Origin of the sequence: Mucilaginibacter sp. (assembly GCF_028288205.1) — a bacterium.
In the GTDB taxonomy this organism is placed as follows: Bacteria; Bacteroidota; Bacteroidia; order Sphingobacteriales; family Sphingobacteriaceae; genus Mucilaginibacter.
In genome coordinates this window covers 1-57,671 of record NZ_JAQBOD010000016.1, presented here as the reverse complement: position 1 = coordinate 57,671, position 57,671 = coordinate 1, and the positions used below count along the sequence as shown (strand labels likewise).

Below are 57,671 nucleotides of genomic sequence, written 5' to 3'. Positions count from 1 at the left end.
GCTGCCAAATTGCTGCGCGCTTTATTGGGCTGAGCGTGCTCATATAAATAAACCGGTATCTGTAAATCTTCGCCCACACGCTTTGCCAACTGTTTAGCGTATCCGGCAGTTTCATCTAAAGTGATGTTGCTGATGGGTATAAGCGGGCATACATCTGTTGCGCCCATCCTTGGGTGTTCGCCCTTTTGGGTGCGCATATCAATTAGCCCGCCTGCTTTTTTTATGGCCAGGAATGCTGCTTCAATTACTGCTTCAGGTTCGCCGGCAAAAGTGATTACAGTGCGGTTGGCCCCCTTGCCGGGGTCAACATTTAACAATTTCACACCTGTAACCGAGCCAATCTCGCCGGTAATGCTATTGATGATGTCATGATCAACACCTTCGCTAAAATTAGGTACACACTCTATTATCTGTTTCATATTGCTAATGCAATTTAGATCATTGTTTTAAAAGTGTAGGTGTATACGGTAAGTGTATACACCGTATACACCCATATACACTGGCAAAACGGTGTCACCATTTTTTATAAATAGTTTGCGTAACGCGCGCCGTTTACTCACCCGGTCTACGCTTCGCTGGACCACCCTCTCTTCCGCAAGCGGGAAAGAGGGTTTTTAATTCGGGTTACCCTCTTTCCGCCAAAGGCGAAGAGGGTCGGCGAGCGAAGCAACGCCGGGGTGAGTAAACGGCGCGCCCACCACACATCAAATATTTCTAAAAATATTTGGTAATGTAAAATCATTATTTACATTTGCAGTGTACTATTTAACTAATACACTAATATGATAAAAATTTCTCAGTTAACTTTTGGGTACGGCAAGCAAAAATTATTTGATAATTTAAACCTGACCCTGCAACCCGGCCATATTTATGGCTTGCTTGGTATGAATGGCGCGGGTAAATCTACCCTGCTTAAAAATATAGCCGGGCTGGTTTTTCCATGGGCAGGCACTTGCACAGTAAACGGTATAAGTTCCGATAAAAGATTACCCTCCTTTTTACAGGAACTATTTTTTGTACCCGAAGAGGTATACCTACCGGCCGTAAATGCCAAACAATTTGCTGATAGCACCGCGCACTTTTATCCTAAATTTGATCACGGGCAGTATATAACTATTCTTAAAGAGTTTGATGTACCCACAGATAAGCTGTTAACCAAACTATCATTCGGTCAGCAAAAAAAAGTGATCATTGCTTTTGGCTTATCAACCAATACATCCTTGTTAGTGATGGACGAGCCTACTAATGGTTTAGATATCCCGTCGAAAACCCAGTTCCGCAAAATAATTGCAGCGGCTTTAACAGAAAATCGTTGCATCATTATATCAACCCACCAGGTGCGCGATCTGGATAACTTGATAGATGCTGTATTGGTACTGCATAACCAACAAATTGTGGTTGCCAAAAGCCTCGACGAAATTGCAGAAAGAATAAGCTTCAGCATTATCCCAACAACCGGCACAGATTATATTTATGCAGAAGAAGGTATGATGGGCCTTAATGCCATAACAGAAAATAACGACAACAGCTACAATAAAGTTGATATGGAGTTGCTGTTTAATGCCATCATCACTAACAACACACAACTAATAGATATCCTAAACAAACCCGGCCATGAATAATATATTTAACTTAAAACGTTTTATGCTGCTTTTTAAAAAGCATAGTTTGGAGCATGCAAAAACAAACTTGTTATCTACGGCTGTGTTGGCAGGCATAGCCGCTGCCTTGATGGGCTTTGCAGCTTACACCGGCGGGGGGCGCTTACCCCTGCAGTTGCAATCAATCATGTTTATTTATTTGATAGCAGGTGCCGGCGGCATATTTACCAGCTTAACATTTACAGAGTTGGGAAATAAAAGAAAAGCCACAGGGGTACTTACCCTACCTGCATCACACCTCGAAAAATTCCTGGTATCGTGGATATATTCATATATCATATTTCAGCTGGTACTGATTGGCGTATTTTATGTTGTTGATTGGGCAATTATCAGTGTTAGTGTCCCGCCTGTTCATGAGCCAAACAAGCTGATCAATATTTTTGACACTGACCAAAGAGCGTTAGTCGGCTTTTTAATATTTGCGATATTTCACGCATTTGCTATTTGGGGAGCTATATTCTTTGAGAAGATGCACTTTATTAAAACCGCCTTTGTTTTTTTTATCTACATCATAGTTTTTGCAATAATTAACGAGCCTTTATTGCACCTGGTAACGGGTGTGAAAGATCTGCATGGTGTAGCATACGCCCAGGCATATTACATTGAGGGCAAAAACTATTGGAACATACCGCCTACCGATAGTATGCAGAATACCAACCTGGTAATTATAGGTATAGTGGTGGTTGTATTTTGGGTAAGTGCATTCTTCAGGTTAAAGGAAAAGGAAATATAATATGAATTTTAAAGATAAGGAAGCTATATACCTGCAAATTGCAGATTATGTGAGCGAGCATATAACATTGGGCAAATGGTTACCCGAAGAAAAAGTACCATCTGTACGTGAACTGGCTGTAGAGCTGCAGGTAAACCCTAACACGGTAATGCGTGCCTATGAATATTTACAGCAGCATGAAATTATATTTAATAAGCGCGGCCTTGGCCTGTTTGTAACGGCCGACGCTATCGAAAAAATAAAGAGTATACGCAAAGAGCGTTTTATGCAACAGGAGCTTCCTGACTTTTTCAGGAGCCTTTACCTGCTTGATATTAGCCTGGATGAGGTGCAAAAACGCTATGAAGATTTCAAATTAAAAAATTACAACAATTAAAAATGCTTATCATGAAAACAAGTAATAAATTACTGCTTGCAGCAACATTTATAATGTTTGCCTATTTAGTTATATATGATTTTCAATTAAAAGCCGAATATGTTAAAGGCGATTACAAAAAACGCTTTTATAATATGGAACATACGGCATTAAATAGTTTTACCGCGGTAGAAAACAAGGTTGGCAACTCGCTTAACATAAACATTGAAAAGGGCCCTAAATTTGAAATTTGGATAAATAAGTGGTTAAAAGACAAGGTGGTTATTACCCAACGTAACAATACCCTTTATATTGATAATAAAGATAAAAATGCTCGTTATTATCAATCAGGCATTACTATTATCTGCCCTGCTGTCAGCGTTATAACTACAACCCCGCATATTTTACCCGACTGGCAATTTACAGATGGTAAAACTACCATTAGCGGCTTTACCCAGGATATGATGACTATCCGCGCAAATAAGTTTACAGAAATTGAGTTAAACAAAAACTCGTTGGATAAATTAAATGCAAGTACCGGCGATAGCAAAGCTATACTAACTATCCATAGCGATAACCAGATCAAAGCTGCCAGTTTCAATATCATCGGCAAAAGCGATCTGAAACTGTTTAACACAATTGCAAACGCTAATTATAATTATACAGACAGCGCTACGGTAACGCTAAACGGAAAATCATTTCATCAATTGCAGCATTAAATTAAACCTTAGTGGCAATATGTAACACTTTAGTTTTTATGGTGTCTTATAGACAGTTAAGTGTTAAAAATGTTAAATATTTTATATTACTAAATTTTTAGTTATATATTAGCCTTATCAATACCAATAACCTTATACTAATACTTAATACCCTAAAAAATGAAAGTCACAATGCCTTTACTATGCGGCCACCGCATGGTGTAGCCTTATTTATGTTTCAAAATATTACTAAATATAAATGATGATTCGTCCCACTATAAAGGTGTTTCATCACAATTATTTAGCCGACGCGAATCGGCATCATACCTTGCATTATAATTAAATACTATGATAAATATTTAACAAACCAAGCCTAAAACCTACATCTGCCAAAATGAAAATCACAATTTCGTCCATAGTTTTGCTTTTGCTATTCGCGTTAACAGTAAAAGCGCAAAGCTCTTATTCCATCAAAGGCTCTACAGTTGATACCGCTGAAAAGAGAGTTTTAACAAACGCCACTATTATGGTGTTAAATGCCAAAGATTCTATCCTGCGCAAATTTACACGGGCAAAACCCGACGGATCTTTTGCCATTAATGATCTTGCTATAGGTAAATTTATACTGGTACTATCATACCCCGGTTATGCCGATTATACCGAAGGATTTACGTTAGATGAAAAAGTACAGCCATCGCATGATTTTGGCAAGCTCAATATGATACTTAAAGCGCGCCTGCTGCAGGATGTTATTATTAAAGGATCTGTTAGAGCCATAAAAATAAAAGGTGATACTACCGAATTTAATGCAAATGCCTATGTTACACAACCAAATGCCAAGGTTGAGGACCTGTTAAAACAACTGCCGGGCATACAGGTTGACAAAGACGGCAAAATAACTGCTCAAGGACAAACGGTAAGTAAGGTACTGGTTGACGGCGAGGAGTTTTTTGGTGATGACCCTACCCTGGTTACTAAAAATATACGTGCCGACATGGTAGATAAAGTGCAGCTTTACGACAAGAAAAGCGACCAGGCCACCTTTACCGGTATTGACGATGGCCAAAAAACCAAAACCATTAATATTAAACTGAAGGAAGACTCTAAGAACGGCTATTTTGGCAAACTGTATAGCGGCATAGGTAACCAGGACCATTATGAGAGCCAGCTTTTGTTTAATAAATTTAAAGGGAAAAAGAAATTCTCTATTTACGGTACCAGGGCCAATACCGGCAAAACCGGCCTTAGCTGGGATGATAACCAAAAATATGGCGACGGTGGTAATGTACAGGTTGCTGATAATGGCAATATATATTTTTCTGGCAGTGGCAATGACCTTAACTATAACGGCCAGGGCATACCAAAAGCTACTACAGGTGGTGTACACTATGATAATAAATGGAACACCGATAAACAATCAATAAACGCCAATTATAAACTTGGCACACTTGATATTGATGGCACAAAAACTACCAGGACACAGAACAACCTGCCTAATAGTGTAATAAACAGTGTGGAGAACCAAACCTTTCATAACTCTACCTTCAGGCAAAAAGTTGATGGGATTTACCAGGTTACTTTTGATACTACATCAAACCTTAAATTAACTTTTGATGCTACCTATAGAAATACAAAAAGCAAAACCGACTATGCGTATTCAAGCACAAGAGGGACTGATACTTTGCTGAATAACAGCACCCGCGATCTTAACAATAATGCCGACCAGCATAATTATAACGCAAGCGCTTTTTACACTAAAAAGCTAAAGAAAAAAGGTCGCACATTTTCTGTTTTGTTAAGTGAATCGATAAATAATAATGATACCAAAAACTATTTAAAATCAGACGCTAATTTCTATAACACAGTAACCGGCGCGGTGGATAGTACACAACATATAGACCAGTATAAAACCGGCTTAAACCGTAATAAAGTGTTCAATTCTAATATAACTTATACCGAGCCTCTTTCTAAATACTTCTCGCTTATAGTTAATTATGGCATGAATATTAATAATAGTATTTCCGATCAGAAATCATTCAACAAATCGTCCGGCGGAAACTATGATATACTTGATCCTGCCTTTAGCAACAACTTTAAGTTTGATCAGTTGGCCAATCAAGTGGGGGCCATATTTAATTATAATAAAGGCAAAACTGTTTTAAATTTTGGCACCCGCGCATCTGATGTTACCTACAAGCAAATTGATGAATATACCGGCGATATTTTTAAAAGGCAGTTTATTAACTGGAGCCCACAGGCCAGCTATCAATATAAATTTTCGCAACAGCAATCTATACGGCTTAACTATAATGGCAATACAAACCAGCCGTCTATAAACCAGATACAACCATTAAAAAATAACAATAACCCCTTGTATATTACTTTAGGTAACCCTGATCTGAGGCCATCATTCACCAATAATTTTAGCGGGGGATATAACTCTTATAAGGTATTAAGCGGGCAAAGTGTGTATATACAAGGCAGCTATAATTATACTATAAACCAAATTGTAAGCAATACCACTACCGATGCCGCGGGTAAAACAACCTCACAATTTTTTAACCTTAGCGGTAAAACGCCGCATAACTATTATATATATGGTGGTGTAAGACGTAAAATAGCAGGTCCGGATATTAATATCGGGCTTAACACAAGTATCAATTCAAATGTTTCTTATAATATGGTTAACAATGTGTTAAACACTACCAACAGCTCAAGCTATTCGGGAGGGTTAGACATCAGCAAATACATGCAAAAGAAGTATGATTTTTACTTCAGTTTTGGCCCCCGTTATAATATAAGCGAATCATCATTACAAAAAGCCGGTAGCAGCAATAACAGCAGGGGCTTTTATGGTTATAGCTATATAAATATTTACCTGCCGGGTAAAATGCAGATTAGCTCTGATCTTGACTTCTCTTATACCGGCAAATCAGAAGTGTTTAACCAGGAAGTGTATCACTCTAACCTGAACGCAACTTTAAGCAAGGCTTTTTTAAAAGAGAATAATCTTAAGCTATCTATCACAGGCAATGACCTGCTTAACCAAAACATAGGATACAACCGAAACGCCTATGGTGGTATGATAACCGAAACAAGTTATAACACCATAAGGAGATATTTTATGTTATCAGTTACCTGGGATTTTACAAAAATGGGCGGAGGGGCGCCAGCAACAAAATAATTATGGCTATGAAAAATATATTAATTACAATAATTTGCTTTTTACTGCTGTCGGGCAATTTCGTACTTGCGCAGGATTCGCATTTCATTACTTCGGGCACTATTGAGTTTGAAAAAAGTTCAAATATTTATGCCATTTTTAGCAGGAACGTCAATAAGGATAATGAAGCCTATATGAAGCCTGTGTTTGAGCAGTTAAAAAAAACGCAGCCCCAATTTAAAGTGCTAAAAAGCACATTAACGTTTGGCTACAATAAAACCTTATTTGTACCTACTCCAACCGAGAATCAAAACAGCTCATTCGGTTATGTAGTTGCGGCCGAGCAAAGCAATACCATTTATACTGATGTGGCAACAAGTAGCAGCGTGGCACAGAAAGGGGTTTTTGAAGAAACCTTTTTGCTAAAGGACAGCACACGTAAAATTAACTGGAAAATTACCGACGAAACCCGTGAAATTGCCGGCTATACTTGTCGTAGAGCCAACGCGCTGATATTAGACTCGGTTTATGTGGTGGCATTTTATACTGATAAAATACTGGTTTCGGGCGGGCCCGAATCTTTTACCGGCTTACCGGGGATGATATTGCAAGTGGCCCTGCCGCACGAAAATATTATTTGGCGCGCCACCAAAGTAAATGATATAAAAATACCCGAAACTACACTAATACCCCCTAAAAAGGGCAAAGTAGCTACCAACAAAACTTTCAGGGCAACGCTTGACGGAGCTATGAAAAGCTGGGGCAACTATGCACAATCTTATTATAAGGCATTTTTGTTATAAGTAAGTAATTAATATGGCGGGCGGTTACTCACCCCGACATCGCTACGCTTGCTGACCCTCTCTTCGCCTTTGGCGGAAAGAGGGTTGTTTTTTCTTTAGTCAAAAGATTTGCCAACTTTTAAAAAGTTGACAAATCTACTCAGTTACCCTCTTTGCGGCTTGCGGAAGAAAGGGTCGCGCACGAAGGGTCGCGGGGTGAGTCAACGGTGCGCGTTTGCCCCCCGGCGCATATCACTACGCCCTGATCTTAATTCAACAAATACTTGGCAAACCACTCAATACTTATCCAGGCATCCTCATCATTAAAAACATGGCCCATATTTGGCTGGATAACTATGTTTAATTTATTGGAAGCTTTTTGTGCCTTGTAAGCTTCGGTTGCATAGGCAAACCCTATCTGTGCGCCGGGGTATGGATTATTAGGATCCTTATCCTTGCTTAGTATCAGCAATGGCCTCGGCGCAAACAGGCGGATCATTGACGGGCAATCAAACTCGCCGGTTATGCCCGGTAATATTTTATCCCATACGGCTTTTACATTGGTTTTATTTAATGTGGAGTCGCCCATATCGCGGGCCGCTTTTTTATGCGCGTCGCCAATAGTGCCGGCGCGGCCCTGCCACTGGTTATTCTCTAACGACCATTTAAAGCTTTGTACAGAAATACCCAATACCGCTGTACGGATACGGGTATCAACAGATGCCGCCATCCATGTTTCAATACCTCCCATAGATATTCCGCCCATGCCAATACGGTCGGCTTTTACATCGGGGCGGGTAATCAGGTAATCAACCAGGCGCCACAGATCATAAGCAGTATCATACAAGAACGGGTAGGCATGATGTGTTTTATCATTTGTTTTATAAGCTTGATAGGCCGCCTCGGTATATTCTTTACTGCCATGCGCGCCGCCCGCGATACGCTGGCCATGATATCGGGCATCAATAGCAACACCCATAATACCCAATTTGGCCAGTTTGGTAAATATGTCTTTAATATCCCCCTCATCTTTTGTGCCGCCGGTACCATGCAAAAATATCACCACCGGAAATTTGGTTTGCCCCTTAATAACCGGCTTATAAATCAGAATGGGCATTTTCTCTGTTTCTTCGGTATAGATAGCGCCTTTATCTACTTCGATGGAATCCATACGCACGTTGGTAAATGTTGCCTTAAAATCAACCGCGGACCGGTTTAGCAATGCTTTAAAATCGCGCGCAACCTGTTCTGCAGGCGGGTAATTTTCTGTTTGGGCAAATAAGGTGGATGCCTTTATGAATAATATAAGGCACAGGGTTATTATTTTTGTTTTAGGACTGATATTGAGCATGGTATTGTGTCGGTTATTAATTGGATAGGTAAATATAGAATGTTTGAAGTAAAGTTTGAAGTATTGTGGTGGGTAACAATTGGGTAACAATTAACACCCAATAATTGCGTTATCACAACTAATGCGCACCTTAACCCTCATCAGCAGATTTTATAGCGGAATTTTTTTACCAAATTTTCTGGTAACCCTTAGTTGTGTTTATCTACATTGGAGTTATGGCACAAAGGCGCATGACTTAGCGGGAATATTTTTTTGGTATAAGATCATCACCCTGGCTATGATATTTTATACAGCTATACATTACAAAAAGCAGGAATTATATTATTATCAAAACCTGGGCGTTACAAAATGGATGTTAGGGATACCTACTTCTGTGTTTGATTTTTTACTTTGGCTTGCCATATACATTACTGCCTGTAAAACTATATGATACATACCCTTGAAGCAGATGGCATCCAGCTTGATTTTGGATTAAGAAGTATTTTATCAGATGTATATTTAAAATGCGAAACCGGAAAAATTACGGGCCTGCTGGGCCGAAATGGACAGGGCAAAAGCTGCCTGATGAATATTTTGCTGGGTACATTAAATTCTTCAAGCAATTCTGTAAGGTTTGATGGTAGAGTAATTAGAAACGCAGGTAGACGCCCTCATTTGTTACTATATCTGCCTCAATTTAATATCATCCCTAAAGCACTTACAGTAAAAAAAGTATTGGATGATTTTAAATTAGCCTACGCTGATTTTGGAAACAGGTTCCCTGAATTTATAGGGAAATACAATTCGAACGTAAGCCAGCTTTCGGGCGGGCAATGGCGTACACTCGAAATTTATATTATTGCCAAAACACCATCATTATTTGCTATGCTGGATGAACCTTTTACGCATTTAAACCCTATTCAAATTGAAAAGATAAAGGAGTTTCTTTTAGAAGAGAAATTGAACAAAGGTTTCCTGATAACAGATCATATGTACGGTCATTTACTTGATATAAGTGATAGTGTATATTTATTAAAAGATGGCAAAACGTATTTAACTAAAAGCATTTTTGATCTGAATAAGTTAGGGTATATACATTTATAAAAGGTCTGTATAAGTCAAATTTTACTTATGTATGTTGCGTACCTTTAAAACATTAAAGATATTTTTGAGGTATAATGGCTAAGGCTTAAACATAACTAACAAATGCTGTCAGAACCAACCTATATAGCTGCACGTATGGTGGCTGCAACCATCGAGGCGCATTTTACAACGCACCTGGCAGCGGCGCGCCAACAAGGTGCAAAGCACCTGGCCCACGAGCCCCAGGCATCTATTATAGAGGCCATTATTGATGTTACTTTTTGGGCAAGCTTGCGCAAAGAAGAGGGCCATGCGCCAAAAATTTCGCTGGCATTGCTATCACCCGAGCAAGCAAGTCAGCCATTGATATTTGGTAACCACATACGCCTAACCCCGCATAACCTAACCAAATTAGCTCCGGCGGTTGAAAGCCCGGGCATACACTTAGGCGTTTGGTATGAGGATGATCAGTTATACGTTTGGGGCACTACCCTGGCTATACCGGATATTTGCTTTGTATTGGAGGTGGTAGAGCCGGGGCTGCTGGTTATCAAACATAGCCGTACTGATGGTTTTGGCAAGTTTGTGAACATAGCCGTATTAAAAGGCGACGAGATAAAAATTATCGATGAGCAAAATACCAGCCTGCTTAACTGCCCGGCCATTATAGATTCCTTACTTGGCATGCCTTCACCGTTTGTTGATGGCTCTGTAAATATTATGGTAGAGCTGGCAGCATCCATGCGCATCCACGGCCGCGGTGGTTTGGTGTTGATAGTGCCCGAACATTCCAATACCTGGCAGGAGTCTATAATTCACCCTATATCCTACCCGGTTGTGCCAACCTTTACAGGTATTACCAAGCTCATGCAACAGGATAAATGCGAACGCACCAAAACCGACTGGCAGGAAGCATTGCTGCGGGCAATAGATATAGTTGGCGGGTTTACCGCGGTAGATGGCGCTACAATAATTAACCGTAATTATGAGCTGCTGGCATTCGGCGCAAAAGTAGCACGTTCGGGCATGAGCTTGCCTGTGGACCAGATCATTACCACCGAGCCTATGCTTGACGGCGCCCCAACGCTTATGCACCCGGGCCAAAATGGCGGCACACGCCACCTGGCTGCCGCGCAGTTTATTTACGATCAGCGGGATGCTGTTGCTCTTGTAGCCTCGCAGGATGGTAAGTTTACTATTTTTGCGTGGGCACCACAGTTGGAGATGGTGCATGCGCATAGGATTGATATATTGTTGCTGTAATCAGCCCTTTTCGTAAACAAAGCAAAAAAAATTAAATCTTACCTTTGCCCCAAAATAAAACAAACGCCTTGGATACCGCACTACCAAAAAACAAACAATTCAATTTTGCCGAAGGCGAATTACTGCTGGTTAATAAACCATACCAATGGACCAGCTTTGATGTGGTGGGCAAACTGCGCAATTCGTTCAAGCCATTAAAATTAAAGGTGGGCCATGCCGGTACGCTTGATCCACTGGCTACGGGGCTGTTAATTATCTGCACCGGCAAAATGACCAAACAGATAGATACCTTCCAGGCCGAAGAAAAAGAATACACCGGCACCATGATATTGGGCGCTACTACCCCATCGTACGATATGGAAACAGAGGTAGATGAAACTTTTGATACAAGCAACCTTAACAACGACCAGATACGTAATGCTTGTAAACAATTTATGGGCGACATACAACAATATCCACCCGCGCACTCTGCCATAAAAATTGATGGCGAGCGTTTATATGAAAAAGCACGTCGGGGCGAAGAAGTAGAACTGCGCTTGCGCAATGTTACCATAATCGATTTTGAAATAACCCGCATCGAGCTGCCCGAGATTGATTTCCGCGTGGTATGCAGCAAGGGTACTTATATACGGTCGCTGGTGAATGATTTTGGCAAGGCTTTAAACAATGGGGCGTACCTAACCAATTTAGTACGCACCCGCAGCGGCAACTATCAGCTGAAAGATGCCTGGGAAGTGACAGAGCTGGTGAGTGTGATAAAAGAACAAAAAGTAATTATTGAATGATTGAATTAGTGAGTTATTGAATTATAAAAGTCTGGAAGTGAAAAACCTTTTACCTTTTCAGCTTTTACCTTTTACCTTCTAAAAATGAAAATCTACCATCATATTGATGAATTTAAGCCTGTTAAAAATGCCGTTGTTACCATTGGCACTTTTGACGGAGTACACCTGGGGCACCGAAAAATTATATCACGAATAAAAGAATTGGCCGATGCCACTGGCGGCGAAACGGTTATCCTAACTTTTTTTCCGCATCCGCGGATGATATTACATCCTGAGGATGAAAGCATCAAGCTCATTAACACCATTAATGAAAAGGCCGCATTGCTGGAGCAATTAGGTGTTGACCATTTAATTATTACCCCGTTTTCGCGCGATTTTTCTAACCAGAACGCCGAAGATTATATCCGCGATATACTGGTTAATAAAATCGGAACAAAAAAGATAGTAATAGGCTACGATCACCGTTTTGGCAAGGACCGCCGCGGCGGGTTAAGCGATTTGCTGCAACTCTCGCCGGTTTATGGTTTTGAGGTGATAGAGATACCCGAGCAGGATATTAATGATGTAGCTGTAAGCTCTACCCGTATACGCGAAGCCATATTGGGCGATAATATCCAGCTGGCAAATACCTTTTTGGGCTACCCGTTTTTTCTTACCGGCAAAGTTATCCGCGGCGACCAGATAGGTCGGCAAATTGGCTACCCTACAGCTAATATCCAAATAGAAGAAAAATACAAACTTATACCTGCGGATGGCATCTTCGCGGTTAAAGTGCAGTTAAATGATATTGAATATAAAGGCATGGCCTATATAGGCAGTCGCCCTACCATTAATGGCATGAATCGTAATATTGAAGTTAACCTGTTCGACTTTAATAATGAGATATACAATGAAACCATCCGCATGGAATTCCACCATTTTGTGCGGGGCGATATTAAATTTGCCGGGCTGGATGACTTGAAGGTGCAGATAGCAAAGGATAAGGAAGATGTAATTAGTTTACTTAGTCATTAGTTGAAATTGCATATTCATTTGATTGTTTTAAATTCTGGAATTTTAATTAATAGCTTTGTTTAAGTTATAGCATGGTTATTGAAAAAGAAAAATCAAGGACCAATGACACAATGACCAATGAACAAACTAAACATAGACAAACCCGAAAGTGATTTTTTAAACAGCACCATTTCTTATTGGGAAAAGGAGGGTTTGGTTAGTGATGAACAGGCCGAAAAATTGCGCAATTCGTATGAGGTTAAGGGTTTCGACTGGATGCGGCTGGCTAAATATTCGTTTTGGATAGCTTTGATATGCGGCGGCGCTTCGTTCGCTTTCCTGATAGTTAACGATGTGGTGGTTAACTGGCTCAAGCATTTATATTATACACCCGATATTATCATCAGCATTGGCTCGGCTATATCGGCCGCATTCCTGTTTTATTGGGGACGACGAAGGGAAAGGCTTTATCCGGAAAAAATATTCAGTAACGAGGCCGTAGTTTTTACCGGCATATTGTTTACCGCCTGCTGCATTGCCTACCTCGGTAAAACGCTGGATAGGGGCTCGGGGCATTATTCTTTACTTTTCTTATTATCTGTTTTTGTTTATGGCTTTTTAGGCTGGCGGATGAATTCAAGATTAATATGGTTGTTCGCGTTAGTATCGCTGGGCAGTTGGTTCGGTACAGAAACCGGTTTCCAAACTCATTGGAGTGATTACTTTTTAGGTATGAATTATCCGTTACGTTTTGTGCTGTTTGGTGTAGTACTGGTTAGCGCCTGCCATATTTTAAGATCACGCAATTGGTTTGCTTATTTCTGGGAGCATACTTATGTGGTGGGATTGTTGTATCTATTTATATCGTTATGGTTGCTAAGCATTTTTGGCAACTATGGCAATTTGGATAAATGGTACCATATACGGCAGATTAGCTTATTTTACTGGGGGATAATTTCCATGTGTGTAGCGGGTGGCTTCCTGTTATACGGACTAAAAAACAAAGATGATATATCGCGCGAGTTTGGTATAACCTTTCTTATCATTTTCATCTACACCAAATACTTCGAATATTTTTGGGACCATACTAACAAAACCCTGTTCTTTGCTATACTGGCCGCCTCTTTTTGGCTGATAGGACGTAAGGCAGAGAGGATATGGAATTTGAAAAGCAGAAGTTCGCAGAATTAGCTATCGCGGTGTGCTATTATTTTATTCTCTTTCGGCACAATAGCCAAATACACTCTTTTCACTACATGATAGCCGAATAAAGCAAAAAATAATATAGCAATAGCTGTATTAATAACCCTTGTGCTTAAAGCGAATTTGCTTTGTATATACTGCGCGAACCGGGCATACAAAAACAAGCATAAAAATGCGCCTGCGGCAGAGCCTATACTAAATATAACTAAAGCCAGCATCCCGTCCAGTATCCATTCATGGGTGATTAAGTACGTTCCGGTAATGATCCAGAAAGGTACCTGCATCGGATTAATAAAACCCAACAAGATACCATATTTAATACTGTCGTGTTCGGCATAATTGGTTTCGGGTGGTTTTTTGCGGCTTAACCAGGTAATTATCCCCAATGTAAAAAACAACGCGGCCATTACCCAATCAATAACTACATCCAGCCTAACCTGTGCCGATAGCCATTTGGCTGCCTGCATAATAAAAAAGGTAAAGAAAAACTCAACACATGAGAAAGCAATAATAAAGTGCATGGCCTGTTTAAAGCCACGATTTATAGTGATACGTATTAGGGTAAGATTGATGTTTCCGGGCGGTATATAGCCAATAAAGTTAGCTATTAGCCCGAGGAAAAATGTTAGGAAGATCATCGGCGCAAAGATATGTTTTGGATGTGCAGATTTGCAAATGCACGGATGTGTAAATGATGTTATTAAATTATTAACGTGATTGCCATTCGTCACCCACGTTCTAAATGACATTTTGTAATTATTCTTCATCAAAAAAATCTGCACATTTGCACATCCGCATATCTGCACATCAAATGGAGCTAACAGAAGAATTACAGGAACGTATTGACCTAATTAAACACAAGCTTAAATTTATTGAGCAAAAACCAACCGTTGCTTGTATAGAAGGGCTTGATCCATTAATGTTTTGGCAGGACGATGAACTTTTAAACATTGCAGGCGGCGCGGCGGTACCTATGCTGTCTCCTGCAGATTGGAATACCATTACTCAAAACGATCCTGATATTATGATTGTGATGCTTAGAGGATATACCATTGAGCAAAGTATGAAGCATATTGACCATCTATTACAACTACCCGGCTTTGTTAACCTCAAGGCTGTTAAAAACAACCGACTTTACATTGCCAACGGAAGTAAATATTTTTTCGATAATCCATCTGAAAATAAGGTTAATTCTATTGAGCTATTGGCAGAGATCATCAATCCTAAACAATTTATTTTTGGATATGAAGATGAAGGTTGGATAAAGTTTTCTATATAAATAGTAAATGAAGAAGTGCCTCATGATCTCCTGATTTATTTTTTTAGCGAGTCGCAATAAAACCAAAATTCCTGCGTTACCAAATACAGTAATATCAACCTGAGCAATAAGAGCTGTCTTATTTAAAAAGAGTGCTCTTATTGCTAACCCACTAAAATTTCACGTTAAAGCCGGCATAATAATTACGCAATGGCGATGGATTATAAAAACGATTTCCCACTGCATCCAGGTCATCACCCAAACTATACTTTTCATTAAGCAGATTATCAACCCCCGCGTATATTTCAAGGCGCGATTTATCATTTAGTTTATATTGCCACCCCATTTTTGCCTTTACTAAATTATAATGCGGAGCAAAGAAAGTATTGGCCTCATTAAGCGGGATACGTGCGGTATAATTGTGCTCCACATATAGATATAAAGATTCCGGGAATTTTACCTGCACACTTTCCACAGTAACATCGCGCGGCACACCAGTTAGCTCTTTACCCTGGTAACTGGTGGTAGCATCATGATAATTGCCAAAAGTAAATTTGCTTATGGTAAGCGACTCGTTGATCTGTAAGCCTCTTATAAAGCCATTATCGTTTTGTTTAATTATCCAGTCGGTAAAATATAGCTCCAGCCCGGGTTGTTTAATATCGCCCGAGTTGGTATAATATTCTGTCCCGTTCGGGTTAAGGCGGCGCACAATGGCATTGTTAAGACGATAATAAAAAGCAGATACATCCAGCAACATGCTCTCATCATTATTACGCAGGCGGAAACCGGTTTCGTAGTTCCAGCCGTATTGCGCAGTCAATGAAGTATTGATGATATTATTTGATGGGCGTATCTCTGCAGACGTTGGTGTTGAATATCCCCTGCTTACTGATGCCCTCCATATAAAATTATTTACTACCTGGTAAGACAGCGCCACACGCGGCATAATTTGTGGCGAGAATGTATTATTGGTAAAAGCAGTTTGCATACGCGGATACACGTTTTTAAAATCGTATCCATAAAAGTTTAAACTGGCGGCAGCTTCTATTTGCAGGCGTTTAATTAAGTTGGCCTGGTAACGGGCAAATATAAAATGCTGGTTTACGTTAACCCTGTCTAAACTTTGGGCGGTATCTCTAATACCTGCGCGGTTGCCATAATCGTTATTATCAGCATTAGTTTGCTCCCACTCTAATCCTATGTTGGCTTTCCAGCTATATGTTTTTTGCGGCGTGCCGGTAAATTCAAAATAGGTGCGCATACCGTAAGTACGCTCGTATCGTTGCTCGTAATTAGTGATGAACGGATTGGTAAAGTTTACATAAGCGCCATACACCGCAAATATATTGCGGATATGGTCGGTAATATGCCATTCATTAACCGCGCCACCATAAGTCATTTTATTGGTAATGCCTGCATTTTGTTTTAAAGCTCCGGGTACGGCAGGTGTTGACGGTCTGGCCGCGGTAGGATCGGCATCGGCCTGCGCCTGGGTTAAACCGCCGGGCGTTTCGTAGCTCAGGTCTGAATAAAAGCCTAATATTTTTAATGAGTTGTTACCGCCGTAAGTTATCTTATCACTTGCTTGAAAATATTGGCGGTGCATGTCGCTATGTACCCTGTAGCCATGATAAGTCTCGTAAGACTGATTAAAATTGAACTGGTTGTTTTTATTGACATTTTGCAATCCAACGTTTTCATGCACCAACCCATACGAGCCGCCGTTTAAGCCGAATGTTACAAAATTAGTATTGTCATAACGGTTAACCGGGTTCAATAAAACCACACCGCCAGAGTTGGCGCCAAATAAACTGCCATCCGGGCCTTTTAATACCTCTATGCCCTGTACACCGTTAAAATCAATGGAGTTTAAATAGGTGTTGCCGCCTGCATCTGTAAGCGGTAATTCGTCATAATAGATCTTAACATCGCGTATGCCAAATGGCGAACGCAGTAAACTACCCCTAATGGATAAGCGGTAACTACCCGGCGAGCGTTCTTCCATGCGTATACCAGGAATAGTATTCATAACTGATACTAATGAATTATCGGGCTGTAATTTTAATTGCGCGGGTGATATAACGCTTACAGAAGCCGGCACATTCAACATAGGCTGATCTGAAAGATAGCCCCTAACGGTTACTGTATTTAATTTTTTTGTGGTATCGGTTTTCTTTGTTTGTGCGCCGGCAATTGAACCAACAACAAAGATCAGAACAAGGGTATAGTAAATTTTTAGCACTGCATTTATAATTTAGGGGTGTAAGCAAAAATAGGCCCTTTAGTTAATAAAAGGGTTAATCTGATTGTAAGATATTAGATACGTTATAATATTTTATTGAAATGCAAACATATTGCGCTTACCCGCCAAATGCTATTGTCCGAATTAGCTATATTATGCCCCATACTTTAAGGCACTGCCGGGTATTTTTGTTTGGAAGAAACTCACTTATTCAGACCAATGATAAATTGCATTTTTTGCGTGGATAATACTTTTAATGCAGGTACATTTAAACTATGCATCATGAACATCATTTAAAAAGCTCTGACACCATTCGCGATATTGTTATTGGCATGTCTGATGGTTTAACCGTACCCTTTGCATTGGCTGCGGGCCTGAGCGGAGCGGTAAATTCTTCAGGAATTATCATAACAGCGGGTGTAGCAGAAATTGTTGCCGGATCAATAGCTATGGGTCTGGGCGGATTTTTAGCCGGCCGTACCGAAGCTGATCATTATGCTGCCGAATTAAAACGCGAATACGATGAAGTTGAGCGCGTACCCGAAGAGGAAAAAGCAGAAGTGAAAGAGGTATTTGCAGGTTTTGGCTTATCTGACGCGCTGCAAACCCAGGTAGCTGATGAAATGGCGAAGGATAAAGATAAATGGGTTGATTTTATGATGCGTTATGAACTGGGACTGGAGGAGCCACAAGCTAACCGGGCAACACAAAGCGCGGTAACTATTGGGCTGTCTTATATATTGGGTGGCATTATTCCATTATCACCTTATTTTTTTGAAGCTAATTCGCAAATAGCCCTGGTATACTCTTGTGCTATAACTATGGTGTGCCTTTTTGTTTTCGGCTATTTTAAAAGTAAGGTAACCGGGCAACCACCTATATCAGGTGCTTTTAAAGTATTAATAATTGGCGCATTAGCCGCGGCTGCAGCTTTCGGAATGGCGAAATTGATAACGGGTAAATAGAGATTAGGCCTGTCGGCAAAGATTAGTTAATTAGAGATTAAAGATTAGGCTTGTCTTTTTGATAATTATATCCAACTTAACATAATGTACCTTTAATCTTTAATCTTTAATCTTTAATCTTTAATCTCTAAAACTTAATAAACTTCTCTATCTGCTCGTTAGTAAACTTTACCGTATCCTCTTTAAACAGGTCGCTATATTCATTAAATTCTGTTTTGATATTAGCTATATGCAGTTTTAAAGGCATTATGTTTAAATGCAAATAATGGCATACGCCTGTAAAATGGTCTATGCCACGTATATTACCATATTTGCCTGATGAGATCCCTACAAGCGCGGCCTTTTTATCATAAAAGCTTTCAGGAAAAGAGCAGGCATCAATAAAAATCTTTAACACCCCCGGAAAGCTGCCATTATATTCAGGAATAATGAAGATAAACTTATCGGTCGCGGTAACTATATCTTGTATTTTTTGAAATTCGGCGCTCCTTTTTCCATATAGATCAGTCTCTAATAAATTTGCTGGCAATTGTGCTAAAGATAGCATTCCTGCTTCTACCTCTGTTTCAAGCAATCTTTTTTGGTAATATCGTGCCACTTTAAGGGTTGAGCTGCCGGGCCGGTTGGTTGCGGATATAATAGTTATCATTTTTTAATGAATGAATTAGCGAATGAATGATTGAGTAAATGTTAACGGGTGCAAATTATTGAATTAAAACAAGTAAGAAAATCATTTATTCACTAATTCGCTCATTCCATCAATCACTCATTCCACACAATATGTTTGTAAATTGCCAAAAACTGTGGATTTCTCAGTTATTTAAATATATATCTTAGCGCTTGGTAAAAAGTTTCCCCGAAGGTAGAAATTTTTATATTTTTATTTTTCGTTGTTAGTACACTGTTATAAAAAATTCAAGATAGAGAATGAGTAAGATAATTGCTTTAGCCAATCAAAAAGGCGGCGTAGGTAAAACTACCTCTTCCATTAACCTGGCTGCAAGTTTAGCCGTATTAGAATACAGAACATTATTAGTTGATGCCGATCCGCAGGCCAATGCCACATCAGGTATCGGGTTTGATCCACGCAATATAAAAAACAGTATTTATGAGTGTATCATTAACCAGGTTGATCCGCATGATGCTATTATAAAAACCGATACACCCAATCTTGATTTGTTACCCGCGCATATTGATTTAGTTGGTGCAGAAATTGAAATGATAAATCTGGAAAGCCGCGAGTATAAAATGCAGGAGGTTTTTAATAAGATTCGTGATGAATACGATTTTATTATTATTGATTGCTCTCCATCATTAGGCTTAATTACTATTAACGCTTTAACCGCTGCCGACTCTGTTATAATACCTGTACAATGCGAATATTTTGCATTAGAAGGATTAGGTAAGCTATTAAATACGGTTAAGATAGTTCAAAACCGTTTAAACCCCGATCTGGAAATTGAAGGCATTTTGCTAACTATGTATGATGTTAGGCTGCGCCTGTCAAACCAGGTGGTCGAAGAAGTCAGGACCCATTTTGAAGATATGGTATTTGATACCATTATACAGCGTAACACACGCTTAAGCGAAGCGCCAAGTTTTGGTGTATCTGTTATTATGCATGATGCTACCTGTAAAGGTGCTATCAATTACCTTAATCTGGCCCGCGAAATTATCCGCAAAAACGGTTTGGTTAAAGACGAACTAAAAGCAACAACAGAAACCGTATAACATGAGTGCAGAAAAAAGAAATGCTTTAGGAAAGGGATTAAGCGCGCTGTTAAATGATTCTGATAATGTACTCCCCTACAAAAAATCAAACAATAATAACGTTAGTTCAAATTCAGAGGTTAATAGCCTGGGGTCTGTAAATGATATTAAGTTATCAGAAATAGAAGTTAACCCGTTCCAGCCCCGTACTGATTTTGACGAACAGGCCCTGTCTGACCTGGCCGACTCTATAAAATTGCAAGGGCTTATACAGCCAATAACCGTACGGCGTGTTAACGCGCATAAATTCCAGCTAATATCGGGCGAGCGCCGTTTAAGGGCATCAAAAATGGCCGGCTTAACACATATCCCCGCATATGTGCGTACCGCCAACGACCAGCAAATGCTGGAAATGGCGCTGATAGAAAACATCCAGCGTGAAAACCTTAATGCTATTGAAGTTGCCCTGAGTTTTCAGCGCATGCTGGACGAGTGTAACTTAAAACAAGAAGAGCTAGGCGAGCGTGTAAGTAAAAACCGCTCGACTGTAACCAACTATTTGAGGTTATTAAAACTGCCCCCTTCTATACAAGCTTCTATCAGGGATGGCGCCATTAGCATGGGTCATGCACGTGCTTTAATAACTGTTGAGGATCCGGCTAAACAAATATATATTCACAAACATATCATTCAGCAAGGTTTATCCGTTCGTAAAGTGGAAGAGATGGTTCGCGAGTTGCAAAGCTCACGGATAAAAAAGGAAGGCAAGCAGCCCGAGCCGATATCGTTTCAAATACAAAAGATACAAGATGATCTTGCATCTAAATTTAGCACCAGGGTTAAGCTAAAAATGAACAACAAAGGCAACGGCATTATTGAAATTCCTTTTTTATCCGAAGATGATCTGGGCCGCATTCTTGAAATGTTGGATTGGTAAAATGCAAAAGTATTTATTAATTATTGGATTAATTACCGGGTTTGCTTTTGCCGCATTAGCACAAGAGCCTGCAATACCTATTAAAAAAACTAAAGCTGATAGCATACAGGCTAAAAAAGATTCATTAAAATCAAAACCCTTTATCCCTAAAATAACATCCGACAAAGTTTATCATCCCGATACTAACCATAGCCCGCATAAAGCAGTAATACATTCGTTAATGATACCAGGATGGGGTCAATTATACAATCACCAATGGTGGAAGGTACCGGTAATTTATGCCGGACTTGGGCTTATTGCATGGGCCTACGTATTTAATGAAAAATACTACCAGGAAACACTTGCTATAGCCAAATACCGGCAAAAGGGAACAGAACCGGTACCCGGCGATAAGTATTATAATGTATACCCTCAATATACGAATGCTTCTGTAACGGCTATTAATGATGCGGTAAGGGGTTACGCGCGTTACCGGGATATAAGTGTATTGGGCTTTGTTGCCGGATGGGGCATACAGGCTATTGATGCTTATATTGATGCTAAGTTTATACACTCCTACTCTATGGATAAGGATTTTACCTTTAAAGTAACGCCAATTACCATGGATCCGCCTATGTATGCTCAAAATTTTAATGGTTCATTTATTCCGGGTATAAAACTTACCTTTACGCTCAAATAAAAGGAGGCATTAGCTCCTCCGCCTAAATAAAAGTACAATAACAAATGAAGATTGCATTATTAGGTTATGGCAAAATGGGTAAAATCATTGAAAAAATAGCCATTGACCGTAAACATGAAATAGTATTAAAAATTGACCACGATAATCAGCACGACCTCACCGCTGAAAATCTTCAAAAAGCCGATGTGGCGATTGAATTTAGCACCCCTGCAACTGTATTAGGTAATATTGAGCATTGCTTTAACGCGGGTGTACCTATTGTTGTGGGCACTACTGGTTGGTATGATCAGATGCCAAAAATAAAACAACAATGCCAGGAGGGTGATAACTCATTTATATATGCCACCAATTTTAGCGTAGGCGTTAATATATTTTTTCATATTAACCGTATACTGGCAAAATTAATGAACAAGCATCCTTATTACGAAGTACAGGTTGAAGAGATACACCACATACAAAAGCTGGATGCACCAAGCGGCACCGCTATAACTATTGCCGAAGGCATAATAGAAAATCTGGATGCAAAAAAGCAGTGGGTAAATATTTTGACCGATACAAATAACCCTGCTGATGATAATGCTAAGGTTGATGATGTACTTATTGAATCATACCGTATAGATAGCGTACCGGGTACTCACACCGTTATTTATGATTCGGAAGTTGATACCATAGAACTTAAGCATACCGCACATAATCGTAACGGCTTTGCTCTTGGGGCCGTGTTGGCTGCCGAGTGGGTACAGGATAAAAAAGGCTTTTTTTCTGTAGAAGATATGTTTGATTTAGCCTAACTATATTTACTTTACCACAATATTAGAAGATAATGAACTGGAAATTCTGGAATAAAAACAAAACAAACACACCCGCAAAAAAGAAAACCAAAACACGCGAGTGGGTTGATGCTATTTTATTTGCTGTTATAGCCGCTACGCTTATCAGAACCTTTTTTATTGAAGCCTATACTATACCTACCCCATCAATGGAAAGATCACTGCTTGTTGGTGATTTTTTATTTGTAAGCAAGCTAAATTATGGCCCGCGTACACCTATGACGCCAATTGCGTTTCCGTTTGCGCACCATACCATGCCGCTTATTAATACCAAAGCTTATTGGGATGGCCTTGAATTGAATTACCACCGTTTACCGGGTTTTAGCGACATAAAAAAAGGCGATGTAGTAGTATTTAACTACCCGATGGAAGCCGACTCGCCTTATTATCGCCCGGTTGATAAACGCGAAAATTATATTAAACGCTGCCAGGGCACACCCGGCGATACACTAAGTTTGGTTAACGCGCAGGTGTATGTAAATGGCAAAGCCGCGCCAAACCCACCGGGCGAGCAAACAGATTACACCATTTCTTCAACAGGTATGGATCTTAACCCGCAAATATTGCAGGAGCTTCATGTTTCTAATTATGAAGGTGCTACTTCACCTACCATGACGACAGAAGCGGCCGATGCCTTAAGAAAATATTCGAATGTTAAGTCTGTTACCGCCAATATCCAACCAAAAGGCGGAGGCGAGTTTGGTGTGTTCCCATACGATCCGCGTTATCCAACAGATCATAAATTTAAATGGAACGTAGATAATTACGGACCGATTATTATACCTAAAAAAGGCTGGACCGTAAAACTGGATAGCCTTACCCTTCCTATTTATCGTCGCGCTATAACGGTGTACGAACATAATACGCTGCAACAAGTGGGCAATGATATCTTAATAAATGGTAAAAAGGCTGATAGCTACACCTTTAAAATGAATTACTATTGGATGATGGGCGATAACCGTCATGATTCGTTAGATTCACGTTACTGGGGTTTTGTACCCGAGGATCATATTGTTGGTAAGGCACTGTTTATATGGATGAGCTGGGATGATGAAGCACCTTTCTTTAGTAAAATAAGATGGAGCAGGTTATTTAGGGGAATACATTAAGATGTGCAGATTATAGGTATGCAGATAATTAAAAATTACCCTAAAAGCTGCATATTGCTTTCATGAACCTGGCATTCCGGAAAAAACGCAGCATAAAAAAAAGGCAAAGGAGTTCTACCCGCGAGTGGGTTGACGCTTTTGCCTTTGCTATTTTAGCAGCAGTGCTTATCCGTATGTTTTTTATTGAGGCTTACGTGATCCCAAGCGGATCAATGGAGAATACCCTTTTAATAGGCGATTACCTTTTTGTTAGCAAGATAAGCTATGGCCCGCGCACGCCTATAACACCGGTTGCATTTCCGTTTGCGCACCATACCATGCCAATAATAAATACCAAAGCTTATTGGGATGGGATACAATTACCTTACTACCGCCTGCCCGGTTTTAGCAACGTAAAAAAAGGCGACATTGTAGTTTTTAATTATCCTATGGATGCCGATTCGCCTTACTATAGGCCGGTTGATAAAAGGGAAAACTACATTAAACGCTGCCAGGCTACACCGGGCGATACCTTAAACATAATTGATGCACAAGTTTATATAAATGGCAAAGCTGCATCAAATCCTGTAAACAGCAAACCCGGTTATATGGTGCAAACTAACGGCACGCCAATTAGTGAACAGGTTATGAAAGATCTGAGCATTGAATTACGGTATAAATATACAGACCAAGACTACGAGCTGTTTATGACCAGGCAATCTGCCGCTGCACTAAAGGAGTTGAAAAACATCAGGTCAGTAAAAGAAAGTACTCAATTTAGGGGTGTTTATGAACCGGATGTTTTCCCTAAGGATCCTTCTTTTAGATGGAACTCTGATAATATGGGCCCCATTATTATTCCTAAAAAAGGCTGGACCATAAAACTAAACGATCTTACTTTCCCTATATACCGGCGTGCTATTACCGTTTATGAAAACAATAAGGTTGAGGTGATAGGTAGAGACATTCTCATCAATGGTAAAAAAGCAGAAACTTATACCTTTAAATTAAACTATTACTGGATGATGGGCGATAACCGCCATAACTCTGAAGATTCGCGCTACTGGGGGTTTGTCCCCGAAGATCATATTGTAGGCAAGGCCATATTTATCTGGATGAGCATAGACACCGAGGCTGATTTTTGGCATAAGATAAGATGGAACAGGCTGTTTCGCCCCCCGGCCCCCTAAAGGGGGAGTTGTTGCAACTTAGTTATCTAAGCTAATGTCATTTCGACGAGGAACGAGGAAATCTATACAATTGCTATTTGTGCGTGCATACTTAAGTTACTTAAGGATGTAGGCACCTACAAGTATATACACCCGTATACACTGGCAAAATGGTGTCACCAAAAAGTTGGTGGAATATGTTATGCTATCGCAGGTATCCGCTGCGCGGAAAGAGGCTTGTTGATCTCTCCTACATCGTTTGCGCATTATTTTCATCAAAATTTAAGTAAAAATAGGTTACTTTATTTTCTCGCGTAACCAATTATACCAATGAAAAAATTAGCATTACTGCCTCTGTTTATAATAGCATTTATCCTGCCTGTAACCCATCTTTTTGCCCAGGCACAAAACTATGATAATGCCGACTGGCAAAACCCGGCCGTATTTGGCATTAATAAACTGCCCGCCCGTAATGTGGCCTGGCCATGCCCTGATACGGTTAGCGGATGGAAAAGCGATTACGATCATTCTCCCTGGGTGCAATCCTTAAACGGCTCGTGGGATTTTAGCTGGGTGCCTAATCCTGATGCGAGGCCCGCAAATTTTTTCGCGACAGATTTTGACGCGTCCAAATGGAAAAAAATAACTGTGCCTTCCTGCTGGGAACTGGAGGGGTTAAAGATAGCTCCGGTTGGTCAGAATAATTATGGTGTTCCTGTCTATACCAATTCCAATTATCCGTTCAACGTAAAACGCTTCGGGCGGGTAATGGATGAGCCCAATAAAAACTTTAATACTTATACGCAGCGTAACCCGGTAGGCTCTTATCGCCGGTATTTTAAAGTGCCTGCAAACTGGGGACACGGGCGTACGCTCCTTCATTTTGCGGGGGTTAGCTCGGCCATGTATGTATGGGTTAACGGGCACAAGGTTGGTTATAGCGAAAACTCGCGCGTACCTGCCGAATTTGATATCACCGATTATTTAAAAGCCGGGAATAATTTACTGGCGGTAGAGGTTTACCGCTATTCGGATGGTTCTTATTTGGAGGATCAGGACATGTGGCGCTTAAGCGGTATCTTCCGTGATGTTTTCCTGTATCATGCTGCGCCAGTAAGCATCTGGGATTTTTATGTGAACGCCCCTTTAAGTGATGACCTGCACAGCGCCAACCTGAACCTGCATTATACTTTGCGCGGCATCACAAAAAATACAGATAATGTGCGTATACGGCTATACCTGCGCGGGCCTGGCGGGCAAACCGGTTTGCATGCATTGATAGACGAGCCTATCGGCACATTTACCGGCGAGTTTACACCGGGGAGGACAGGTTCTATTTTCATCAAGCATCCATTATTATGGACATCAGAAACACCCAATGTTTATGATGCGTTGGTAGAGCTGGTGCAAAACGGCAAGGTGATAGAAACGCGGCGGATAGATGTCGGGTTCCATAAAGTTGAGCTGCGCGATAAGCAATTGTTTATAAATGGCGTATCTATCAAAATAAAAGGCACAAACCGCCATGAGTCTGACCCCGCGGGCGGCTATACCATTACGCGTGAAAAGATGATAAAAGACATTAAGCTCATTAAACAGGATAACCTGAATTTTGTACGCACATCACATTATCCAAATGATCCGCGCTGGTATGAGCTATGCAACCGTTACGGCTTATTTTTAATGGATGAGAATAATTTAGAGACCCATGGCATCAGCTACCATAAACGCATACTACCCGGCGATGATACCGTTTGGCGGCCCGCCGTTGTAGACCGTATGCGCCGCATGGTGGTACGCGACCGTAATAACCCGAGCGTTGTGAGCTGGTCGTTAGGTAACGAGGCGGGATATGGCAATGATTTTATGGCGATGCGTGAGGCTACCCATGCTGCCGACCCGCAACTGCGTCCTATACATTATGCGGATATGAATTTAGCTGCTGACTTTGACAGCCAAACCTATCCAACAACAGAGTGGCTGCTGCAGCATGTAAATGGCAAAGCGGTGCGCAAAGGCGAGCATGGCGAAATAGGCACAATAGATCAGCATGGCCCTTACCCATCAGGCAAACCTTTTATCGCTAATGAATATGCGCATGCCGAGGCCAACAGCCTGGGTAATTTGCAGGACTATTGGGATGTATTTGAAAAATATCCTATGCTTTTGGGTGGGTTTATATGGGAATGGGCAGACCAATCGCTTTATAAAACGGATGCTTCGGGTAAAACATTTTTCGCCTACGGCGGAGATTTTGGCGACCGGCCCAATGATAGCTATCGTTGTATAAAAGGATTAGTTTCCGGCGATCGTATCCCGCGTCCGCATTATTGGGAAGGAAAGAAGGTTTTTCAATACATAAAAGTTACGGCTGATGATATAGTCAAAGGACAGGTACGTATCCGCAATAAATATTTTTATATTCCATTAACAGGCTTTACTGCCGATTGGGTGTTAGAAGAGAACGGAACCGCCATTGCTAAAGGACCATTAATCATACCAAACTTAAAACCCGGCGAGGAAAAAGGAATAACCATCCCATGGGGAAAACAAACATGGAAAACGGGCGCCGAATATTTTGTGACCGTAAAATTCCGACTGCGCAATAATACGTTATGGGCCAATGCAGGGCATGTAGTTGCAGGGGATCAGCTGCCAGTCAAGATGCCTTTGATCACGAAAAATAATCCCATAACTGAAAAAGTAACTTTTACAAAAGACGCGTCAGGCTGGACCGCATCAGTTAAAGGTGCATCCATTAAAATTGATGGTAAAACCGGCTGGCTATCATCCTATATAATTAACGGGCATGAAAATTTAGCCACGCCGCTTAAGCCTAATTTCTGGCGCGTACCTACGGATAACGATATAGGATGGAACGTGCCTAAAAATATGGGGCCGTGGAAAGACGCGGTTGAAAAAGGTGAGCTGCAATACATCAAACAAATGCCAATTGGCGATGGCGGCTACCTGATGGCGACTATAAAACTGCCAATGGATTCGACGTTTGTATCCATGCTTTACACTTTGCATGAAGATGGGAAGGTAGAAGTAAACATGCAGTTAAACATAGGTAAAAGGGCCCCCGAAATTCCACGAATAGGCATGACCTTTGGTATTAATGCCGATTGGAACGGAATTAATTGGTATGGCCGCGGTCCGCAGGAAAATTACCGCGACAGGAAAACCGGGTATGCTGTTGGCTTATACCAATCGACAGTAAACAACTGGATAACCAATTATGTCCGTCCGCAGGACAACGCCAACCGCACCGATGTGCGGCACATCAGCTTTACCAATGCTAAAGGCAGTGGTATGCAAGTGTCGGAGATTGGTAATGTTTTTGGCGTTACCGCATGGCCCTACACGCAACAAGACCTGGAAACCACCACACACGATAACCAATTACCGCACCGCGATTTTACAACCGTAAACATAGACGGCCAGCAAATGGGTATAGGTGGCGACATTAGCTGGGGCCTGCCGGTGCATAAAGAATACAGGATATTGGAGAAGGGAATGTATGTGTTTACGGTTGAGTTGAAAGGGGTGGATAAGAAATAGTTTAACCCTCTTTCCGCCAAAGGCGAAGAGAGGGTGGTCGAGCGTAGCAAAGACCGGGTGAGTAAACGGTGCGCGTTTATTATCGCTAATGCCGTCGGCGAGGACTCACCCCGCGGCTCTTCGAGCGCGACCCTCTCTTCCGCAAGCGGGAAAGAGGGTTGGTTTAACTTCTATTATTCGTACCTTAGATTCATAACTAATATGGAACCTATTCGATATCCTTACAGCAAAGCAAATTGCATATTTTTTGTCGTCCTTTTAGCAACAATTGTTGGAATGTCTATACCCCATTTAATTAAATTTATAGTTATAGGTGATTTTGTTAATTGGGGGTTGATTTTATTTGTTGACCTTTTGCTTATCGCAATGTTTGTTTATCTGTTTGTCAAATATTTTATTCCTGCATTCCAAAATAAAATCGCTTTAGAAATAAATTCAGAAGAAATTATTTCTTACATAAAAGACGTGTCCATAAAATGGAGTGATGTCAAGGAAGTAACAACAGTATCGGGAAGGTATTCATCATCCCTTTATATAAAGTTTAAATATGAAACAGATCATGGTGATAGTATACGTATTGGATTACAATACATTAAGGGAGATAATGAAAAAATTTATGACACAGCAATCCTGTACTTCGAGCAAAGCAATTAAAATCCTCTCTCCGTCACTTTCACCCATTCCATCAAACCCGCACCCATTTCCTTGTTAGCTACTAACTTTGTAAATGCAGGCATGTTGCCGCTCTGCGCCAGCTTATAAAAATAAGCGGCGTAAAACTTATCAAAAAAAGTCTTGTCGATTTTCTTATCGGCGTTTTGCCCGGCTAAGGTGAATATGGCTTTTAACTCATACTCCAACAAAGCTGTGCCGATTAGTTTTTTGGCTTGCGCCGATGTGGTTATTGCGGTTAGGCCCGCGTTTAATATGGCCCTTTCTTTTATATCATCGGCAGCTAAAATACCTGTACCGTCTTCTTTTAATGTGCCGCCTTTTAAAATGCTTTGCATATTGGTAAATGCCTCCGCAGATCGCTGTGTATTAGGCTCCAGCAATAAGAAACTGCAAAAGCCTAACAATGCATTTACCCGTTTATTTTGATGAAAAGTTACCAAAGCATACATACGCTGACTATTGGCATGTTTCGGGTCGAGTTTTATGGCTTCGATAGCTTCGGTTTCGGCATTGCCATATTGTTTGCCGCGGAAATAGGCCAGGCCTAAATTATAATGCAGGCTTTGGTCTTGCGGATAGGCTTTTAATCCATCTTTATAAGCCGCTATCGCTTTTTCGGGCTGATGGTCGTTATCATAAACGCCACCTAATAAACTATAGGCGGCGGCGGTATAGGCCGATGAAGTTTTAATTACTTTTTCCAGATATGGGATACCCTCTTTCCCTTTATTAGCGTTAATTAACGAAAGCGCGGTTTTATAGTTTGCTGCCGGGTCATCGGCATCGGGCTTATCCTGCGCAAATGCAAAAAAAGCGTTGCTTAAAAACAAAAAGCCTAAAAATGTTCTTAACCATAGTTGCATGTTTTAAAATTATAAGGTTATTAACTAAAACAAGAAAAATGTTTAAAACTTTAGTTTCAGCCCGGTATATAATTTCCAACTTTCGCATTCGTTTATAGTGATAGTATTTTATTTATGAGATTAGTTAATCAAAGCCTTCTAACTTTTACCGCATCCATATTTTTATTAGCGTCCTGCTCGTCTAAACCGGGCGAAAATGGCACCTCCGCTGCTGCCCCCGCAGAAAAAAGCAAACCGTTAGATGTAAAAGCTTTGTTAGCGTATGATCCTAAAAATGAGAATAAAAAGATAGATGAAGTTATGCAAATCCTGCATAAAACCCGGGGCTTTAATGGCAATGTGTTAGTTGCCAGGCATGGCAAAATAATATATGAGAAAGCCATAGGCTGGGCCGATTACCTGCATCGCGATAGCTTAAAAATAAATTCGAGGTTCGAGCTGGCGTCGGTTACCAAAACCATGACCAGTACCGCCATATTAATGCTGATGGAACGCGGCAAATTAAAGCTCGATCAAAATGTAAAAGATTTTTTTCCTGATTTCCCATATGACGGAGTAACTATTCGCCTGTTGCTTACACACCGGTCGGGCATGATGAACTATGTTTATTTTGTGGATGATATTTACAGGAAAGAGCACCGCATACAAAAAATAGGCTTGTCTAATAAAGACGCGATGGCCATGATTGCCAAATACAAACCGGCCCGTTTTAACACGCCTAATAAAACGTTTTTATACAACAACTCTAACTTTATGGTGCTGGGCTCTATTATTGAAAAAGTAAGCGGTATGCCTTATGCCCAGTTTATGAAAGAGAATATTTTTAAACCGGCCGGTATGGGACATACAGATGTATATTCTAAAGCTACTTATGATAAAATACCGGTTGATGTGGTAGGGCATGACAGGGGGCAATGGCGCTATTCGGTAGCGCAAAATTTTTTGGATGGACCGGTTGGCGACAAAGGCATATACAGCACCGTTGGCGACTTGTATATTTATGACCGTGCCCTACGTGCGGGCAAATTGTTAAAACAATCAACTATGGATTCGGCCTATACACCGCGTAATCCCTGGGTACATGGTCACTTTAACTATGGCTATGGCTGGCGCATATTCCAGGCGCCCGGGCAGCAGGTAATTTACCATACCGGTTGGTGGCACGGGTTCAGGCATATATATCTGCGTGATATTAAAGACGATATTACTATTGTGCTGCTAACAAACTTATCCAACGGCAGTTTGTTAAAGTTAGACGACCTGTTTAAAGCCACAGGCATGCCAATTGTTAGAAAAAGCGCCTATAAAGGCAATGGCGATACGAGTGAGGATTAGGCCGATGTGCAGATGCGTAGATATGCAGATGTGCAAATACTTAATGAAGTAAATAATTAACAACCAGATAGTAAATGTGATGCATACAAATCATTTGCACATACGCACATTTGCATATCTGCACATTTAAAAGCAATATGTTCGATAAACTATTTGAAGTTCAGCAAAAGGCTGGCGAAGTAAAAAAACGGTTAGATGTTATCACCGTAACCGGTTCTGTTGAAGGCGGGAAGATTAGCGTTAGCGCTACGGGCAACAAAGTTATACAATCAATAACTATTGATCCTGATTTTTATAAAGATGCCGATAAGGAAGAAATTGAAGAATTACTGATAACTGCCATTAACAAAGCGATGGAACAGGCTGATAATGTAAGCCAAAGTGAAATGGCCGCCATAACCAAAGATATGCTTGGTGGTATGGGCGGGATGTTTGGAAAGTAATATTTTAATATCAAATTTTGAATGATGAAATGTTACTTTGATATTAGGCGTTTAAATATTTATTATTCGATATTATTAAAATAAATATTACCTGTTATGAAAACTACCTATTACGGACAATCAACAATAATGATTGAAACAGAAGGAAAAAAGCTATTGTTCGATCCTTTTATCACCCCTAACCCGGCAGCCAGCCATATTGATATACACAGCTTGAAGCCCGATTACATACTGATATCGCACGGCCACGGCGACCATATTGCAGATTTGGTGGCCATCCAAAAAAGCAGTGGCGCCAAAGTGATCTGTATTGCCGAAATAGCCGGCTGGCTGGGTGCGCAAGGTATAGAGGCGCACGGCATGAACATTGGTGGCGGTTTTAACTTTGATTTTGGGCGGGTTAAGATGGTTAATGCAGTGCACTCCAGCACTATGCCGGATGGCGCGGCCGGTGGTAACCCGGCGGGATTTGTTATTTATGCTGAAGGTAAAAAAATATATTATGCAGGTGATACCGCGCTTACTTATGACATGAAGCTGCTGGAAGATGAGAACCTTGACTGGGCCTTTTTACCCATTGGCGATAACTATACCATGGGCATTGATGATGCCATAAAAGCAACCGGCTTTATTAATTGTAAAAATGTTATCGGTGTGCATTATGATACTTTCCCGGTTATTGCTATTGATAAAGACGAAGCATTAGAAAAATTTATAAAAGCAGGTATCAATATTAAATTGCCTGCTATAGGCGAAGAGATAGACTTGTAAAATTAAGGGCGATACTGCTTCGCGACTTTCCTTTAAATTAGTATACACCCAATTACTAAACAAAAAAGCCTTTACTATTACGTAAAGCTTTTTTGTTTAGTAATTGATACTACATTTTCATTGCAGTATCCTTCCTCATTGTAGTATCTTTCTTCACTGCTTTTTTCTTGATCTTAGTTTTACCGGCTTTACTTTTAATTTTTACCTTGGTGGTATCTCTGACTTGTACCGGTATTGCCGCATAAACAGTGCCGTAAGAGATCGCTGCTAAAGCGATCATGCAAAGTGCCTTTTTCATAGTTTTTAATTTTAGTTTTTTACAGTTCCTAATGTTAACAACTATGAGTGGTTGAAAAATGTTTTTTAAATTAAATAATTGTCCCGTTAGGTATAATTGCCCGCTTTTTAATAATAGCTATTCCATCTTGTATGGTATGCGTAGCATAGTCGCCGTTGGGTAACAGGTCGCCGCAGTTTATGCAAACATCATTACCTATATAAGTGTTTTTATCTATGATAGCATTTTTTATCCGGCACCTGTCGCCAATACCCATAATAGGGATGTCTTTCTCTTTTGATTCTTCTATCTGCTCTAATGTTTGATAATTATCACTACCCATTACATAGCAATTCTCAATAGTGGTATCAAAACCAATGCGTGTACGTATACCAATTATAGAGCGAATAACATGGCTGGCGTTAATAATACAGCCATCGGCAATAATTGCCTTCTCCATATGTGTGCCAGATATCTTCGACGGTGGTAGCATGCGAGCCCTTGTGAAAATGTAATTTTTATCAAACAAGTTAAACTGCGGTATATCATCTGTAAGGCCCAGGTTGGCATCAAAGAATGATGAGATGGTACCAATATCCGTCCAATAGCCTTCATACTGATAGCTTAATACCTTATGCTCATTTATAGCCTGCGGGATTATCTCTTTACCAAAATCTGTACTTTCATTGCCTTGCAACAATTCATATAAAAGCTTGCCATTAAATATATATATACCCATTGATGCCAGGTAGATCCTTCCCTGTGCTTCCATTTCGGGGCTTACTTCTGATACCAGCTTATCAAAACCTGTTTTAGGTTTCTCAACAAACGCGGTTACAAAACTCTCTTCGTTAGTTTGCAATATGCCAAATCCGGGTACATCATTAATGTGCACCGGTATGGTTGCTATTGATATATCAGCACCTTTTGCAACGTGCTGACCTATCATTTCATCAAAATCCATTTGGTATAACTGGTCGCCTGATAGTATAAGCACATAATCAAATTCATGCACTGCCAAATGGTGCAGGCTTTGTCTTACCGCATCGGCTGTACCCTGGAACCACCCGCCGCTTGTAGGGGTTTGCTCGGCGGCTAAAATATCAACAAAGGCCTCGCTGAAACTGCTAAAATGATAAGTGTTTTTTATATGTTTATTTAATGACGCGGAATTAAACTGCGTTAATACATAAATACGTGTAATACCCGAATGCAAGCAATTTGATATTGGAATATCTACCAGGCGATATTTACCCGCTATAGGCACAGCCGGTTTTGAACGTGTTGCCGTAAGCGGATACAAGCGGCTGCCCTGGCCCCCGCCAAGTACAATGCAAATTACTTTTGATGTCATATTGTTGTGGGTTTTAAACTTTTGTACAGTTCCATATATTGTTTGGCAGATACATCCCACGAAAAATCAAGGGCCATCATCCGCTTATGTAATAGTTGTAGTTTTTTTTCATCCTTGTAAAGTACTACCGCGCGGCTAATTGCATAGCAAATATCTGTTACGCTGGCATTGTTGTAGCGTATGCCATATCCTCCTGCATCGCCAAAATCAATAACGGTATCTTTTAATCCGCCGGTGCTTCTTACCATAGGCATGGTGCCATAACGCATAGCGTATAATTGATTAAGCCCACAGGGTTCAACCCGCGACGGCATCAGCAAAAAGTCTGATCCGGCATATACCAGGTGTGCCAGCTCTTCATTATAGCCAATGTAAACATTACAGTCTGCAGGGAATTTTTCTTTTACCTCCTGCAGATCTTTTTCCATTTCGGGCTCACCTGTGCCTAACACCAGGAAGGTAACTTTTCCTTCAAATTCGGCCAGGCTTGTTTCAATGGCTTCGGCCAATAGGTCGGCCCCTTTTTCAACAACTAACCGGCCAATAAATGATATTAAAGGTTTAGCGGGGTCAAGGTTAAAACGTGTGCATAGCGCCTCTTTGTTTTTTTGTTTGCCTGCGGCGATCTTAGCCGACGTGTATTTCTCTACAATCATTGGGTCAGTTGCCGGGTTCCATACTTCGGTATCAATACCGTTAATGATGCCGATGCCCCTGGCCCGTTCTAAAAAGAATAAAAATTCTAATCCATTAGAACTCACAGTCAGTTCTTCTAAATAGCTTGGCGATACGGTAGTATACCTTGAGGCACACCTTACTGCCGATGCTAACGGATTAATACCACCGCTCCAATCAAGCAAGCCGGTTTTGGTAAGGTCAATTTCCGGCAGATATGACAACCTATCCCAGCCAAAAGCGCCGTGATACTGGCCATTATGTATAGTAAACACGGTAGCCGTTTTGGCCAGCCTTGTATACAATTTAGAGTGCTGCAGTAAAAACGGCACTAATCCTGAATGATGGTCATGGCAATGAATAATATCCGGCGATTGCTGCGAGTAGCTTATCCAATCTAAAAAGGCTATCTGAAAAGCGATAAATTGCTCTGTTTCGTCCGGGTAGCTATAAATATTTTCGCGGTCTAATAAACCGGGGATCTTTACCAGGTAAAGCTCAAATCCCAGCTTATCTGTTTTTTCTTTCAGTATTTCAAAATATAACCTGCGGGTACCCAATAATGTCGCTCCCTGGAAAACCGTATCAAATACATTTTCGCGAACAAATTTACGGTCGTAATAAGGCATAACAACCGCCGCGTTTAACCCTGCTAAATTTTGGTATTTAGGTAACGCGCCAACAACATCGGCAAGGCCGCCAACTTTGGCAACGGGGTAACATTCGGCACTTAGGTGAAATATTCTCATCGGGGTTTTATACAGGGATTAAGATACTAAACATTCCCGCAAATAAACAAACACATAATTTGAAAAATGTGTTTTTAACGATATAAATATTTAACCTAAATGGCAGTTTAATTGCTATTTATGAATTATAAGTCTTTTTTATGGATTAGAAATTTTTATTATTGTAATTGACTGTGCGATAGTGCTAGGAAATTGCCATTCTGTATTGTAAAATTCCACAAAATTCTGAAGGTGAAATGACGTTTTGAGGACTTGCGAAGTTTTAAAAATTTCGCAAGTCTGACAAGGTTTAAACAAACACATTATAGGTAACGTAGTGAAGAACTATGCAGGATGACAAAAGGGTATAATTATCAATGCGCCTCCAACCAATTCAATCCCGTACCAATCTCAACAATAATAGGCACTATAGTTTTTATAGCATTTTTCATATTATGCATAATAATAGGCTTAACAATCTCAATTTCATGATGCGGCACATCAAACACCAACTCATCATGCACCTGCATGGTCATTCGACTATCCAACTTTTGCTCTTTAAACTCACGGTGGATATTGATCATGGCTATCTTTATCATATCAGCCGCCGAGCCCTGTATAGGCGCGTTAATGGCATTTCGTTCGGCAAAGCCGCGCACGGTTTGGTTGGCCGAATTTATATCGCGCAGGTAACGCCTGCGGCCCATCAGGGTGGTTACAAAGCCATTTTCGCGGGCAAAGTTCATGGTATCGTTCATATACCGTTTAATGCCGGGAAACTGGGCAAAGTAGTTTTCTATAATTTCGGCAGCCTCCTTACGCGGGATACCTAAATTTTGTGATAAGCCAAATGCCGACTGCCCATATATGATACCAAAGTTTACCGCTTTGGCATTGCGGCGCTGGGTACTGTCCACATCTTCAACCGCTATACCATAAACATTGGCGGCAGTGGCCGTATGGATATCGATGTTACGCACAAAGGCATCCATCATATTTTCGTCCTTGCTTATTTCGGCAATAATGCGCAGCTCTATTTGCGAATAATCCGCAGATACAATACTGTGCCCGCTATCGCGCGGAATAAATGCCTTACGCACTTCGCGCCCACGCTCGGTACGGATAGGAATATTTTGCAGGTTGGGATTGGTTGAGCTTAAACGCCCGGTTGCCGCTACTGCCTGGTTGTAGCTGGTATGCACCCGTCCGGTTTTTTGATTTACCATTTGCGGTAAAGCATCAACATACGTCGACTTTAGTTTTTGTAACTGGCGATAATCTAATATATCGCGTACAATATCGCTTTTGTTAGCTAATGCCAGCAGCACGTCCTCGCCGGTTTGGTATTGGCCGGTTTTGGTTTTCTTGGCTTTAGGATCAAGCATTAGCTTTTCAAACAGCACTTCGCCCAGTTGTTTCGGTGATGCGATATTGAAACGCACCCCTGCTTTTTCATAAACTGTTTTTTCCAGAACCGCTATATCTGTTTCCAGGTCCTTTGAAAACTCGCGGAGGGTGTCATGGTCAATTTTTACACCCTCGTGCTCTATATCAGCCAATACATATATCAGTGGGTTCTCAATTTTATGTAACAGGTCATCAGCGCCAACTGCTTTTATCTTTGGTTCAAATATCTCTTTTAGTTGCAGGGTAATATCGGCATCTTCCGCAGCATATTCTTTTATCTTCTCTATCTCCACGTCTCGCATGCTGCCCTGGTTCTTGCCTTTGGGGCCAATCAATTCGGTAATGGAAACGGGCTTGTAGCCTAAATAGTTTTCACTCAGCACATCCATGCCGTGGCGCGTGTCGGGGTCAATGATATAATGCGCCATCATGGTATCAAACAAGTCGCCTTTTATTTGTACGTCATACCATTTAAGCATCAGGATATCAAACTTCAGGTTTTGCCCAATCTTACCAATAGTGGCATCTTCCATCACCTCCTTAAATTCGTTCACAATGGCCTGTACCTCCTGCTGATCGACAGGAACAGGTACATACCAACCTTCGGCAGCTTTAATAGCAAATGACAATCCTACCAACTCACAGTTATTGGCATCGGTGCCGGTAGTTTCGGTATCAAAGCAGAAGCTTTTTTGTTTTTTAAGCAAGGCGATGAGATCGGCCCGCTTTTCTTTAGTATCCGCCAGGTAATATTGATGCGGAACGTTGTTTATATTTTTTGATACCGCTGCAAATTCAGGTTCTTTTATATCCTGCACATCAACCGTCATAGTAGTACGACCTTCGGCTACAGGGGAGCCAAACAGATCAATTTGTGTGCCTGCTGCTTTAATTTCGGTAATGCTGAAATCATCACCAAAAACACGTCGGCCTAAAGTTCTAAACTCCAACTCCGCAAACAAGGGTTCTAATAGTTCCCTGCTTGGGTCGCACATTTCCAGTCCGGCCTCATCCAACTCAACAGGCGAATTTAGGTTGATGGTAGCCAGCTTTTTCGACATTAAACCTTGCTCGGCAAATGTCTCCACATTTTCGCGCAGTTTGCCTTTTAATTCGTGACTATGATTAATTATCTCTTCGACTGAACCATATTGTTTGATCAATAATTTAGCGGTCTTTTCGCCGATACCCGGAATACCCGGAATACCGTCTACCGCGTCTCCCCATAAACCCAAAATATCAATAACCTGTTCAGGGCGTTCAATTTCCCATTTAGCCAATACCTCTTTAACACCCAATATCTCCATATCATTACCCATGCGGGCAGGCTTGTAAATGAAGATATTGTCGGACACCAATTGTGCAAAATCCTTATCAGGTGTCATGCAATAAACCTGGTAACCCTTTTGCTCGGCCTTTTTGGCAAGGGTGCCTATAATATCATCAGCTTCGTAGCCATCAGATGTAATAACCGGGATGTTAAAACCCAGTATCAATTTAAATATATAAGGAATGGCTGCCGAAAGATCTTCGGGCATCGACTCGCGATGTGCTTTGTAAGCGGCAAAATCGGTATGGCGCTCGGTAGGTGCATCCGTATCAAATACCACGGCCATGTGGGTTGGTTTTTCTTTTTTCAATACCTCCAGCAAAGTATTGGTAAAACCCATAACTGCCGAAGTATTTAAACCTCCCGAAGTAAACCGCGGAGTTTTACTTAAAGCAAAATGCGCCCGGTATATCAGGGCCATACCATCTAATAGAAATAACTTCTTCATTGAATTTCTTCACTAATTGCACGAATTTTTTCGAATTACACGAATTACTAATTCGCTTCGTATTCATACAATGATCTACGCAAAAATAGCATTTATGTCCACTAAAGAAAGGCATTTATTAGCTCATTAATTCGTGTAATTCGAAAAAATTCGTGCAATTAGTGTTATTTAAAACTACAGCCCGGCACGTGGTCATTAACCATACCCGTTGCCTGCATGTGCGCATAGCAAATGGTACTGCCAAAAAATTTAAAGCCCCGCTTTTTCATATCCTTGCTTATGGCATCAGATATGGGGGTGGTAACTGGTGTGATCCCGGAATTATTGATAATCGGTTTACTATCAGGCATAAAACTGTACAGGTATTTATCAAACGACCCAAACTCCTTTTGCACTTCTAAAAACAGCTGGGCATTTTTAATAGCGGCGATGATTTTTAACCGGTTACGGATAATGCCTGCATCCTGCATCAAACGCTTCACATCCTCATTAGTAAACGCGGCTACTTTATGCACATCAAAATTTGCGAAGGCCTTACGATAGCCTTCGCGCCTTCGCAAAATGGTTATCCAGCTTAAGCCGGCCTGTGCTGCTTCGAGTATTAAAAACTCAAATAATACTTTATCATCATGGGTTACTTTTCCCCATTCTTCGTCGTGATATTTTAGGTAGAGCGGGTCTGTACCGGGCCATGAGCATCTTTTTAAGTCTGAAGTCTTGAGTCTGAAGTCTTGAGTCATTTTTATTTAAATTTATCAGGATTGTTTATCATATACGTAAGTAAACGCGATACTTCTTCGGCCTGTTGATTTAATTCGACAAACTTTTCATTTGTAATATAACTACAAGCCAATGAAGCATCAAGCCAGGATTGGGTTTCGCCATTTTCCATATCTGCGTCTGTAAGTTTACTAACAAAATGATTAGGATATCTTCGCTTTTTGTAAGCTTCTGCAATACAAGCAAAAACCGCCCTCGACGAACGCCTTATTTGGTCAATAAGACTGTAAGTTTCTTCTTTGGGAAAGCCTTTTGTAAGGAAAAAAATTTCCATCGATAATGCAAATGACTTTTTATAGGCGATCAAATCTCTAAACGAGCTCATTTTTTAATGACTTAGGTTGACAATACAAAGTCGCAATTTTATATTGAATAACCAATAGGTAAAAGACTTAGGACTTTAGACTCCAGACTTAAGACTCCAAACACAACTCATCCCAATACTCTACCGCTCTTCTATAATGTGGAATAACAATCGACCCACCAACCAAATTAGCTATCATAAACACCTCGTTCATTTCATCATGCTTTACGCCAGCTTCATGGCATTTGCCTAAGTGGTATTTAATACAATCATCGCAACGCAGCACCATTGATGCTACCAGGCCCAGCATTTCCTTGGTTTTTACATCCAGCGCGCCATCGGCATAAGTGGTGGTATCTAAAGCGAAGAATCGTTTAATGTTGGTGTTTGACGATTCCATTATCCTGTCATTCATTTTGGTGCGGTAGGCCTCAAAATCTTCTATAAGTTTTCCCATGGTTTATAATGAGTGATTGAGTGAATTATTGAATGAGTGTTTTTTTTATAATGGGATAAAGTTAGGAAATCCGTTATCTTTATCTGGTCATAACCGGGTAACAAACAACACAAAATTATGGAAAGCTTATCGCCCAATATTTTCGTTAGTGATATGAAAGCAACCGTTGCTTTTTATGAGCTGCTTGGTTTCAAAACAACCATGTCTGTGCCCGAAGAAGGCGACAACCTTGTATGGGTCATGATGGCAAATGGCAGCGTTACTATGATGTTTCAAACTTATGAAAGCCTGGCTGATGAGCTGCCAGAAATATCAAGACAAAATGGTGGTTCATTATTGCTATATATCAACCTGAAAGACATACGTGGGTTTTATGAAAAGATAAAAGATAAAGTAACCGTATTAAAAGGATTGGAAACAACTTTTTATGGCGCTACAGAGTTTTCCATAAAAGACAATAACGGCTATGTACTTACTTTTGCCGAACACGAAGAACAATGATAAACTTTAAACGCACCGACCATATTAACATTTGCGTAGCACCCGAAAGGCTGGAAGAGGCACGGGCGTTTTATAAAGATGTTTTGGGTCTGGACCCCATTCAACGCCCCGACCATGTTTTTAAAGTACCCGGATATTGGTTTAAAGTTGCCGATATAGAACTGCATGTAGGCATAGAAAAACCAATAGCGCGCACCTTTCGCCATACGGCTTTTGAGGTAAGCGATCTGGCTGCCGCCCGTAAGCATTTAGAGGATTATGGCGTGCAGATATTCGAAGAGCCCGCAATACCTAACCGCATACGCTTTACTTTTATTGATCCGTTTGGTAATAGGATGGAGTTGTTGGAGTATAGGCCCCACCCAAACCCTCCCCGGTAGGGAGGGCTTAAAAAAAGTAATCAAAAGTCTCCCCTACCGGGGGAGATTTAGAGGGGGCTGGGGCTGATTTTTTTGTACATTTGCCGCATGGCCGCTATAAAACCATCCGTACCTAAAGGAACCCGCGACTTTTCGCCTGCCGAAATGGTAAAACGCAATTTTATTTTTGATACCATTAAAGGCGTTTTTCGCAAATATGGCTATCAGCAAATAGAAACACCGTCGATGGAGAACCTGTCTACCTTGATGGGAAAATATGGCGATGAAGGGGATAAGCTGATATTTAAGATATTGAATAGTGGCGATTATCTTTCTAAGGTCGAGCCACAAAAACTTACAACTCATAACTCACAACTTATAACTCAGGATATTTCTGAAAAAGCTCTGCGTTACGACTTAACTGTTCCCTTCGCACGTTACGTAGTACAGCATCAAAACGAGATCACCTTCCCTTTCAAGCGTTTCCAGGTGCAGCCGGTTTGGCGCGCAGACAGGCCGCAGAAGGGGCGCTACCGCGAGTTTTTTCAATGCGATGCTGATGTGGTAGGATCTGATTCTTTGTTAAATGAGGCCGAGTTTATTTTGATTTATGATGAGGCTTTAAGTAGTTTAGGATTAAAGGATTTTAGCATAAAAATTAATAATAGAAAAATCCTATCAGGAATAGCAGAAGTTATAGGAAAAATTGATAACATCATTGACCTGACTGTAGCCATTGATAAACTGGATAAAATTGGACTGGATGATGTTATAAAAGAGCTACTTGAAAAAGGCTTTACAACGGATGACATTGAAAAATTAAAACCGGTTATTTTATTAGAAGGTACTAACTCTACAAAACTGCAAAGTTTACGCGTCGCGCTTGCCGATTCTGTAATTGGGCTAACCGGATGCGATGAAATAGAAGAGGTATTTAATTATATAGATAACTTCAAACTGCAAAACGGCACCATCGAATTAGACATCACCCTTGCCCGTGGCCTGAACTATTACACAGGCGCCATATTCGAAGTTAAAACCAACGAGGTTGCCATGGGCAGTATTGGCGGCGGCGGAAGGTATGATGATCTGACCGGCATGTTTGGCTTAAAGGGGCTAACAGGTGTTGGTATATCATTTGGTGCCGACCGTATTTATGATGTGATGGAAGAGCTTAATATTTTTCCGGCGGATGCCAACCAAAGTACACAGGTTTTAATATGTTGTTTTGATAAGGATGGTGAACTGTATGCCCTACCGTTATTACAACAGCTGCGCGATAATAACATCAACACAGAACTTTATCCTGCCGGCGCCAAAATCAAAAAACAATTAGATTATGCCAATAATAAGAATATACCTTACACGGTTGTAATTGGCAGTGACGAAATGCAAAGCAGCATGCTTACCTTTAAAGATATGACTTCGGGCGTGCAGGAGAAGCTTACAGCTAAACAGATTATAGGAAGACTTACTACAGGTTTATAATCTACCCTTCCCTAACCGGATTGCTGCACAAGGAAATCGCCTTTAAAATTGGCTGTGCCAAACAGGTCATTTACCCATAAATGGCGATTTTTTGGCTAAAGCCGGTGCTAATTCTTTTGCAATGATAGCAAAAATAGTTTTTTCATTGCCGTTGGCTTCAGCCAACCTGGTTAAGTTTATAATTACAGGCGGGCTTTAGCCAAACCAATACTTGTATTTTGGAGCTATGCCTGCCTGCAATTTTAAAAGCGATTGCCCTGCATTGCTGCAAGGACCAAAGCCAACCAACCAAAGGGAATATTTTTTCCAAAAAATATTTTTTTCTGTAACATTTCTTCTTTTTAAACGACTTATATATATAAGCGATAATTACTTAACTATTTTTTTATAAAATAATTTAAATATTATTTGCATATACGAAATATATCGTACATCTTTGTACGAAGATATTCGTAGAACAGGAAAATATGGAAATGAAACCAACAGAAAGCGAGCTTGAAATATTACAGGTAATTTGGAAGAAAGGCCAATGCACCGTGCGTGACGTGCATGAAGAGCTGGCAAAAAACAAAGATGCCGGGTATACCACCACCCTTAAGCTAATGCAGATAATGGCTGATAAGGGTTTGGTTGTACGCGACACCAATTCTAAAACCCACGTATATACAGCAGTGATAAGCCGCGAACAGGCACAGAATACCGCGCTGGATAAAATTCTGGATACTGTATTTAAAGGCTCGACCGCAGACCTGGTTATCCAGGCGCTTGGTCAGCATCGTGCATCGTCTGACGAGATTGATGCGATCAAAAAATATTTGCAGCAATTTGAGAGTAGAAATTAGCTAATTAGAGATTAGGCATAGCAATAAGTAAAAATTAAAATTATGGAAAATCTGTTTTATAACATCAGCCAGGTTTTAGGTATAACCATTATCCACTCGGTGTGGCAGGGGTTAGTTATTTATATAGCATTACGCTTGTTTGTGCTGGCATTTCCGGCAACGTCATCGGCAGTTAAATATCGTGTTGCCTACAGCGCGCTTGCTATTACGCTGGGCTGGTTTATTGTTACCTTATTTAAAGAATTGGGTAATTATAACTGGCTATCAACAACGGCGCTGCAAATATCACCATTAACATTGCCTGCAATTATGCATGAGGTAAGCGCGCCGGCTAACCGGTTTTACTTTACCATATCTAATTATATGCCTTACTTAACAATGCTATATGTTGTTGGCTTAGTATTTAACACACTTAGATTAACACTTGCCTGGAACAGCATTTACCGTATAAGGCAAAATATTAGTGATGCAGGTTTTGAAAACACCATTAAACGCCTATCCGCAAAGCTTGATGTGAAAAACAATGTACAAGCCGCTTTTAGCGAATGGGTTGATGTGCCCTGTATTACAGGTTTTATTAAACCAATTATCCTATTGCCGCTATCTATTACCTGCTACCTGTCGACCGACGAAATTGAGGCCATATTGCTTCATGAACTGGCCCATATTAAAAGGAACGATTACCTGTTAAATTTTATACAACAGGTTATGAGCATCCTTTTATTCTTTAACCCTTTCGCCAGGTTAGTAAATAAAATTATTAACGAAGAAAGAGAAAATTGCTGCGATGACGTAGTTGTGCACGTTACCGGTAGTCCGTTTATATATGCACAAGCGCTTTTAAAACTCGAGGAGAATAAACACCATCAGTGGCAACTGGCCCTTGCCGCTACCAGAAAAAAGTATGAATTGTTAAACAGAATTGAACGCATCATGAAAACTAAAACACAAACCGTAAATATACGCCCCGTACTAATAACCGTACTGGCCCTTACCTGTAGTATTAGCAGCATAGCCTGGCTGAACCCCGAAATTAAAAATGGCAAGGTAATTATTAAAAATGCCCCTGCCATAAAGATGATTAAAGCAGCTATCAGCGCTCCCCCTGCAGTAGCGGCGCCTGCTTTGCCTGCTGCCCCACTTAAGCATAAAAGAAGCTTGAGTATTAAATATTATAACGACTCTACCAGGTTTAACCGCCTAAATGACACCACCATCAAAAACAAAAAATATAAAATTGTAATTGAAGACGAAAAAGGCAATAAGAAAGAATACAACTCTGTAAATGAACTACCTGTAGAAGACCGTAACGATTTTTTAGGTAATACTGTTGATTTAAAAATGGCAATGGATGACTCTGCACGGTTCGCTTTGAAAAAATTATATACAAGCGACCAATGGAAAAAACAAGCCGAACTAATGAAAAAACAAGGGTTGCTAATGGCCAAAAAATTTAACAGCCCTGAATGGAAACAGAAACAAAAGGTATTGGTAGAGAAATCAATGGCGATGGCTAAAATGGTTAACAGCAAGCAGTTTAAAAAGCAACAAGAGTTGGTTGCACTGCAAGGCGAAAAAATGGCTAAACAGTTTAACAGCCCTGAATGGAAAAAGCATATAGAAGAAATGCAGAAAAGCGGCGAGGATATGGCCAAATTTTATGACAGCCCTGAGTGGAAAAAACAAATTGAGGATATACAGAAAAGTGGCGAAGACATGGGCAAATACTATGATAGCCCCGAGTGGAAAAAGCAAATAGAGGATATACAGAAAAGCGGCGAAGATATGGGCAAATACTTTGACAGCCCTGAATGGAAAAAAAAGATGGCAGAAATTAAAATAAAAGAGCCGGTATATAATCCAAAGATCAAGTATGCGCCAATACCAAAGAAATACCTAAAAATAAAACAGTTTAAAAAAATCAAAAAAATTGATGGCAAAGAAGTAATTGAGGCCCCTGTACCGCCAGCGCCGGTACCAGAAGTTCCGGAAAAGCCGGAGGCTCCTGAAAAACCAGAAAGATCACCATTGTAATTAATTTTTTATAAAAGATATGGCTAAGTAAGCTAATGGAAGAATATAAAATAACTTAGGAAATTATTTTATCAGCCATATCAAAATTAGATAACGAAAAAGCTATTGAAGCCATAAATGAATTTACCGGCATCAAAATTATTGAAGCCGTAGATATATTGACCAAAGACTTTTCTACAAAACAAAAGGCACAATTAATGTCGAGAATTGACGAGGTAATTAATATTGTGCTGTAATCCATGCTTATTTTTAATAAGATCAGTTTATAGTTAATAAATAAAGAGGGGCGAGCCCTCTTTATTTATTAAACTTACTACCTAACTATTTAACCTAAATTGTAATTTAGTATCCTCCAAACAAGGATACTTTTTTTATGCTTCAAAAACTCAGTATAAGTAATTATGCCCTTATTGATAACCTTGAAATTAGTTTTGATGGTGGTTTAAATATACTCACCGGCGAAACCGGCGCGGGTAAATCAATTATATTAGGTGCGCTGTCGCTTATTTTAGGGCAACGGGCAGAGAGCCGGTACTTTTTTAACCAGCAAAAGAAATGCGTTATTGAAGGCACATTTAAAATTGCCGATTTTCATCTTAAAACATTTTTTGAAGATAATGACCTTGATTACGAAGCCGAAACCGTTTTAAGGCGAGAAATATCTGCCGATGGTAAATCACGTGCTTTTGTTAATGACACACCGGTAAATTTAAACTCGCTCAAACTATTGGGCGAAAAGCTAATAGACATACACTCGCAGCATGCTACACTCGAGATTAACGACCCTGAATTTCAATTACTGGTGGTTGATTCGGTGGCTAAGCATCCGGATTTGCTGGGTGAGTATCAAACCAAATTCCGTGCTTATAAAAAATCCACAGCTAAACTACAGCAACTGATAGACGAAAGCGATAAAGCTAAAGCCGACCTGGATTATTACCAGTTTCAATATGATGAATTAGAAAAGGCCGGCCTGTCAACCCACGAGCAGGAACAATTAGAGCAGGAACTATATGCCTTAAACAATGCCGAAGAAATAAAACGCAACCTGTTAGGCGCCAATTACCTGATGCAGGATAGTGATGCAGCCGCGCTGGTGCAATTGCGTGAGGCCGGGCAACAATTAGCCGCGCTAATAAAATTTAACCCGCAAATTGAAGAATTGCAGGAACGGTTAAATAGTACCATTATTGAACTAAAAGATATTTCAGCCGAGATAGAAAACATAGAGCAACACACCCATACCAATGAGGCCCGCGCTGTAGATATCAATATCCGCCTTAGCCTGATCTACAACCTGCAGAAGAAACACCGTGTAAACACCAATGCCGAATTATTGGAGCTGCAGGATGAATTATCGGGCAAGATACAACAGGCCGTTTTTGGTGACGAGGTAATTGAGAAATTACAACAGAAACTTAATGCCGATAAAAAAGAATTGGAAGAATTGGCGGCTCAATTATCGGCAAACAGATCAAAAGCCATCCCGGTTATTGAGGATCAGGTGTTGCAAACTTTGGCTGAAATGGGGATGAGTAATTCGGCGCTTAAAATTGAGTGTACAACAGTATCAGAGTTAACAAAGAACGGGATTGATATAGTACGTTTCTTGTTCTCGGCCAATAAGGGTCATGCCCTGGCAGAAATGAGTAAAGTAGCATCAGGCGGAGAACTTTCGCGATTGATGCTGAGCATTAAATCCCTTATCGCTAAAAACACAGCATTGCCTACTATAATTTTTGATGAGATAGATACAGGAGTATCCGGCGAAGTGGCTAATAAAGTGGGGCAGATCATGGAGCAGTTATCCAATAATTTACAGGTTATAACCATTACACACCTACCGCAAATTGCCAGCAAGGGTAATAGCCATTATTTTGTTTACAAAGATGACGAAGCAGCAACCACCTATACCCGTATTAAACAATTAGACAAAAACGAGCGTATTTTAGAAATAGCCAAAATGCTAAGCGGCGATAAACCGGGCGAAAGCGCGTTGCAGAATGCGAGGGAATTGTTGGCCCCCTAACCCCCTAAAAAGGGGGAACGATAGTGTAAAGTATAACTAATATAAAACCTATGTCATTTCAGAAATGACAATTAAATATAACACTATGAAAATTAAATTTCATCTCCCCACCTTTATCATCACCGTTTTAGCGTTTTCCTTATTTTTCCTGGCGGGATTTGCTTTTAAACAGCAGGATACCGGCTACATACTTAATCATGAAAAAGACATTGCCATTGATGATGCGGGGCCGCATGATGGCGGGGGTAAAACAACGGCATTCCCATTCTTTAGTAAATTTAAGGGTGGTAAGATGGCTTTTCGTAAACGGATATTGCACCCGGGTTCATCCATTGGATATCACTTACAGGAACAGCAGGAAATTTACTATATACTAAGCGGCAAAGGCGACCTGCAAATGAACGGCAAAACTATCCCTGTTATTACCGGCGATGCCATACTCACATTGCCCGGCAGCAGTCACGGCTTAAAACCGGCAGGCAATGAGGATCTTTCCGTGTTAATTACCTATCAAAACTAAAACAGATTGTTATTTCGACGAGGTACGAGGAGAAATCTTATAGGAGCAATCATAGCTTGATGTATAAGATCTCTCACTATGTTCGATATGACAGCTTTTTATATTTAATTGTAATTGTGGAAATACCTACCTTTGCCACCATTATAAACAAAAAATAAAACATGGCTTATAATTTACTAAAAGGCAAAAAAGGAATCATTTTTGGCGCACTGGATGAAAACTCTATCGCCTGGAAAACCGCCCAGCATTGTTATGCCGAAGGCGCCGAAATTGTATTAACCAATGCTCCTATCGCTTTGCGCATGGGCACCATAAATAAGTTGGCCGAAGAGATCAAGGCCCCGGTTATCCCTGCCGACGTTACAGTTGCTGCAGATATTGAAGCCCTGTTTACCCAAGCAATGGAGCACTTTGGCGGCCCGGTAGATTTTATCCTGCACTCTATAGGAATGAGCGTCAACGTGCGCAAGGGCATTCCTTATTATGAAAACAATTACGAGTTTACCCACAAGGGTTTTGATATATCGGCATTAAGCTTGCACCGCGTGTTGCAAACTGCCATGAAAATGGATGCCATTAACGAATGGGGATCTGTTGTAGCGTTAACCTACATTGCCGCGCAACGCGTATTCCCTGACTACAATGACATGAGCGATAACAAAGCGGTGCTGGAAAGCATTGCCCGTAATTTTGGCTACTATTATGGCACCAAGAAACATGTGCGTGTTAACACCGTATCGCAATCGCCAACCCGCACTACTGCCGGCTCAGGCGTTAAAGGATTTGACGGCTTTATTAATTATGCAGAGAAAATGAGTCCGCTTGGTAATGCAGATGCGGACCAATGTGCCGATTACGTTGTTACCTTATTCTCTGATCTAACCAAAATGGTTACCATGCAAAATCTTTTTCATGATGGCGGGTTCTCTTTTACGGGAGTAACACAGGCTGTTATTGAGCAGATGGAGAAATAAAAAATACTTGTCGATAAAAAAAGGCTAACCAAACGGTTAGCCTTTCCTGTTTTAACGCAAATTTCTTATTCAGACGGTATCAATACCAACTTCACCGTAATATCACTGGTTGGTTTAACCGGTACGCCACCGCCAACTGGCTGCGAGTATAATACCAAGTTACCGGTGTAATGGAAGTAGCTGTATGATACATTATTATAAACTTCCGGTATTTGCTCGTATACTCCTTTAAAGAAAGAGAAATAAACCAGTGTAGCGCCATTGTTATTAAAAAAGTTATCTATTGCCGGCGCTTTAATAGAAACCGAATCTGATTTACCGTCTGTAGTCTGCATCCAACTGCTTGCCGGAATAGTAACCAGGTAGGTTGAATTAGGTGTAACATTAGTTACGTACGTTTTTTTACAGGATGTTAATGCTGCCACAATCAGGACAACGCATGCGATTGATAATATTTTTTTCATAGTAAGTTATTTATCCGTATCTAAGATTATTTTAAAACGAAAAGGTTTAATATTTAGTTTGATTAATTTAAAAAAAATAACGGAGGCATCATGTTAAGGCTTTACGCCCACTCTTTAACGGAGTTCCGACATCCACCATTATATAAACAAAAAGAGCCCCCGACTTCGGGGGCTCTTCATATTATTGAAAGCTTAATTCTGCTCTTCCTGTTTCGGCTTTTTATTAGAAGCCTTCTTAGGAGATATTTTTATCTCGTCGGCTTCTTTATCGTAGTCAACCATCATGGTATCGCCTTCGTGCATCTCGCCCTTTAGTATTTCTTCGGCAATTGGGTCCTCCAAATGTTTTTGGATGGCGCGCTTTAACGGGCGGGCGCCAAATTGCGAATCATATCCTTTTTCGGCAATAAACTTTTTGGCTGCTTCGGTCAGCTCAATTTTATAACCTAAGCTGTTAACACGGCCAAATAATGAAGCTAACTCAATATCAATGATCTTAAATATTTCATCTTCGCCAAGCGAGTTAAATACAATAACGTCATCAATACGGTTTAAAAATTCCGGAGCGAAAGCACGTTTTAAAGCGTTCTCTATCACACCTCTTGAGTGCGAATCGGCCTGTGTTGTTTTAGCATTAGTGTTAAAACCTACACCTTGTCCAAAATCTTTCAACTGGCGCGCGCCAATGTTCGAGGTCATGATGATGATCGCGTTTCTGAAATCAACCTTACGGCCCAAAGAATCAGTTAACTGTCCTTCGTCTAACACCTGCAATAGTATGTTAAATACATCCGGGTGAGCTTTTTCAATTTCATCAAGCAATACAACCGCGTATGGTTTGCGGCGTACTTTCTCTGTCAATTGTCCGCCTTCTTCATAACCCACATAGCCCGGAGGCGCTCCAACTAAACGAGACACAGCGAATTTTTCCATGTACTCGCTCATATCAATTTGTATCAGCGCGTCCTCGGTATCAAACATAAAACGGGCAAGCTCTTTAGCCAGCTCTGTTTTACCAACACCTGTAGGGCCTAAGAAAATAAACGAGCCAATTGGCTTTTTAGGATCTTTTAATCCGGCACGTGTGCGTTGTATGGCACGGGTCAGTTTCTTTATCGCGTCTTCCTGGCCTATAATCTTGTTGCCAATAGTGCCGCTCATGTTTAACAATTTCTGACTATCAGTTTGTCCTACTTTTTGAACAGGTATACCTGTCATCATAGATACAACCTCGGCAACATTATCTTCAGTTACAGTATAACGTTTTGATTTTGTTTCGGCTTCCCATATCGCTTTAGCCTGCTCCAATTCTTCCAGCAAATGCTTTTCGGTATCGCGCAGTTTTGCGGCCTCTTCATATTTCTGGCTGCGTACTACTTTATTTTTCTCAACTTTAATCAGCTCAATCTTATTTTCAATATCCAAAATTTCCGGCGGAACGTGGATATTGGTTAAGTGAACGCGCGATCCTGATTCATCCAAAGCATCAATAGCCTTGTCCGGCAAGAACCTGTCTGTAATATATCTTGTAGTTAAAGCTACACAAGCCTCAATAGCTTCATCGGTATAAGTTACACCATGATGCTCTTCGTATTTTTCTTTGATCCTGTTTAGTATTTCAACAGTTTCATCAGGCGTAGCCGGCTCAACCATTACTTTCTGGAAACGACGGTCTAAAGCTCCATCTTTCTCAATATACTGGCGATACTCATCTAAAGTTGTGGCACCAATACATTGTATCTCTCCACGGGCCAAAGCCGGTTTAAACATATTCGATGCATCCAGCGAACCTGAGGCACCACCTGCACCAACAATGGTATGTATTTCGTCAATAAACAAAATAACATCCGGCGATTTTTCCAGCTCGTTCATAACGGCTTTCATACGCTCTTCAAACTGTCCGCGGTATTTGGTACCTGCCACTAACGAAGCCAGGTCTAAAGTAACCACGCGTTTGTTAAACAATACACGCGATACCTTACGCTGAACAATTCTTAAAGCTAAACCTTCGGCAATAGCAGATTTACCAACGCCCGGCTCACCAATTAATATCGGGTTGTTCTTTTTACGACGAGAAAGAATTTGCGATACACGCTCAATTTCTTTCTCACGGCCTACAATCGGATCAAGTTTACCATCTTCGGCAGCACGAGTTAAATCGCGGCCAAAGTTGTCCAATACAGGGGTTTTTGATTTAATGTCTGATACTTTTTTAGGCTGATTAAATGCTTCTTCTTCTTTAAAATCATCCTCACCGCCGGTTGATGAACCGGGCATCTCATCGGTCACATTGTTTTTATGCGATTCTACCTCGCCTTTAAACACTTCGTAATTAACATTAAACTGCATCAGTATTTGCGATGCGATATTATCTTCATCGCGCAAAATAGATAACAATAAATGCTCGGTACCTATTACATCGCTTTTAAAAATTTTAGCTTCCAGGTAAGTTATCTTTAATACTTTTTCGGCTTGTTTGGTTAGTGGTATGCTGCCAATATGTACATTAGTTCCTATAGTTCCTTTTACAGCGTCTTCGACAGAACGGCGCAATCTGGCCGTATCAACAGCCAGTTCTCTAAGCAGCTTTATAGCTACACCGTCACCATCACGGATAAGCCCAAGTAGCAGGTGCTCTGTACCAATATAGTCATGCCCAAGGCGCAATGCCTCTTCCCTGCTGTATTGTATCACATCCTTAACCCGTGGCGAAAATTTTGCTTCCATATATATTCTTATTATACGTTCTAATATATTAATTTGTTTCTACAGTTAGAACGCGTTGTTTTCCATAATTATCAACAATATTGTTGCCAACTTTTTCACTTAACAATTAAACAGACACTATTATGATGTGCAATCTATTAAAAGTTAAACTTTATGCAACATTTATCTTTTAAAAATTAGTTAACAGCGTGTAAATTTTACATTAATAACGTAGTTAACTACCTGTTTGATATGAACAAACAGTAATAGTTTAACCAAAAAAGGAATGAAATTGCACAATTGTGGAAAAATAAGCAGTTTAGTCAGGTGAGATGACATTACGGCATGGGGTGTTTAGTTTGCAGTGGGCGTTTGCAGTTGGCAGTTTGAGTATATCGGTTGCGCAGGGTGTCTGAACCATGATGCGTAGGATTAGAGGATGAGCAGATTGCCTTAGCCTAGTTGGGGTTAAATGGGGGTCGGGGTAGGTCAGGTGATTCTACTTATAAAAAATGTAACGCCAAAAAAACAGAACATTTCTCGCATGGGTTAGTTTATAGTTTTCGGTTTGCACTTAGCTATACTATTGCCCATATTTGCATCGATATTTACCTATCAAAAAAAGCCTATTCACTCAATCACTAATTCACATATTCAATAATTAAACACGGTGGCAGACGAGAAGATCATATTTTCAATGGCCGGGGTAAGCAAAGTATATCCCCCGCAAAAAACAGTATTAAAAAACATTTACCTGAGCTTTTTTTATGGCGCTAAAATTGGCGTTATAGGGTTAAATGGGTCGGGGAAATCGTCCCTGCTAAAAATTATCGCGGGCATAGATAAGACAAATATTGGCGAGGTTGTGTTTTCGCCGGGCTATACTGTTGGCTACCTTAGCCAGGAGCCTGAGCTCGATCCCAACAAAACTGTACGCGAAGTAGTTGAAGAAGGTGTGAGCGAAACCACCGCACTGCTAAAAGAATACGAAGAGATAAACGAAAAATTTGGCCTGGAAGAGTACTATAGCGATGCCGATAAAATGGATAAGCTGATGGCCCGCCAGGGCGAGCTGCAGGATCAGATAGATGCCGTAAACGCCTGGGAACTGGACGTTAAACTTGAACGAGCCATGGATGCCTTGCGCTGTCCTGAGCCTGATACTAAAATATCGGTACTATCCGGAGGCGAGCGCCGCCGGGTGGCTTTGTGTAGGTTACTGTTAAAAGAACCTGATGTTTTATTGCTGGATGAGCCTACCAACCACCTTGATGCCGAATCTATTGATTGGCTGGAACAGCATCTAAAACAATATAAAGGCACCGTTATAGCTGTAACGCACGATCGTTACTTCCTTGACAATGTTGCCGGCTGGATACTGGAGCTTGACCGCGGCGAGGGCATTCCATGGAAAGGCAATTATTCTTCATGGCTTGACCAAAAAGCAAAACGCCTGGCACAGGAAGATAAAACCGAAGGCAAGCGCCAAAAAGCATTAGAGCGCGAACTGGAATGGGTGCGCATGGGTCCGAAAGGCAGGCACACCAAATCGAAAGCCCGCCTATCCAACTATGATAAATTAGCCTCCGAAGAAACCAAAGAGCGCGAAGAAAAACTGGAGCTGTTTATTCCGCCCGGCCCGCGTTTGGGTAACATCGTTATAGAAGCCAACGGCGTAAGCAAAAGTTATGGCGATAAATTATTGTTTGATAACCTGAACTTCTCCCTACCCCCTGCAGGAATTGTAGGTATCATAGGGCCAAATGGCGCAGGTAAAACCACACTGTTCCGCTTAATTACCGGGCAGGACCAGCCCGATGCGGGCACCTTCCGCGTTGGCGAAACCGTGCACTTGGGCTATGTGGACCAACTGCATGACGACCTTGACCCCAACAAATCTGTATGGGAAAACGTAACCGGCGGACTGGAAACCATTATGGTAGGCAACCGTCCGCTAAACTCCCGGGCCTATGTATCGCGCTTTAACTTTAACGGAGCAGATCAGCAGAAAAAAGTGGGTGTGCTATCGGGCGGCGAGCGTAACCGGGTGCATTTATCTATCACTCTAAAAAAAGGAAGCAACGTTTTGCTGCTGGATGAGCCTACCAATGATATCGACGTAAATACGCTGCGTGCTTTAGAAGAAGCTTTAGAAAACTTTGGCGGCTGCGCGGTAGTAATCAGCCACGACCGTTGGTTTTTGGACCGTATATGCACGCACATACTGGCTTTTGAGGGTAACTCGCAGGTGTATTTCTTTGAGGGTAATTACTCTGATTATGAAGAGAACCGCAAAAAACGTTTAGGTGATATTGCGCCAAAAAGGATAAAGTATAAGAAATTGACGGTGTAATTTAGAAAGGCTGACCATAGGGTTGGCCTTTTTGTTTTGAATGATACTTCGGGTACACGATAACATCGCCCGCTCATTCGCCGCGGGAGGCGCTGTTTGGCTGACGGTTTCGGACAGAACCAAAAAATTGCTAATTAATGAGAATCAAAAAAAGCGTGGGGCTGTCAGGGCGCGCGGCCGGGAGTCTGGCCTGTGTAGTGGAAGCGATCGTCCTGACTTGACTTTTTGGTTACTTTTGTGTCAAAGACAAAAGTACAGCCTACGGCAATTGAGCGCTACGGCATAAGCTATTCGCAAGCAATCAAATAGGGCTCTACCTCAGATAAACCGCATCCTCTTCCCCATTCTCGCTAAGCACCACATCAATGTGTTGTTTAATAATGGTAGATAGTGCTATGCCCGAATAATCGGTAGTAATGGGGAAATTTTTATGGTTACGATCTACCAGTACAACGGTGCGTAATTTTTTAAGCGGCACATCCAGGAAAACCCCGAACCCATAAGCCAGCGACTTACCGCTGTTAAGCACATCATCTACCAAAATAACTACCTTATTATTACACTGCTGTATATCAAAATCTATCTTAGCGTTAAGGCTGCTGCTGAAGCGGTCGAGGTCGATAGTTAGCACCATGCTTTTAAACGGCGCTATCTTATCCAACACGTTTTTAAGGCGTGTGGCCAGGAAGCCTCCGCGCGGCAGCATACCGGCTATGATGATTTCTTTCTCGTCGAAATTATCTTCCAGTATCTGGTAAGCAATACGATCTATTTTTTGCTGTATCTGCTGCTTATTTAATATAAGTATGGGTTGATCTGGCATGGCGCTTTAATTCATGTAAATATACTATCCCTATTCATACGGCACAAACACAAAGTTTGCCCCTTCGGGTACTACCACAAATACACACATAAAATCTTTGGGGCTTTTGTAAGTATCTATAAAGCGTTGCTTCAATTCGGGTTTAACTATGCCCCGCTCCAAAAACTCTTCAAGGGTTGAGGCGTGTATGCTCCACTCCGAGTTTAGCTCGAACCTGTCTAATATCAATTCACCCAGTTTAATTTCATGCTGATGCGCTACGAAGATGGGGTACTTAGATAACCCTTCCACCATGATCTCCACAGCCACTTCGTGGATGGATTCACTAAACATTTTCAAATCGCGCTGTAAACTAACCAGCGGACTATCAGCCGCCGGCTTTTGCGCTTCCCCGCGCCCCTCATTAAGCAATTCTTCCGGTTCCATATATAATCTGAACCATGATCTATAAGATTCATGGATTTCTTGATTTGGCTATCTAATTAACTAATCTCTAATCTTCAATCTCTAACCCCTCAACACCAACAACAACACATTCTCCACATGCTGGGTATGCGGAAACATATCTACCGGCTGTATCTTCACCGTATCGTATTTCTCTTTCAGCACCAGCAGGTCACGGGCCTGGGTGGCGGCATTGCAGCTTACGTAAACTATCTTTTCGGCTTCAATTTCCATTAGCCGCGCCACCACATCCGGGTGCATGCCCGCCCGCGGCGGATCGGTTATAATAACATCCGGCTTGCCGTGCGCTGCCACAAACTCGGCAGAGAGCACATCCTTCATATCACCCGCATAAAATTTGGTGTTGGTGATGTTGTTGATGGCGCTGTTAATTTTGGCGTCTTCAATAGCGCTGGGAACATACTCTACCCCCACCACCTCGCGCACATGGCTAGCTATAAAGTTGGCAATGGTGCCCGCGCCGGTGTACAGATCATACACCAGTTCGTCGCCTTTAAATTCGGCGAAATCGCGGGTTATTTCGTAGAGGCGCAGGGCCTGTATGCTGTTGGTTTGGTAGAATGATTTCGGTCCAATGCGGAACTTAATGCCCAGCATCTCCTCATGTATATACTCCGGACCATTCCAGGCTACCACATCCTGATCAAAAATGGTATCGTTCTTTTTTTCGTTAAGTATGTATAGCAGTGAGGTTATCTCCGGGAACTCTACCTCAACAAAATTCATTAGCTTGTTCACCTCCTCCTCGGTTGGGTAGGCGAACACTACGATCACCATCAGTTCGCCGGTGGTGCTGGTGCGGATAATTAGGTTACGCAGCGCGCCGGTATGGTTACGCAGGTCATAATAAGTATATCCTTTTTGCTTGGCGAATTCATCAATACGGTTGCGGATATCGTTACTTGGGTCGGCTTGCAGGTAGCAGTGGTGCACATCAAGTATCTTATCAAAACGGCCGGGGATGTGAAAGCCCAGCGCGTTCATGTTCAGCGTTTCATCCTCGCGGCTCTCGCCATCGTACAGCCAGCGTTTGTTGCTGAACGTAAACTCCAGCTTATTACGGTAGTACCTGTCGGCGGGCGAGGGCACTATGGGCAGCATATCGCCCACCTCTATTTTAGCCAGGCGACTCAGCGCGTCGCTTACTGATTTTTGTTTGAATTGCAGTTGGGCATTATACGTCATGTGCTGCCATTTGCAGCCGCCGCAGGTGCCAAAATGTTCGCAGAAAGGTTCTACACGATGTTCGCTGGGTTGTTTAAGGCCTATGATCTTAGCCTCGCCGAAGTTCTTTTTACTACGGTACACCTGCACATCCACCACATCGCCGGGTACGGCTTTTTCAACAAACAACACAAAATCATCTGCCTTGCCTATCCCCTTGCCCTCTTCGGCAATATCAATAATGGTAACGTTTTCAAAAACCTGGTTCTTTGCTCCTCTGCTCATTACGGTCAAAGGTAAGGGTATTTTTTAATGTGCAAATATGCAGGTGTGCAAATGTGCAGATGGTGCCATTATCTGGCCGGGATAGTAACGGTTATTACGTTAAAAAAGGGCGGCAAAGTGTTTCATAAATTAGTGAAACACATGAAACACTCTTTTAGGTTAACCTATTGATATATAGCAATTTGACAAAATGAGTGAAACACTTTGAAACAGTACAAAAGCTTTAGGTTAAATAGTATAAATATCTCATAATAAGAATTTTATGCTGTTTTATGGTTTTTTGCAAAAATAGGGTGAAACACCTGATGTGAAACACTTTTTTT

The 57,671-nt window shown here is 41.0% G+C and carries 52 protein-coding genes (1 of these 52 running past the window's edge); 34 read left to right on the top strand and 18 right to left on the bottom strand.

The genetic code is table 11. The features are described 5' to 3' along the window. Positions 1 to 419: the beginning of a glutamate formimidoyltransferase gene (gene ftcD, locus JWR23_RS03845; protein ID WP_299513215.1), read on the bottom strand. Its footprint begins 589 nt before the window's first position; only the first 419 of its 1,008 coding nucleotides appear in the window; the start codon lies at positions 417 to 419; its stop codon lies off the left edge, out of view. Positions 420 to 782: 363 nt separating this feature from the next. Here ftcD and JWR23_RS03840 point away from each other — a divergent pair, with 363 nt between their 5' ends. The 6 genes from JWR23_RS03840 (at position 783) to JWR23_RS03815 (ending at position 7,413) form a co-directional block, all read left to right on the top strand. Next, positions 783 to 1,622, top strand: a complete 840-nt coding sequence (locus tag JWR23_RS03840) for an ATP-binding cassette domain-containing protein (RefSeq protein WP_299513213.1) — start codon at positions 783 to 785, stop codon at positions 1,620 to 1,622. Further along, on the top strand, positions 1,615 to 2,394 hold the full coding sequence (locus JWR23_RS03835; RefSeq protein ID WP_299513211.1) for a hypothetical protein: 780 nt from the start codon (positions 1,615 to 1,617) through the stop codon (positions 2,392 to 2,394). The genes JWR23_RS03840 and JWR23_RS03835 overlap by 8 nt, the downstream gene beginning before the upstream one ends. Before the next feature lies 1 nt (position 2,395). After that, a complete protein-coding gene (locus JWR23_RS03830; RefSeq protein ID WP_299513208.1) occupies positions 2,396 to 2,770 on the top strand; it encodes a GntR family transcriptional regulator in 375 nt (124 codons plus the stop codon). A gap of 11 nt (positions 2,771 to 2,781) precedes the next feature. Beyond that, entirely contained in the window at positions 2,782 to 3,468 is a 687-nt protein-coding gene (locus JWR23_RS03825; protein WP_299513206.1) for a hypothetical protein, read from the top strand. A 373-nt stretch (positions 3,469 to 3,841) separates the two neighbouring features. Beyond that, positions 3,842 to 6,631 carry an outer membrane beta-barrel family protein gene (locus JWR23_RS03820; RefSeq protein ID WP_299513204.1) on the top strand — a complete coding sequence of 930 codons (2,790 nt, stop codon included), beginning with the start codon at positions 3,842 to 3,844 and terminating at the stop codon, positions 6,629 to 6,631. A gap of 8 nt (positions 6,632 to 6,639) precedes the next feature. After that, positions 6,640 to 7,413 (top strand): GLPGLI family protein, encoded by a 774-nt coding sequence (locus tag JWR23_RS03815; protein WP_299513201.1) that lies wholly within the window; start codon positions 6,640 to 6,642, stop codon positions 7,411 to 7,413. Positions 7,414 to 7,660: 247 nt separating this feature from the next. Here JWR23_RS03815 and JWR23_RS03810 read toward each other — a convergent pair whose 3' ends face one another. Then, entirely contained in the window at positions 7,661 to 8,743 is a 1,083-nt protein-coding gene (locus JWR23_RS03810) for a S9 family peptidase (RefSeq protein ID WP_299513200.1), read from the bottom strand. A 121-nt stretch (positions 8,744 to 8,864) separates the two neighbouring features. On the opposite strand from JWR23_RS03810, the gene JWR23_RS03805 reads away from it, so the two are divergent. From JWR23_RS03805 to JWR23_RS03780, 6 genes are all read left to right on the top strand, one after another. Next, complete coding sequence (locus tag JWR23_RS03805) at positions 8,865 to 9,173, top strand: hypothetical protein (RefSeq protein WP_299513197.1); 309 nt, start codon at positions 8,865 to 8,867, stop codon at positions 9,171 to 9,173. Next, complete coding sequence (locus JWR23_RS03800; protein WP_299513195.1) at positions 9,170 to 9,826, top strand: ATP-binding cassette domain-containing protein; 657 nt, start codon at positions 9,170 to 9,172, stop codon at positions 9,824 to 9,826. The genes JWR23_RS03805 and JWR23_RS03800 overlap by 4 nt, the downstream gene beginning before the upstream one ends. Positions 9,827 to 9,928: 102 nt before the next feature. Further along, positions 9,929 to 11,068, top strand: a complete 1,140-nt coding sequence (locus JWR23_RS03795) for a putative sensor domain DACNV-containing protein (protein ID WP_299513193.1) — start codon at positions 9,929 to 9,931, stop codon at positions 11,066 to 11,068. A gap of 68 nt (positions 11,069 to 11,136) precedes the next feature. Continuing rightward, the gene (gene truB, locus JWR23_RS03790) at positions 11,137 to 11,853 is read left to right on the top strand and encodes a tRNA pseudouridine(55) synthase TruB (RefSeq protein ID WP_299513191.1); all 717 of its coding nucleotides are present in this window, start codon (positions 11,137 to 11,139) and stop codon (positions 11,851 to 11,853) included. Between the two features lie 84 nt (positions 11,854 to 11,937). After that, positions 11,938 to 12,867 carry a bifunctional riboflavin kinase/FAD synthetase gene (locus JWR23_RS03785; RefSeq protein ID WP_299513189.1) on the top strand — a complete coding sequence of 310 codons (930 nt, stop codon included), beginning with the start codon at positions 11,938 to 11,940 and terminating at the stop codon, positions 12,865 to 12,867. A gap of 117 nt (positions 12,868 to 12,984) precedes the next feature. Next, positions 12,985 to 14,037: a DUF2157 domain-containing protein gene (locus tag JWR23_RS03780; RefSeq protein WP_299513186.1), complete on the top strand. Its 1,053-nt coding sequence runs from the start codon at positions 12,985 to 12,987 to the stop codon at positions 14,035 to 14,037. Here the strand turns inward: JWR23_RS03780 and JWR23_RS03775 are convergent. Next, on the bottom strand, positions 14,034 to 14,687 hold the full coding sequence (locus JWR23_RS03775) for a LysE family transporter (protein ID WP_299513184.1): 654 nt from the start codon (positions 14,685 to 14,687) through the stop codon (positions 14,034 to 14,036). The genes JWR23_RS03780 and JWR23_RS03775 overlap by 4 nt on opposite strands. A gap of 104 nt (positions 14,688 to 14,791) precedes the next feature. Here JWR23_RS03775 and JWR23_RS03770 point away from each other — a divergent pair, with 104 nt between their 5' ends. Beyond that, complete coding sequence (locus JWR23_RS03770) at positions 14,792 to 15,328, top strand: hypothetical protein (protein WP_299513181.1); 537 nt, start codon at positions 14,792 to 14,794, stop codon at positions 15,326 to 15,328. A gap of 151 nt (positions 15,329 to 15,479) precedes the next feature. On the opposite strand, the gene JWR23_RS03765 is transcribed toward JWR23_RS03770, so the two are convergent. Next, positions 15,480 to 17,552 (bottom strand): TonB-dependent receptor, encoded by a 2,073-nt coding sequence (locus tag JWR23_RS03765; protein ID WP_299513178.1) that lies wholly within the window; start codon positions 17,550 to 17,552, stop codon positions 15,480 to 15,482. A 275-nt stretch (positions 17,553 to 17,827) separates the two neighbouring features. Here JWR23_RS03765 and JWR23_RS03760 point away from each other — a divergent pair, with 275 nt between their 5' ends. After that, positions 17,828 to 18,517: a VIT1/CCC1 transporter family protein gene (locus tag JWR23_RS03760; RefSeq protein ID WP_299513176.1), complete on the top strand. Its 690-nt coding sequence runs from the start codon at positions 17,828 to 17,830 to the stop codon at positions 18,515 to 18,517. Positions 18,518 to 18,644: 127 nt separating this feature from the next. On the opposite strand, the gene JWR23_RS03755 is transcribed toward JWR23_RS03760, so the two are convergent. Then, complete coding sequence (locus JWR23_RS03755; RefSeq protein WP_299513174.1) at positions 18,645 to 19,166, bottom strand: NADPH-dependent FMN reductase; 522 nt, start codon at positions 19,164 to 19,166, stop codon at positions 18,645 to 18,647. Between the two features lie 278 nt (positions 19,167 to 19,444). On the opposite strand from JWR23_RS03755, the gene JWR23_RS03750 reads away from it, so the two are divergent. The 8 genes from JWR23_RS03750 (at position 19,445) to JWR23_RS03715 (ending at position 29,148) form a co-directional block, all read left to right on the top strand. Then, positions 19,445 to 20,248, top strand: coding sequence for a ParA family protein (locus JWR23_RS03750; RefSeq protein WP_299513171.1), 804 nt, complete (start codon positions 19,445 to 19,447; stop codon positions 20,246 to 20,248). Position 20,249: 1 nt separating this feature from the next. Next, a complete protein-coding gene (locus JWR23_RS03745) occupies positions 20,250 to 21,164 on the top strand; it encodes a ParB/RepB/Spo0J family partition protein (protein WP_299513168.1) in 915 nt (304 codons plus the stop codon). Between the two features lies 1 nt (position 21,165). After that, positions 21,166 to 21,843 (top strand): DUF5683 domain-containing protein, encoded by a 678-nt coding sequence (locus JWR23_RS03740; RefSeq protein WP_299513165.1) that lies wholly within the window; start codon positions 21,166 to 21,168, stop codon positions 21,841 to 21,843. 44 nt (positions 21,844 to 21,887) lie between these two features. Beyond that, complete coding sequence (dapB, locus tag JWR23_RS03735) at positions 21,888 to 22,634, top strand: 4-hydroxy-tetrahydrodipicolinate reductase (protein WP_299513162.1); 747 nt, start codon at positions 21,888 to 21,890, stop codon at positions 22,632 to 22,634. Positions 22,635 to 22,666: 32 nt separating this feature from the next. Then, positions 22,667 to 23,782, top strand: a complete 1,116-nt coding sequence (gene lepB, locus JWR23_RS03730; protein WP_299513159.1) for a signal peptidase I — start codon at positions 22,667 to 22,669, stop codon at positions 23,780 to 23,782. Positions 23,783 to 23,844: 62 nt separating this feature from the next. Further along, entirely contained in the window at positions 23,845 to 24,951 is a 1,107-nt protein-coding gene (gene lepB, locus JWR23_RS03725) for a signal peptidase I (RefSeq protein WP_299513157.1), read from the top strand. A gap of 309 nt (positions 24,952 to 25,260) precedes the next feature. After that, positions 25,261 to 28,494 (top strand): glycoside hydrolase family 2 TIM barrel-domain containing protein, encoded by a 3,234-nt coding sequence (locus JWR23_RS03720; RefSeq protein WP_299513155.1) that lies wholly within the window; start codon positions 25,261 to 25,263, stop codon positions 28,492 to 28,494. 201 nt (positions 28,495 to 28,695) lie between these two features. Then, positions 28,696 to 29,148 (top strand): hypothetical protein, encoded by a 453-nt coding sequence (locus JWR23_RS03715; protein ID WP_299513153.1) that lies wholly within the window; start codon positions 28,696 to 28,698, stop codon positions 29,146 to 29,148. On the opposite strand, the gene JWR23_RS03710 is transcribed toward JWR23_RS03715, so the two are convergent. Then, positions 29,145 to 30,032, bottom strand: coding sequence for a tetratricopeptide repeat protein (locus JWR23_RS03710; RefSeq protein ID WP_299513150.1), 888 nt, complete (start codon positions 30,030 to 30,032; stop codon positions 29,145 to 29,147). The genes JWR23_RS03715 and JWR23_RS03710 overlap by 4 nt on opposite strands. A gap of 114 nt (positions 30,033 to 30,146) precedes the next feature. On the opposite strand from JWR23_RS03710, the gene JWR23_RS03705 reads away from it, so the two are divergent. From JWR23_RS03705 to JWR23_RS03695, 3 genes are all read left to right on the top strand, one after another. Next, positions 30,147 to 31,367, top strand: a complete 1,221-nt coding sequence (locus JWR23_RS03705; RefSeq protein WP_299513147.1) for a serine hydrolase — start codon at positions 30,147 to 30,149, stop codon at positions 31,365 to 31,367. A 137-nt stretch (positions 31,368 to 31,504) separates the two neighbouring features. Then, complete coding sequence (locus tag JWR23_RS03700) at positions 31,505 to 31,810, top strand: YbaB/EbfC family nucleoid-associated protein (RefSeq protein ID WP_299513144.1); 306 nt, start codon at positions 31,505 to 31,507, stop codon at positions 31,808 to 31,810. Between the two features lie 96 nt (positions 31,811 to 31,906). Next, positions 31,907 to 32,581 carry a metal-dependent hydrolase gene (locus tag JWR23_RS03695; protein ID WP_299513142.1) on the top strand — a complete coding sequence of 225 codons (675 nt, stop codon included), beginning with the start codon at positions 31,907 to 31,909 and terminating at the stop codon, positions 32,579 to 32,581. 109 nt (positions 32,582 to 32,690) lie between these two features. On the opposite strand, the gene JWR23_RS03690 is transcribed toward JWR23_RS03695, so the two are convergent. The 7 genes from JWR23_RS03690 to JWR23_RS03660 form a co-directional block, all read right to left on the bottom strand. Next, on the bottom strand, positions 32,691 to 32,879 hold the full coding sequence (locus tag JWR23_RS03690; RefSeq protein ID WP_299513139.1) for a hypothetical protein: 189 nt from the start codon (positions 32,877 to 32,879) through the stop codon (positions 32,691 to 32,693). A 70-nt stretch (positions 32,880 to 32,949) separates the two neighbouring features. Next, on the bottom strand, positions 32,950 to 34,212 hold the full coding sequence (locus JWR23_RS03685; RefSeq protein ID WP_299513137.1) for a glucose-1-phosphate adenylyltransferase: 1,263 nt from the start codon (positions 34,210 to 34,212) through the stop codon (positions 32,950 to 32,952). Continuing rightward, positions 34,209 to 35,636 carry a glycogen synthase gene (locus tag JWR23_RS03680; RefSeq protein WP_299513135.1) on the bottom strand — a complete coding sequence of 476 codons (1,428 nt, stop codon included), beginning with the start codon at positions 35,634 to 35,636 and terminating at the stop codon, positions 34,209 to 34,211. Before JWR23_RS03680 ends, JWR23_RS03685 begins: the two co-directional genes overlap by 4 nt. A gap of 353 nt (positions 35,637 to 35,989) precedes the next feature. Further along, positions 35,990 to 38,800, bottom strand: a complete 2,811-nt coding sequence (gene polA, locus JWR23_RS03675; protein WP_299513133.1) for a DNA polymerase I — start codon at positions 38,798 to 38,800, stop codon at positions 35,990 to 35,992. A gap of 164 nt (positions 38,801 to 38,964) precedes the next feature. Further along, positions 38,965 to 39,540 (bottom strand): DNA-3-methyladenine glycosylase I, encoded by a 576-nt coding sequence (locus JWR23_RS03670; RefSeq protein ID WP_299513131.1) that lies wholly within the window; start codon positions 39,538 to 39,540, stop codon positions 38,965 to 38,967. A gap of 2 nt (positions 39,541 to 39,542) precedes the next feature. Beyond that, positions 39,543 to 39,905, bottom strand: coding sequence for a four helix bundle protein (locus JWR23_RS03665; protein WP_299513129.1), 363 nt, complete (start codon positions 39,903 to 39,905; stop codon positions 39,543 to 39,545). A gap of 88 nt (positions 39,906 to 39,993) precedes the next feature. After that, complete coding sequence (locus JWR23_RS03660) at positions 39,994 to 40,341, bottom strand: carboxymuconolactone decarboxylase family protein (protein WP_299513127.1); 348 nt, start codon at positions 40,339 to 40,341, stop codon at positions 39,994 to 39,996. A gap of 117 nt (positions 40,342 to 40,458) precedes the next feature. On the opposite strand from JWR23_RS03660, the gene JWR23_RS03655 reads away from it, so the two are divergent. From JWR23_RS03655 to JWR23_RS03620, 8 genes are all read left to right on the top strand, one after another. Further along, positions 40,459 to 40,842: a VOC family protein gene (locus JWR23_RS03655; protein WP_299513125.1), complete on the top strand. Its 384-nt coding sequence runs from the start codon at positions 40,459 to 40,461 to the stop codon at positions 40,840 to 40,842. Continuing rightward, complete coding sequence (locus tag JWR23_RS03650; RefSeq protein WP_299513123.1) at positions 40,839 to 41,222, top strand: VOC family protein; 384 nt, start codon at positions 40,839 to 40,841, stop codon at positions 41,220 to 41,222. Before JWR23_RS03655 ends, JWR23_RS03650 begins: the two co-directional genes overlap by 4 nt. A gap of 87 nt (positions 41,223 to 41,309) precedes the next feature. Then, entirely contained in the window at positions 41,310 to 42,689 is a 1,380-nt protein-coding gene (hisS, locus tag JWR23_RS03645; protein WP_299513121.1) for a histidine--tRNA ligase, read from the top strand. Between the two features lie 473 nt (positions 42,690 to 43,162). Further along, a complete protein-coding gene (locus JWR23_RS03640) occupies positions 43,163 to 43,531 on the top strand; it encodes a BlaI/MecI/CopY family transcriptional regulator (protein WP_299513118.1) in 369 nt (122 codons plus the stop codon). Positions 43,532 to 43,573: 42 nt separating this feature from the next. Then, entirely contained in the window at positions 43,574 to 45,565 is a 1,992-nt protein-coding gene (locus JWR23_RS03635; protein ID WP_299513116.1) for a M56 family metallopeptidase, read from the top strand. Positions 45,566 to 45,938: 373 nt separating this feature from the next. After that, positions 45,939 to 47,594 (top strand): DNA repair protein RecN, encoded by a 1,656-nt coding sequence (recN, locus tag JWR23_RS03630; RefSeq protein ID WP_299513113.1) that lies wholly within the window; start codon positions 45,939 to 45,941, stop codon positions 47,592 to 47,594. Positions 47,595 to 47,679: 85 nt separating this feature from the next. Further along, complete coding sequence (locus JWR23_RS03625) at positions 47,680 to 48,114, top strand: cupin domain-containing protein (RefSeq protein WP_299513110.1); 435 nt, start codon at positions 47,680 to 47,682, stop codon at positions 48,112 to 48,114. 161 nt (positions 48,115 to 48,275) lie between these two features. After that, complete coding sequence (locus JWR23_RS03620; RefSeq protein WP_299513108.1) at positions 48,276 to 49,088, top strand: SDR family oxidoreductase; 813 nt, start codon at positions 48,276 to 48,278, stop codon at positions 49,086 to 49,088. A gap of 65 nt (positions 49,089 to 49,153) precedes the next feature. Here the strand turns inward: JWR23_RS03620 and JWR23_RS03615 are convergent, their stop codons facing one another. Then, positions 49,154 to 49,552, bottom strand: a complete 399-nt coding sequence (locus tag JWR23_RS03615; protein WP_299513106.1) for a hypothetical protein — start codon at positions 49,550 to 49,552, stop codon at positions 49,154 to 49,156. A 192-nt stretch (positions 49,553 to 49,744) separates the two neighbouring features. Then, a complete protein-coding gene (locus tag JWR23_RS03610) occupies positions 49,745 to 52,279 on the bottom strand; it encodes an ATP-dependent Clp protease ATP-binding subunit (RefSeq protein ID WP_299513104.1) in 2,535 nt (844 codons plus the stop codon). 649 nt (positions 52,280 to 52,928) lie between these two features. Between JWR23_RS03610 and ettA the strand changes: the two genes are divergently transcribed. Then, a complete protein-coding gene (gene ettA / locus JWR23_RS03605; RefSeq protein WP_299513102.1) occupies positions 52,929 to 54,611 on the top strand; it encodes an energy-dependent translational throttle protein EttA in 1,683 nt (560 codons plus the stop codon). 313 nt (positions 54,612 to 54,924) lie between these two features. Here ettA and JWR23_RS03600 read toward each other — a convergent pair whose 3' ends face one another. The 3 genes from JWR23_RS03600 to rlmD all read right to left on the bottom strand — a co-directional run bounded on the left by JWR23_RS03600 (position 54,925) and on the right by rlmD (position 57,348). Then, complete coding sequence (locus JWR23_RS03600; RefSeq protein ID WP_299513100.1) at positions 54,925 to 55,434, bottom strand: phosphoribosyltransferase family protein; 510 nt, start codon at positions 55,432 to 55,434, stop codon at positions 54,925 to 54,927. Positions 55,435 to 55,464: 30 nt separating this feature from the next. Next, entirely contained in the window at positions 55,465 to 55,860 is a 396-nt protein-coding gene (locus JWR23_RS03595) for a hypothetical protein (RefSeq protein WP_299513098.1), read from the bottom strand. 81 nt (positions 55,861 to 55,941) lie between these two features. Further along, on the bottom strand, positions 55,942 to 57,348 hold the full coding sequence (rlmD, locus tag JWR23_RS03590) for a 23S rRNA (uracil(1939)-C(5))-methyltransferase RlmD (RefSeq protein WP_299513096.1): 1,407 nt from the start codon (positions 57,346 to 57,348) through the stop codon (positions 55,942 to 55,944). Positions 57,349 to 57,671: the final 323 nt, after the last annotated feature.

Excerpts from the sequence above, each read along its gene's own strand:
- JWR23_RS03770 (WP_299513181.1), top strand. The coding sequence starts at position 14,792 with ATGACATTTTGTAATTATTCTTCATCAAAAAAATCTGCACATTTGCAC.
- JWR23_RS03670 (WP_299513131.1), bottom strand. The coding sequence starts at position 39,540 with ATGACTCAAGACTTCAGACTCAAGACTTCAGACTTAAAAAGATGCTCA.
- JWR23_RS03785 (WP_299513189.1), top strand. The coding sequence starts at position 11,938 with ATGAAAATCTACCATCATATTGATGAATTTAAGCCTGTTAAAAATGCC.
- JWR23_RS03810 (WP_299513200.1), bottom strand. The coding sequence starts at position 8,743 with ATGCTCAATATCAGTCCTAAAACAAAAATAATAACCCTGTGCCTTATA.
- JWR23_RS03710 (WP_299513150.1), bottom strand. The coding sequence starts at position 30,032 with ATGCAACTATGGTTAAGAACATTTTTAGGCTTTTTGTTTTTAAGCAAC.
- JWR23_RS03805 (WP_299513197.1), top strand. The coding sequence starts at position 8,865 with ATGCGCACCTTAACCCTCATCAGCAGATTTTATAGCGGAATTTTTTTA.
- JWR23_RS03795 (WP_299513193.1), top strand. The coding sequence starts at position 9,929 with ATGCTGTCAGAACCAACCTATATAGCTGCACGTATGGTGGCTGCAACC.
- JWR23_RS03760 (WP_299513176.1), top strand. The coding sequence starts at position 17,828 with ATGCATCATGAACATCATTTAAAAAGCTCTGACACCATTCGCGATATT.
- JWR23_RS03635 (WP_299513116.1), top strand. The coding sequence starts at position 43,574 with ATGGAAAATCTGTTTTATAACATCAGCCAGGTTTTAGGTATAACCATT.
- JWR23_RS03780 (WP_299513186.1), top strand. The coding sequence starts at position 12,985 with ATGAACAAACTAAACATAGACAAACCCGAAAGTGATTTTTTAAACAGC.
- JWR23_RS03610 (WP_299513104.1), bottom strand. The coding sequence starts at position 52,279 with ATGGAAGCAAAATTTTCGCCACGGGTTAAGGATGTGATACAATACAGC.
- lepB (WP_299513157.1), top strand. The coding sequence starts at position 23,845 with ATGAACCTGGCATTCCGGAAAAAACGCAGCATAAAAAAAAGGCAAAGG.
- JWR23_RS03830 (WP_299513208.1), top strand. The coding sequence starts at position 2,396 with ATGAATTTTAAAGATAAGGAAGCTATATACCTGCAAATTGCAGATTAT.
- JWR23_RS03715 (WP_299513153.1), top strand. The coding sequence starts at position 28,696 with ATGGAACCTATTCGATATCCTTACAGCAAAGCAAATTGCATATTTTTT.
- JWR23_RS03745 (WP_299513168.1), top strand. The coding sequence starts at position 20,250 with ATGAGTGCAGAAAAAAGAAATGCTTTAGGAAAGGGATTAAGCGCGCTG.
- JWR23_RS03825 (WP_299513206.1), top strand. The coding sequence starts at position 2,782 with ATGAAAACAAGTAATAAATTACTGCTTGCAGCAACATTTATAATGTTT.
- dapB (WP_299513162.1), top strand. The coding sequence starts at position 21,888 with ATGAAGATTGCATTATTAGGTTATGGCAAAATGGGTAAAATCATTGAA.
- polA (WP_299513133.1), bottom strand. The coding sequence starts at position 38,800 with ATGAAGAAGTTATTTCTATTAGATGGTATGGCCCTGATATACCGGGCG.
- JWR23_RS03650 (WP_299513123.1), top strand. The coding sequence starts at position 40,839 with ATGATAAACTTTAAACGCACCGACCATATTAACATTTGCGTAGCACCC.
- JWR23_RS03595 (WP_299513098.1), bottom strand. The coding sequence starts at position 55,860 with ATGGAACCGGAAGAATTGCTTAATGAGGGGCGCGGGGAAGCGCAAAAG.
- JWR23_RS03680 (WP_299513135.1), bottom strand. The coding sequence starts at position 35,636 with ATGAGAATATTTCACCTAAGTGCCGAATGTTACCCCGTTGCCAAAGTT.
- JWR23_RS03625 (WP_299513110.1), top strand. The coding sequence starts at position 47,680 with ATGAAAATTAAATTTCATCTCCCCACCTTTATCATCACCGTTTTAGCG.
- recN (WP_299513113.1), top strand. The coding sequence starts at position 45,939 with ATGCTTCAAAAACTCAGTATAAGTAATTATGCCCTTATTGATAACCTT.
- JWR23_RS03750 (WP_299513171.1), top strand. The coding sequence starts at position 19,445 with ATGAGTAAGATAATTGCTTTAGCCAATCAAAAAGGCGGCGTAGGTAAA.
- JWR23_RS03700 (WP_299513144.1), top strand. The coding sequence starts at position 31,505 with ATGTTCGATAAACTATTTGAAGTTCAGCAAAAGGCTGGCGAAGTAAAA.
- JWR23_RS03705 (WP_299513147.1), top strand. The coding sequence starts at position 30,147 with ATGAGATTAGTTAATCAAAGCCTTCTAACTTTTACCGCATCCATATTT.
- JWR23_RS03800 (WP_299513195.1), top strand. The coding sequence starts at position 9,170 with ATGATACATACCCTTGAAGCAGATGGCATCCAGCTTGATTTTGGATTA.
- JWR23_RS03820 (WP_299513204.1), top strand. The coding sequence starts at position 3,842 with ATGAAAATCACAATTTCGTCCATAGTTTTGCTTTTGCTATTCGCGTTA.
- hisS (WP_299513121.1), top strand. The coding sequence starts at position 41,310 with ATGGCCGCTATAAAACCATCCGTACCTAAAGGAACCCGCGACTTTTCG.
- JWR23_RS03660 (WP_299513127.1), bottom strand. The coding sequence starts at position 40,341 with ATGGGAAAACTTATAGAAGATTTTGAGGCCTACCGCACCAAAATGAAT.
- JWR23_RS03620 (WP_299513108.1), top strand. The coding sequence starts at position 48,276 with ATGGCTTATAATTTACTAAAAGGCAAAAAAGGAATCATTTTTGGCGCA.
- JWR23_RS03720 (WP_299513155.1), top strand. The coding sequence starts at position 25,261 with ATGAAAAAATTAGCATTACTGCCTCTGTTTATAATAGCATTTATCCTG.
- JWR23_RS03740 (WP_299513165.1), top strand. The coding sequence starts at position 21,166 with ATGCAAAAGTATTTATTAATTATTGGATTAATTACCGGGTTTGCTTTT.
- rlmD (WP_299513096.1), bottom strand. The coding sequence starts at position 57,348 with ATGAGCAGAGGAGCAAAGAACCAGGTTTTTGAAAACGTTACCATTATT.
- JWR23_RS03835 (WP_299513211.1), top strand. The coding sequence starts at position 1,615 with ATGAATAATATATTTAACTTAAAACGTTTTATGCTGCTTTTTAAAAAG.
- JWR23_RS03665 (WP_299513129.1), bottom strand. The coding sequence starts at position 39,905 with ATGAGCTCGTTTAGAGATTTGATCGCCTATAAAAAGTCATTTGCATTA.
- JWR23_RS03775 (WP_299513184.1), bottom strand. The coding sequence starts at position 14,687 with ATGATCTTCCTAACATTTTTCCTCGGGCTAATAGCTAACTTTATTGGC.
- JWR23_RS03840 (WP_299513213.1), top strand. The coding sequence starts at position 783 with ATGATAAAAATTTCTCAGTTAACTTTTGGGTACGGCAAGCAAAAATTA.
- JWR23_RS03815 (WP_299513201.1), top strand. The coding sequence starts at position 6,640 with ATGAAAAATATATTAATTACAATAATTTGCTTTTTACTGCTGTCGGGC.
- JWR23_RS03690 (WP_299513139.1), bottom strand. The coding sequence starts at position 32,879 with ATGAAAAAGGCACTTTGCATGATCGCTTTAGCAGCGATCTCTTACGGC.
- JWR23_RS03655 (WP_299513125.1), top strand. The coding sequence starts at position 40,459 with ATGGAAAGCTTATCGCCCAATATTTTCGTTAGTGATATGAAAGCAACC.
- JWR23_RS03640 (WP_299513118.1), top strand. The coding sequence starts at position 43,163 with ATGAAACCAACAGAAAGCGAGCTTGAAATATTACAGGTAATTTGGAAG.
- JWR23_RS03615 (WP_299513106.1), bottom strand. The coding sequence starts at position 49,552 with ATGAAAAAAATATTATCAATCGCATGCGTTGTCCTGATTGTGGCAGCA.
- JWR23_RS03695 (WP_299513142.1), top strand. The coding sequence starts at position 31,907 with ATGAAAACTACCTATTACGGACAATCAACAATAATGATTGAAACAGAA.
- JWR23_RS03600 (WP_299513100.1), bottom strand. The coding sequence starts at position 55,434 with ATGCCAGATCAACCCATACTTATATTAAATAAGCAGCAGATACAGCAA.
- JWR23_RS03755 (WP_299513174.1), bottom strand. The coding sequence starts at position 19,166 with ATGATAACTATTATATCCGCAACCAACCGGCCCGGCAGCTCAACCCTT.
- JWR23_RS03685 (WP_299513137.1), bottom strand. The coding sequence starts at position 34,212 with ATGACATCAAAAGTAATTTGCATTGTACTTGGCGGGGGCCAGGGCAGC.
- lepB (WP_299513159.1), top strand. The coding sequence starts at position 22,667 with ATGAACTGGAAATTCTGGAATAAAAACAAAACAAACACACCCGCAAAA.